The 51,211-nt window shown below is 66.0% G+C and carries 72 protein-coding genes and 2 pseudogenes; 54 read left to right on the top strand and 20 right to left on the bottom strand.

Annotated features, from left to right (window positions below; all coding sequences use genetic code 11):
* Positions 1–377: 377 nt before the first annotated feature.
* From FZN60_RS26420 to FZN60_RS26405, 4 genes are all read right to left on the bottom strand, one after another.
* On the bottom strand, positions 378–731 hold the full coding sequence (locus FZN60_RS26420) for a hypothetical protein (protein WP_158876998.1): 354 nt from the start codon (positions 729–731) through the stop codon (positions 378–380).
* Positions 718–1,035, bottom strand: a complete 318-nt coding sequence (locus tag FZN60_RS26415; protein ID WP_158876996.1) for a hypothetical protein — start codon at positions 1,033–1,035, stop codon at positions 718–720. Before FZN60_RS26415 ends, FZN60_RS26420 begins: the two co-directional genes overlap by 14 nt.
* 94 nt (positions 1,036–1,129) lie before the next feature.
* Positions 1,130–1,546 carry a hypothetical protein gene (locus FZN60_RS26410; RefSeq protein WP_158876994.1) on the bottom strand — a complete coding sequence of 139 codons (417 nt, stop codon included), beginning with the start codon at positions 1,544–1,546 and terminating at the stop codon, positions 1,130–1,132.
* An 11-nt stretch (positions 1,547–1,557) separates the two neighbouring features.
* Complete coding sequence (locus FZN60_RS26405; RefSeq protein ID WP_158876992.1) at positions 1,558–2,187, bottom strand: XRE family transcriptional regulator; 630 nt, start codon at positions 2,185–2,187, stop codon at positions 1,558–1,560.
* A 50-nt stretch (positions 2,188–2,237) separates the two neighbouring features.
* Here FZN60_RS26405 and FZN60_RS26400 point away from each other — a divergent pair, with 50 nt between their 5' ends.
* From FZN60_RS26400 to FZN60_RS26200, 40 genes and pseudogenes are all read left to right on the top strand, one after another.
* Positions 2,238–2,441: a helix-turn-helix domain-containing protein gene (locus FZN60_RS26400; protein WP_158876990.1), complete on the top strand. Its 204-nt coding sequence runs from the start codon at positions 2,238–2,240 to the stop codon at positions 2,439–2,441.
* 286 nt (positions 2,442–2,727) lie between these two features.
* On the top strand, positions 2,728–2,913 hold the full coding sequence (locus tag FZN60_RS26395; RefSeq protein ID WP_158876988.1) for a hypothetical protein: 186 nt from the start codon (positions 2,728–2,730) through the stop codon (positions 2,911–2,913).
* Positions 2,914–3,115: 202 nt separating this feature from the next.
* The gene (locus FZN60_RS26390; protein WP_158876986.1) at positions 3,116–3,634 is read left to right on the top strand and encodes a phage regulatory CII family protein; all 519 of its coding nucleotides are present in this window, start codon (positions 3,116–3,118) and stop codon (positions 3,632–3,634) included.
* A 101-nt stretch (positions 3,635–3,735) separates the two neighbouring features.
* Positions 3,736–3,879 (top strand): annotated as a pseudogene (locus tag FZN60_RS29070) (ClpX C4-type zinc finger protein); the annotation flags it as partial.
* Positions 3,880–3,887: 8 nt separating this feature from the next.
* Complete coding sequence (locus tag FZN60_RS26380) at positions 3,888–4,100, top strand: hypothetical protein (RefSeq protein ID WP_158876984.1); 213 nt, start codon at positions 3,888–3,890, stop codon at positions 4,098–4,100.
* Between the two features lie 47 nt (positions 4,101–4,147).
* Complete coding sequence (locus tag FZN60_RS26375) at positions 4,148–4,555, top strand: winged helix-turn-helix domain-containing protein (protein ID WP_158876982.1); 408 nt, start codon at positions 4,148–4,150, stop codon at positions 4,553–4,555.
* The gene (locus FZN60_RS26370) at positions 4,552–4,971 is read left to right on the top strand and encodes a hypothetical protein (RefSeq protein WP_158876980.1); all 420 of its coding nucleotides are present in this window, start codon (positions 4,552–4,554) and stop codon (positions 4,969–4,971) included. The genes FZN60_RS26375 and FZN60_RS26370 overlap by 4 nt, the downstream gene beginning before the upstream one ends.
* Positions 4,971–6,212: a DNA-methyltransferase gene (locus FZN60_RS26365; protein ID WP_199266659.1), complete on the top strand. Its 1,242-nt coding sequence runs from the start codon at positions 4,971–4,973 to the stop codon at positions 6,210–6,212. The genes FZN60_RS26370 and FZN60_RS26365 overlap by 1 nt, the downstream gene beginning before the upstream one ends.
* Positions 6,209–6,604, top strand: a complete 396-nt coding sequence (locus tag FZN60_RS26360) for a VRR-NUC domain-containing protein (protein WP_158876978.1) — start codon at positions 6,209–6,211, stop codon at positions 6,602–6,604. The genes FZN60_RS26365 and FZN60_RS26360 overlap by 4 nt, the downstream gene beginning before the upstream one ends.
* The gene (locus tag FZN60_RS28715; protein WP_199266658.1) at positions 6,535–7,617 is read left to right on the top strand and encodes a ParB/RepB/Spo0J family partition protein; all 1,083 of its coding nucleotides are present in this window, start codon (positions 6,535–6,537) and stop codon (positions 7,615–7,617) included. Before FZN60_RS26360 ends, FZN60_RS28715 begins: the two co-directional genes overlap by 70 nt.
* A complete protein-coding gene (locus FZN60_RS26350; protein ID WP_158876976.1) occupies positions 7,617–7,970 on the top strand; it encodes a hypothetical protein in 354 nt (117 codons plus the stop codon). The genes FZN60_RS28715 and FZN60_RS26350 overlap by 1 nt, the downstream gene beginning before the upstream one ends.
* Complete coding sequence (locus FZN60_RS26345; RefSeq protein WP_158876974.1) at positions 7,967–9,565, top strand: DEAD/DEAH box helicase; 1,599 nt, start codon at positions 7,967–7,969, stop codon at positions 9,563–9,565. The genes FZN60_RS26350 and FZN60_RS26345 overlap by 4 nt, the downstream gene beginning before the upstream one ends.
* Positions 9,562–9,759, top strand: a complete 198-nt coding sequence (locus FZN60_RS26340; protein WP_158876972.1) for a hypothetical protein — start codon at positions 9,562–9,564, stop codon at positions 9,757–9,759. The genes FZN60_RS26345 and FZN60_RS26340 overlap by 4 nt, the downstream gene beginning before the upstream one ends.
* Positions 9,756–10,412 (top strand): HNH endonuclease, encoded by a 657-nt coding sequence (locus FZN60_RS26335; protein ID WP_158876970.1) that lies wholly within the window; start codon positions 9,756–9,758, stop codon positions 10,410–10,412. The genes FZN60_RS26340 and FZN60_RS26335 overlap by 4 nt, the downstream gene beginning before the upstream one ends.
* Positions 10,412–11,338 (top strand): primase/helicase family protein, encoded by a 927-nt coding sequence (locus FZN60_RS26330; protein ID WP_158876968.1) that lies wholly within the window; start codon positions 10,412–10,414, stop codon positions 11,336–11,338. Before FZN60_RS26335 ends, FZN60_RS26330 begins: the two co-directional genes overlap by 1 nt.
* Positions 11,339–11,994: 656 nt before the next feature.
* Positions 11,995–12,237, top strand: coding sequence for a DUF7241 domain-containing protein (locus FZN60_RS26320; protein WP_158876964.1), 243 nt, complete (start codon positions 11,995–11,997; stop codon positions 12,235–12,237).
* Complete coding sequence (locus FZN60_RS26315) at positions 12,209–12,817, top strand: transcription termination/antitermination NusG family protein (protein WP_246727224.1); 609 nt, start codon at positions 12,209–12,211, stop codon at positions 12,815–12,817. The genes FZN60_RS26320 and FZN60_RS26315 overlap by 29 nt, the downstream gene beginning before the upstream one ends.
* A gap of 276 nt (positions 12,818–13,093) precedes the next feature.
* A complete protein-coding gene (locus FZN60_RS26310; protein WP_158876959.1) occupies positions 13,094–13,303 on the top strand; it encodes a hypothetical protein in 210 nt (69 codons plus the stop codon).
* Between the two features lie 259 nt (positions 13,304–13,562).
* Positions 13,563–13,808: a hypothetical protein gene (locus FZN60_RS26305; RefSeq protein ID WP_158876957.1), complete on the top strand. Its 246-nt coding sequence runs from the start codon at positions 13,563–13,565 to the stop codon at positions 13,806–13,808.
* Positions 13,805–14,167 carry a hypothetical protein gene (locus tag FZN60_RS26300; protein ID WP_158876955.1) on the top strand — a complete coding sequence of 121 codons (363 nt, stop codon included), beginning with the start codon at positions 13,805–13,807 and terminating at the stop codon, positions 14,165–14,167. The genes FZN60_RS26305 and FZN60_RS26300 overlap by 4 nt, the downstream gene beginning before the upstream one ends.
* Complete coding sequence (locus FZN60_RS26295) at positions 14,167–14,487, top strand: HNH endonuclease (RefSeq protein ID WP_158876953.1); 321 nt, start codon at positions 14,167–14,169, stop codon at positions 14,485–14,487. The genes FZN60_RS26300 and FZN60_RS26295 overlap by 1 nt, the downstream gene beginning before the upstream one ends.
* A 118-nt stretch (positions 14,488–14,605) precedes the next feature.
* Positions 14,606–15,181 carry a hypothetical protein gene (locus FZN60_RS28710; protein ID WP_199266657.1) on the top strand — a complete coding sequence of 192 codons (576 nt, stop codon included), beginning with the start codon at positions 14,606–14,608 and terminating at the stop codon, positions 15,179–15,181.
* Between the two features lie 3 nt (positions 15,182–15,184).
* Complete coding sequence (locus FZN60_RS26285; protein ID WP_158876951.1) at positions 15,185–16,876, top strand: terminase large subunit; 1,692 nt, start codon at positions 15,185–15,187, stop codon at positions 16,874–16,876.
* An 81-nt stretch (positions 16,877–16,957) separates the two neighbouring features.
* Entirely contained in the window at positions 16,958–18,166 is a 1,209-nt protein-coding gene (locus FZN60_RS26280) for a phage portal protein (RefSeq protein ID WP_158876949.1), read from the top strand.
* 4 nt (positions 18,167–18,170) lie between these two features.
* A complete protein-coding gene (locus tag FZN60_RS26275; RefSeq protein WP_158876947.1) occupies positions 18,171–19,052 on the top strand; it encodes a head maturation protease, ClpP-related in 882 nt (293 codons plus the stop codon).
* Between the two features lie 9 nt (positions 19,053–19,061).
* Positions 19,062–20,327, top strand: a complete 1,266-nt coding sequence (locus FZN60_RS26270; RefSeq protein WP_158876945.1) for a phage major capsid protein — start codon at positions 19,062–19,064, stop codon at positions 20,325–20,327.
* 77 nt (positions 20,328–20,404) lie between these two features.
* Entirely contained in the window at positions 20,405–20,968 is a 564-nt protein-coding gene (locus FZN60_RS26265) for an HNH endonuclease (RefSeq protein ID WP_199266656.1), read from the top strand.
* Positions 20,969–21,013: 45 nt separating this feature from the next.
* Positions 21,014–21,376 (top strand): hypothetical protein, encoded by a 363-nt coding sequence (locus tag FZN60_RS26260; RefSeq protein ID WP_246727222.1) that lies wholly within the window; start codon positions 21,014–21,016, stop codon positions 21,374–21,376.
* Between the two features lie 56 nt (positions 21,377–21,432).
* Positions 21,433–22,074, top strand: coding sequence for a hypothetical protein (locus FZN60_RS26255; RefSeq protein ID WP_158876943.1), 642 nt, complete (start codon positions 21,433–21,435; stop codon positions 22,072–22,074).
* On the top strand, positions 22,071–22,409 hold the full coding sequence (locus FZN60_RS26250; protein ID WP_158876941.1) for a hypothetical protein: 339 nt from the start codon (positions 22,071–22,073) through the stop codon (positions 22,407–22,409). Before FZN60_RS26255 ends, FZN60_RS26250 begins: the two co-directional genes overlap by 4 nt.
* Positions 22,409–23,074 (top strand): hypothetical protein, encoded by a 666-nt coding sequence (locus tag FZN60_RS26245; protein WP_158876939.1) that lies wholly within the window; start codon positions 22,409–22,411, stop codon positions 23,072–23,074. The genes FZN60_RS26250 and FZN60_RS26245 overlap by 1 nt, the downstream gene beginning before the upstream one ends.
* Positions 23,074–23,469, top strand: coding sequence for a phage tail terminator-like protein (locus tag FZN60_RS26240; protein WP_158876937.1), 396 nt, complete (start codon positions 23,074–23,076; stop codon positions 23,467–23,469). Before FZN60_RS26245 ends, FZN60_RS26240 begins: the two co-directional genes overlap by 1 nt.
* Positions 23,470–23,506: 37 nt before the next feature.
* Complete coding sequence (locus FZN60_RS26235; RefSeq protein WP_158876935.1) at positions 23,507–23,662, top strand: hypothetical protein; 156 nt, start codon at positions 23,507–23,509, stop codon at positions 23,660–23,662.
* A 1-nt stretch (position 23,663) separates the two neighbouring features.
* Entirely contained in the window at positions 23,664–23,912 is a 249-nt protein-coding gene (locus FZN60_RS26230) for a hypothetical protein (protein WP_158876933.1), read from the top strand.
* 2 nt (positions 23,913–23,914) lie between these two features.
* Entirely contained in the window at positions 23,915–24,169 is a 255-nt protein-coding gene (locus FZN60_RS26225; protein WP_158876931.1) for a hypothetical protein, read from the top strand.
* 92 nt (positions 24,170–24,261) lie between these two features.
* On the top strand, positions 24,262–24,723 hold the full coding sequence (locus FZN60_RS26220; RefSeq protein WP_158876929.1) for a hypothetical protein: 462 nt from the start codon (positions 24,262–24,264) through the stop codon (positions 24,721–24,723).
* A 94-nt stretch (positions 24,724–24,817) separates the two neighbouring features.
* Positions 24,818–25,171, top strand: a complete 354-nt coding sequence (locus FZN60_RS26215; RefSeq protein WP_158876927.1) for a hypothetical protein — start codon at positions 24,818–24,820, stop codon at positions 25,169–25,171.
* A 44-nt stretch (positions 25,172–25,215) separates the two neighbouring features.
* Complete coding sequence (locus FZN60_RS26210; RefSeq protein ID WP_158876925.1) at positions 25,216–25,440, top strand: hypothetical protein; 225 nt, start codon at positions 25,216–25,218, stop codon at positions 25,438–25,440.
* A 174-nt stretch (positions 25,441–25,614) separates the two neighbouring features.
* Positions 25,615–26,142, top strand: a complete 528-nt coding sequence (locus FZN60_RS26205; RefSeq protein ID WP_158876923.1) for a hypothetical protein — start codon at positions 25,615–25,617, stop codon at positions 26,140–26,142.
* Positions 26,143–26,152: 10 nt separating this feature from the next.
* Positions 26,153–26,335 carry a hypothetical protein gene (locus FZN60_RS26200; RefSeq protein WP_158876921.1) on the top strand — a complete coding sequence of 61 codons (183 nt, stop codon included), beginning with the start codon at positions 26,153–26,155 and terminating at the stop codon, positions 26,333–26,335.
* 283 nt (positions 26,336–26,618) lie between these two features.
* Here the strand turns inward: FZN60_RS26200 and FZN60_RS26195 are convergent, their stop codons facing one another.
* Entirely contained in the window at positions 26,619–26,885 is a 267-nt protein-coding gene (locus FZN60_RS26195; protein ID WP_158876919.1) for a hypothetical protein, read from the bottom strand.
* A gap of 362 nt (positions 26,886–27,247) precedes the next feature.
* On the opposite strand from FZN60_RS26195, the gene FZN60_RS26190 reads away from it, so the two are divergent.
* Positions 27,248–27,673: a DUF2335 domain-containing protein gene (locus FZN60_RS26190; RefSeq protein WP_158876917.1), complete on the top strand. Its 426-nt coding sequence runs from the start codon at positions 27,248–27,250 to the stop codon at positions 27,671–27,673.
* A gap of 61 nt (positions 27,674–27,734) precedes the next feature.
* On the top strand, positions 27,735–27,947 hold the full coding sequence (locus FZN60_RS26185) for a hypothetical protein (RefSeq protein WP_158876915.1): 213 nt from the start codon (positions 27,735–27,737) through the stop codon (positions 27,945–27,947).
* Here FZN60_RS26185 and FZN60_RS26180 read toward each other — a convergent pair.
* Positions 27,928–28,476 (bottom strand): hypothetical protein, encoded by a 549-nt coding sequence (locus FZN60_RS26180; protein ID WP_158876913.1) that lies wholly within the window; start codon positions 28,474–28,476, stop codon positions 27,928–27,930. The two genes, FZN60_RS26185 and FZN60_RS26180, sit on opposite strands and share 20 nt — an antisense overlap.
* A 99-nt stretch (positions 28,477–28,575) precedes the next feature.
* Between FZN60_RS26180 and FZN60_RS26175 the strand changes: the two genes are divergently transcribed.
* The 12 genes and pseudogenes from FZN60_RS26175 (at position 28,576) to FZN60_RS26120 (ending at position 45,369) form a co-directional block, all read left to right on the top strand.
* Positions 28,576–34,083, top strand: a complete 5,508-nt coding sequence (locus FZN60_RS26175) for a phage tail length tape measure family protein (protein ID WP_158876911.1) — start codon at positions 28,576–28,578, stop codon at positions 34,081–34,083.
* Positions 34,080–35,663: a hypothetical protein gene (locus FZN60_RS26170; RefSeq protein WP_158876909.1), complete on the top strand. Its 1,584-nt coding sequence runs from the start codon at positions 34,080–34,082 to the stop codon at positions 35,661–35,663. Before FZN60_RS26175 ends, FZN60_RS26170 begins: the two co-directional genes overlap by 4 nt.
* 6 nt (positions 35,664–35,669) lie before the next feature.
* Complete coding sequence (locus tag FZN60_RS26165) at positions 35,670–36,551, top strand: hypothetical protein (RefSeq protein WP_158876907.1); 882 nt, start codon at positions 35,670–35,672, stop codon at positions 36,549–36,551.
* The gene (locus FZN60_RS26160; RefSeq protein WP_158876905.1) at positions 36,551–37,972 is read left to right on the top strand and encodes a hypothetical protein; all 1,422 of its coding nucleotides are present in this window, start codon (positions 36,551–36,553) and stop codon (positions 37,970–37,972) included. Before FZN60_RS26165 ends, FZN60_RS26160 begins: the two co-directional genes overlap by 1 nt.
* Positions 37,972–38,367 (top strand): hypothetical protein, encoded by a 396-nt coding sequence (locus FZN60_RS26155; RefSeq protein WP_158876903.1) that lies wholly within the window; start codon positions 37,972–37,974, stop codon positions 38,365–38,367. Before FZN60_RS26160 ends, FZN60_RS26155 begins: the two co-directional genes overlap by 1 nt.
* A gap of 2 nt (positions 38,368–38,369) precedes the next feature.
* Positions 38,370–38,858, top strand: a complete 489-nt coding sequence (locus tag FZN60_RS26150) for a tail fiber protein (protein WP_158876901.1) — start codon at positions 38,370–38,372, stop codon at positions 38,856–38,858.
* Between the two features lie 362 nt (positions 38,859–39,220).
* Positions 39,221–39,340: pseudogene (locus FZN60_RS29355) on the top strand (hypothetical protein); the annotation flags it as partial.
* A gap of 247 nt (positions 39,341–39,587) precedes the next feature.
* Complete coding sequence (locus tag FZN60_RS26140) at positions 39,588–39,842, top strand: hypothetical protein (RefSeq protein WP_158876897.1); 255 nt, start codon at positions 39,588–39,590, stop codon at positions 39,840–39,842.
* Between the two features lie 91 nt (positions 39,843–39,933).
* Complete coding sequence (locus FZN60_RS26135) at positions 39,934–42,891, top strand: putative Ig domain-containing protein (RefSeq protein ID WP_158876895.1); 2,958 nt, start codon at positions 39,934–39,936, stop codon at positions 42,889–42,891.
* A gap of 174 nt (positions 42,892–43,065) precedes the next feature.
* Positions 43,066–44,451: a peptidoglycan-binding protein gene (locus FZN60_RS26130; protein ID WP_210253433.1), complete on the top strand. Its 1,386-nt coding sequence runs from the start codon at positions 43,066–43,068 to the stop codon at positions 44,449–44,451.
* Entirely contained in the window at positions 44,451–44,945 is a 495-nt protein-coding gene (locus FZN60_RS26125; protein WP_158876891.1) for a hypothetical protein, read from the top strand. Before FZN60_RS26130 ends, FZN60_RS26125 begins: the two co-directional genes overlap by 1 nt.
* Positions 44,923–45,369: a hypothetical protein gene (locus tag FZN60_RS26120; protein ID WP_158876889.1), complete on the top strand. Its 447-nt coding sequence runs from the start codon at positions 44,923–44,925 to the stop codon at positions 45,367–45,369. Before FZN60_RS26125 ends, FZN60_RS26120 begins: the two co-directional genes overlap by 23 nt.
* Before the next feature lie 332 nt (positions 45,370–45,701).
* Here FZN60_RS26120 and FZN60_RS26115 read toward each other — a convergent pair whose 3' ends face one another.
* The 14 genes from FZN60_RS26115 to FZN60_RS26050 form a co-directional block, all read right to left on the bottom strand.
* Entirely contained in the window at positions 45,702–45,965 is a 264-nt protein-coding gene (locus FZN60_RS26115) for a hypothetical protein (RefSeq protein ID WP_158876887.1), read from the bottom strand.
* A complete protein-coding gene (locus FZN60_RS26110; protein ID WP_158876885.1) occupies positions 45,962–46,222 on the bottom strand; it encodes a hypothetical protein in 261 nt (86 codons plus the stop codon). Before FZN60_RS26110 ends, FZN60_RS26115 begins: the two co-directional genes overlap by 4 nt.
* A gap of 95 nt (positions 46,223–46,317) precedes the next feature.
* A complete protein-coding gene (locus FZN60_RS26105) occupies positions 46,318–46,704 on the bottom strand; it encodes a hypothetical protein (RefSeq protein ID WP_158876883.1) in 387 nt (128 codons plus the stop codon).
* Entirely contained in the window at positions 46,697–46,963 is a 267-nt protein-coding gene (locus tag FZN60_RS26100; protein WP_158876881.1) for a hypothetical protein, read from the bottom strand. The genes FZN60_RS26105 and FZN60_RS26100 overlap by 8 nt, the downstream gene beginning before the upstream one ends.
* Complete coding sequence (locus FZN60_RS26095) at positions 46,956–47,399, bottom strand: hypothetical protein (protein ID WP_158876879.1); 444 nt, start codon at positions 47,397–47,399, stop codon at positions 46,956–46,958. Before FZN60_RS26095 ends, FZN60_RS26100 begins: the two co-directional genes overlap by 8 nt.
* Positions 47,386–47,739 carry a hypothetical protein gene (locus FZN60_RS26090; RefSeq protein ID WP_210253432.1) on the bottom strand — a complete coding sequence of 118 codons (354 nt, stop codon included), beginning with the start codon at positions 47,737–47,739 and terminating at the stop codon, positions 47,386–47,388. The genes FZN60_RS26095 and FZN60_RS26090 overlap by 14 nt, the downstream gene beginning before the upstream one ends.
* 5 nt (positions 47,740–47,744) lie before the next feature.
* Positions 47,745–47,972 (bottom strand): hypothetical protein, encoded by a 228-nt coding sequence (locus FZN60_RS26085; RefSeq protein WP_158876875.1) that lies wholly within the window; start codon positions 47,970–47,972, stop codon positions 47,745–47,747.
* The gene (locus tag FZN60_RS26080) at positions 47,969–48,328 is read right to left on the bottom strand and encodes a hypothetical protein (RefSeq protein WP_158876873.1); all 360 of its coding nucleotides are present in this window, start codon (positions 48,326–48,328) and stop codon (positions 47,969–47,971) included. The genes FZN60_RS26085 and FZN60_RS26080 overlap by 4 nt, the downstream gene beginning before the upstream one ends.
* A complete protein-coding gene (locus FZN60_RS26075) occupies positions 48,321–48,491 on the bottom strand; it encodes a hypothetical protein (protein ID WP_158876871.1) in 171 nt (56 codons plus the stop codon). The genes FZN60_RS26080 and FZN60_RS26075 overlap by 8 nt, the downstream gene beginning before the upstream one ends.
* A 78-nt stretch (positions 48,492–48,569) precedes the next feature.
* Positions 48,570–49,337, bottom strand: coding sequence for a hypothetical protein (locus tag FZN60_RS26070; protein WP_158876869.1), 768 nt, complete (start codon positions 49,335–49,337; stop codon positions 48,570–48,572).
* Positions 49,334–49,540: a hypothetical protein gene (locus tag FZN60_RS26065; RefSeq protein ID WP_158876867.1), complete on the bottom strand. Its 207-nt coding sequence runs from the start codon at positions 49,538–49,540 to the stop codon at positions 49,334–49,336. Before FZN60_RS26065 ends, FZN60_RS26070 begins: the two co-directional genes overlap by 4 nt.
* Positions 49,533–50,345 (bottom strand): hypothetical protein, encoded by an 813-nt coding sequence (locus FZN60_RS26060; protein ID WP_158876865.1) that lies wholly within the window; start codon positions 50,343–50,345, stop codon positions 49,533–49,535. Before FZN60_RS26060 ends, FZN60_RS26065 begins: the two co-directional genes overlap by 8 nt.
* On the bottom strand, positions 50,338–50,748 hold the full coding sequence (locus FZN60_RS26055) for an XkdD/Y8K6 family phage-associated protein (protein WP_158876863.1): 411 nt from the start codon (positions 50,746–50,748) through the stop codon (positions 50,338–50,340). The genes FZN60_RS26060 and FZN60_RS26055 overlap by 8 nt, the downstream gene beginning before the upstream one ends.
* Positions 50,741–50,998 (bottom strand): hypothetical protein, encoded by a 258-nt coding sequence (locus tag FZN60_RS26050; RefSeq protein WP_158876861.1) that lies wholly within the window; start codon positions 50,996–50,998, stop codon positions 50,741–50,743. The genes FZN60_RS26055 and FZN60_RS26050 overlap by 8 nt, the downstream gene beginning before the upstream one ends.
* Positions 50,999–51,211: the final 213 nt, after the last annotated feature.

The following is a 51,211-nucleotide window of genomic DNA, read 5'->3' as shown; positions in this document are numbered from 1 at the left end:
CGGGCAGGGAACGCGGCGCCATATGCCGTGCCGGGGATGCGTGGAAACCTCAAGGCTCGTCCGAGCTGAAGGAAGCGCAGTACCCTGGCGGCCGGCAGATGCCCGGTCAGCCCAGGGATTTCTGCATCGTTTCCTAAGGTCTGAACCGCCTGAAGGAGGGCTTCTCTCCACCCTTCCGGACTTTCGTTCTACGTGTCAGGTAGAGGCGGTGAGGGGTGGCGGGCTGCGGACGGAATCGCGGCCTCAAAGCCCTACACGATATGGCCTTAAGGGTGGCCGGCTGCCGTGTGGAATCGGCGCCTCTCTGACGCTGCGCCCGCACGAAAACGGCCGAGCATGTGCCCGATCGCGATCATGCAGGATGATGCAGGCTCCTGCTAAGGCAGGAAGATGCGCGTGACGCCGGCCGCGATGAAGATCGCTACCACGAACCCGAGAAGCTGTAGGGTCGTCGGCATAGCCTTCAGCATGCCCTTGATCTCACCGACATCGGCGCGAATCGCTGATAGGTCATCCTTCGTCGCCATCTTGGCGTCGATGCTCGCGAGGCGCAGCTTCACATCCTGCGCGTCCTTCTCAAGCTGGGTGATCCGGGCTTCCATACGGTCATATGTGCCCCCGCCACCCCCGCCTGTCGAGAGGGTAGGATCTGCGTCGGGTTGCTGCTCTCCCATCCGACGCTGCCGCTCCTCGAGCAGCGAGACGAGGCTGTCGCTGTCACTCCTCGCCATCAAGCGACTCCACTAGCTTGCGAAGGATGCCGTCGGTCGCCCGTTCGAAGTCGAAGCGTGCGCGGCTGATGTGCATGGCGGACATGCCGACGCGGCTCCTTGATCCAAGCTCCCGCCGCAGCACGTCACTCAGCTCTTCGACGGCTTCGAAGAACTCCGACTGTGAGCGGATTAGCAGCGCCAAATCGCCCTTGGATATCTCGAAATTGACGATCTGATCCGCCGGGATCGCATCCACGCGCTCAAAGAGCTGGCGTCGTTCTTCGATGCGTCTTCGCGTCTCTTCGAACGTCTCCGCAGGCATTACGCCGCTCCCTCGTCCCGCACCTGCCGCCCCAGTAGCGTCAGCCGATACCAAGCCGTCGGCTCATCGTTGGCTGGCGGATCCTCGGCGATCTTCATGGCACCGCGCCGATGTGCCGGCAGAGCGTGTAGATTGCCACGGCGTCGTTCGGCGTCACGGCGATCGCCGATGGGGCGAACACCGTCCTCTGTTGGTTGAAGACGCCAACGAAGATTTTGTCGCCGGTGTAGCCGCCGAAGCTGTTGCGACCGTTCACCAAGCCGCATGCGCTCGCCGAGTCGCGATCGTTGATGGCGCCGCGAATGCCATCGAACATTGCGCTCATCGGGTCCTTCATCGAGCGCCGAACGCCTTCCTCGACGACCTGGATCTCGGCAGATGAGAGGGTGAGGGATATCCCAGCCAAGTCGGGATCAATCGGAGGCGTCGGTGGAGGCAAGCCCGTCGACGGCGCAACGCAGCCGGCGAGCGACAGGATCGACGCGCATGCGGTAAGACGGGGCATGCGCATGCTGGCCATCCTCAGAGATCAGTTATGACGCGACGCACGCGGCCGATTACGCGCAAGCCATTTCGCGGGTAGATTGTCTCGTGGTCAGGATTGGTCGAGAACGGCTGCAAGCGAGGAGGGTTGCCGCTTCTGAATCGCTTGAAGGTCGTGCCGCCGCCGTCATCGTCATAACCGAACACGTAGAAGCGCTCATCGCGGGGGCGGATGTCCTTGCGGTCGATGACAATGATCGATCCCGGAGGGGCGATCCGGTCCATCGAGTCGCCCTGGACCTCCAGCCCCATCCAGTCGCCCGGCGGCAAATCGCTGATCTGCACCTTGCGCTGAACATCGACGTTCCGAATGGGGTCCTGAGAGTGCATGAGGCCTGCACTGACCCATGACACGATCGGAACCTCGATTGGCGTCGGCTCGCCGATCAGCGCTCCAACCTTCGTGTGCAGCCTGTCCGCTATTCGCTGGAGTTCCACTAACCGAGCCTCCCTCTTGCCAGTCTCGATACGCGAGAGCTGGGACACCGAAATCTCGATGTCTCCAGCCAAGTCCTCCAATGTGAGGCCTGCCTGCTCCCGGAAGTCGCGCACCATCAAAATCGCCATGTGGCAATGATCGACGGCGAGCGTGGTTATCTCCATAGCCATTTGGCAAATCGCCCTTGACTTAACTTGCCATATGGCAAATAACTGAGGGCATGAAGCTCTCCACTTACCTCGCGCAGCACGAACTATCGCCAGCGGCGTTCGCTGTGCGGGTAGGCGTGCCTGCCTCGACGATCAGTCGCATTCTCAATGGCCAGCGCACTCCTCGCCTCGAGACGATCGCGAAGATCGCAGCGGTGACTGACGGTGCAGTTTCCGTGTCCGATTTTGTCGAGACGGCGGGGGTAGCGGCATGAGTGCGCGCCTCTTGTCCCAGGCGATCGATTGCCCACGCTGCGGCGGTCGACCGATGTTTGTCCGGCAGGCGGGAAGCAAGTGGCTTCAATGCACAACCTGCTTGCATCATGAATTATCTACTGCGTCGAGCATGGCGTCGGTCGCAGTAGATCATTGGAATGCTCTGCCAGAATACAGTCGCAGTGATCTTAAGTCTTTCATCCGACATCAGATTGGCTGCTTGGCCGACAGCAACAGGCTCGTTTGCGAGCTTCTCGATAAGCTTAGTAGCGGGGATAGAGCCGCATGATCCGCCTCGACCCGTCTATCCCGCTCGATGACACCTGCCTGATGGTGGCGCCTGTGACGGTCGGCCGGCAGAAGCTCGTCCGCCTGCGCCTCGGCGACATCACGGTCGACCTCAATCCGTTTCAAGCCGAGGGCCTCGGCAAGACCCTCGCGACCATGGCCTCGCTCGCCTGGAAGCAATGACCATTCGCGTCGCGTGTCCTCCCACGCGGCGCGGACCCTGCGCTCGTCCGACCCTTGTGGCGAGTGCAAGCGGGCAGGGCGCTTCCGCCCATCGTCGTCCTGCCCGCACCTGATCCTGCCGCCTGATCCATGCGCCGAAGATGGCGCGCGATCACGGCCTTGTCACTGAAATCGTCCCCCTCTCGTCTTGCACAGGCTTCCGATGAGCGACCTCCGCAAAAGCACCGGCGACGACAGGTTGGCCCTGAAGGCTTCCGTTCGCCGCTCCATCACGTTGGCCGGTGGCGGCGATAGCGTGCAGCACGCCACACGCGTCGATGCCACTTCTCTGTCTCGCTACGGCTCGGCGAACATTGAGCAGCAGAAGACGCATTGTCCGATCGACGTGGCGCTTGATCTCGACCTGGAGGCAGGCGCGCCGGTCATCACCACCGCCATGGCGAGGGCGCAGAACTACGAGCTCGTGCCGATGCTCTCGGCCGATGTCTCCTCGGTTCCTTGGGAAACGAAGCTCTGCCGGCTCGGGCAGGTTCGCGGCGAGCTCTACGGCGTGATGGGCGAGGCGCTCTCCGACGGCCGCTTTGATGCGGAGGAGGCGAGCCGGGCCAACGCGAAAATCGAAGAGGAAATCGCGCAGCTTCGGAGGATCCAGGCGCGCATCAACGCCGAAGGTGGGGCCAGCGGTCAGATCGTCCGCATGACCGGGGGCGAGCGCCAGTGAGCTACCCCGCCCACATCCCTCCCATGGTGTCGATCGCCACTTCGGCTGATCCCAAGGCCGAGCTGCAAGGCATCTTCTCCCGGCTGGAGAAGATCGAGCGCGTGCTCTGGGGCAAGCCAGCCGTCGAGACGCTCTACTGCAGCTTCTGCGGCAAAAGCCAGCATGAGGTTCCTCATCTGATCGCAGGCCCAAAGGCCTTCATCTGCAACGAGTGCGTCGACCTCTGCGTCGATGTCATCGCGGAGAGGCGGTCGTGAAGCGCTTCCCCGACAACGACACCGGCCTGCATCCGATCGGCATGGCCTGCCCGAAGCTCGTTGAAGAGCTGATAGACCGCCGCGCGCGCCGCGCCGTCGAGGGCAAGCAGGCCCGCACCTCATCCCCCAGACCTACGCGTGAAGCGTCCGAAGCCGGCGCAGTCCACGGCTTCAACTCCCCCAATCGCTATCGTGGAGGCAAGGCATGACGGCCTGCTGCCCGACCTGTGGCCATCGCGTTTCGGCCAGCAAGGTCATGATCGATGAAGCCGGGCGCACCCTGTCGCGCGGCGAGAAGCGGATCGGCATCCGACCGCAGGAGGCCCGCGTCCTCCGAGCCTTGCTGGATGCGCGTCCTAACCGCGTGCTGCGCGCCGACCTCATCGCTGCCATGTCCCGCGAGGCCGGCCCCAACGAGACGGCGGTCTACGCCCACGAGCGGGACTATTCTCAGCTCAGCGTCGTCATGCACCGGCTGCGCAATCGGATCGCCGACTTCGGCCTCGTCATCGACACGGAATACGGCGTCGGCCACGCCGTGATCGACGTCGGATCCGCCGCGGCCGCGCTGGCCTACTACGCGCAGGCTCCACAAGCTGGTCCGCGCCCGTCGATCTCTGCCGTGGCTCGTCGCCTTGCTCATCAGGCGGAGGCGGCCGCGTGATCGAGTTCCTCATCCATCGCCTCGTCAACTGCGCGGCCGGCCCGAACCTCGGCCTCGACACGCTGATCCTCGAGTGGCTCGCCGGGCAGCCCGGCTTTGCCGACCACGATCCCGATCCGGATCTGCCGCTGCACCTGCACATCGTCGCCGAGGAAGAGGCTGAGCGCTGGCGCCAGCATGCCTACGGGCTGGTTGGCCACCCGGCCGCCGCGGCGCAGTTGCGCGAGCACCTCTGCCCCGGCGCCGACCGTTGGGTGCGCCGAGAGGGCAATCGCTTCGCTGCGGCCGTTCGGGGCCGGCATCGATGGTACGACGCCACAGGCCACGATGAGGCGGCCGCGATCCTGGCGGCGACCCTGCGCGCCTATCGCTCGCACATCGAAGAGGCGCCGCGCGTCCTGGCGGTGGCGGCGTGATGTCGGAGAGCCTTCTCGGCGGGCGCGTAATGCTCCACGTCGGCGACTGCCTCGACGTGCTCCGCTCGCTGCCCGAGAACACCATCGACGCCGTCGTCACCGATCCGCCCTACCACCTTCACTCCATCACCAAGCGTTTCGCAAAGACGGGGCGGACGGAATCCACCGCGTCAAAGAGCGGCCCGCACAATCGCACTGCCCGCGGCTTCATGGGGAAGGTCTGGGATGGCGGCGACATCGCCTTCCGCCCGGAGACCTGGGCCGAGGTCCTGCGCGTCCTCAAGCCAGGCGGTTACATTCTCGCATTCGCCTCCACACGTGGCTTCGGCCGCATGTCGGTGGCGATCGAGGATGCCGGCTTCATCACGCATCCGCTTATCGCCTGGGTGTTCGGTTCAGGATTTCCGAAGGCGACGCGCATCCAGGCCGAGGGTTACGAAGGGCAGCGCTACGGCGGCCAGGCGCTTAAGCCAGCGGTCGAGCCCATCTACATGGGGCAGAAGCCGTTCAGCGAGCCGACCGGCACGGCCAACATCCTGCGGTGGGGCACCGGTGCAGTAGAGATCGATGGATGCCGCGTCACCACTGACGACGATTTGCGCGCAGGCGCTTCGAAACTCTGGTCGCACTATCGCGAGGGCGAAGCGAGCGCCGATCGTCGGTACCAAGACGAGGGCGGCACCAACTTCGCGATGAAGCCCGGCGTGCGTGGTGGTGATCCGGCCGGCCGCTGGCCCGCGAACCTCATCCACGACGGCAGCGACGAGGTGCTCGCGGCCTTCCCGGAGGCACCGGGGCAGCAGCGTGAGGTGAACGACAGCTTCGACCCCAAGGTCGGAACTGCCGTCTATGGCGACTACGGCCCGCGGCCCACCGTGTTGCCACGCGACTCCGGCGGATCGGCCGCACGGTTCTTCTACACGGCCAAGGCCGACGCCGACGACCGGATCGGCTCCAAGCACCCGACCGTAAAGCCGGTTGATCTCATGCAGTATCTCGTTCGCCTCGTGACGCCGAAGGGCGGGCTGGTGCTCGACCCATTCGGCGGCACCGGCACTACGGGCGAGGCTGCCTGGCGCGAGGGCCGCCGCGCCCTCCTGATCGAGCGCGAGGAGGAATACGCCGCCGACATCCGCCGCCGGATGGAACTGGCAATGGCCGGACCGGATGAGCGCCGTCGTCGCCGCGCTGCGATGAAACCGCAGGAGGAAGCGTTCGGGCTGTTCGGGGGCGCCGCATGACCGCAGCCGGCAAGCGCCTCATCCAGGCCGCTCGCGAGGCCCGCGAGATCGTCTCCCATCTGGCGATCTACGACTTTCTCGTCCTTGTCCTGCCGTCCTCCTATCGCGTCCACCACAGTCCCAATGGCGGCAAGCGCTCGGAGAAGGAGGGCGCCAAGCTCAAGCGTCAGGGCACGCAGCCTGGCTGGCCGGACATCGAGATCGTCGGACCGACCGGGCGGCTCTTCTTCATTGAGGTCAAGCGCCTCGTCGGCGGCGCCCTGTCGCCGGAGCAGATCGATCTTCGCGACTGGTGTGACGCCAATGGCGTCCCCTGGGCCCTTTGCCGAACGATCGACGACGTGATGGCCGCACTCGCGGCCTGGCAGATCCCCACGAGGCAGGCAGCATGACGACCGTCGCTCTCTCCGACATCAGCATCGACGGCGGCACGCAGTCCCGCGTCGGCCTCGATGAGCAGGTGGTCGCCGAATATGCGGCTGCGATCCGCGACGGCGCCGACTTCCCGCCTGTGGTCCTGTTCTTCGACGGCACGGTCTACCGGCTCGCCGACGGCTTCCACCGCTTCCACGCCTATCGCCATGCCGGTGCGGTCGAAATCGAGGCCGACGTCCGGCAGGGTACGACCCGCGACGCCATCCTGTTCAGTGTCGGCGCTAACGCGTCACATGGCCTGCGCCGGACGAACGACGACAAGCGCAAGGCAGTCCTGATCCTGCTGAAGGATCCGGAGTGGTCGGCGTGGTCTGACCGCGAGATCGCGCGCCGTGCCGGCGTGGGCCACAACCTTGTCAGCTCGCTTCGCCCATCTGTCATCGGAGGACAGATAGACGCCAAGCGCACCGTCACACGCGGCGGCACGACCTACCAGCAGGACACAGCCAAGATCGGCGTGCCGGCCGAAGACAAGGCGGCCAAGCGCGAGGCGCGCGCCGCGCAGCAGGCCGAGCACGATCGCGAGCGCGACGAGGTAGCCGCCAAGCTGCCGGCGTCGATCCAGGAAGCCGAGTCTTACCGGAAGGCCGCGATTGAGGGGCGCAAGCCTGCCCCTGCCGTCGCACCGGCGCCGGAGGATCGCATCGCCGAGCTTGAAGCCGAGGTGGCCGAACTGCGCGAGGCGGCGGCCGCCTTCGAGGCCGATGTCGCCGAGCGGGACGCCAGACTTGCGCGCCTTGAACCCATGCGCGTCCAGTTCGAGCAGGGCGGCGTCGACAAGGTGATCGAGGGTAAGGACGAGCAGATCCGCGTCCTGCGCATCCAGGTCGAGAAGGAGAGCGCCGACAAGGTCAGCTACAAGCGCAGCCTCGATTGGGCCATGGGCGAGCTGCGCAAGCGCGGCTGGACCGGCGGCGACGTCGTGATCGACGCCAAGACTGGCTCCATCATCAACGGGGCGGCTGCCTGATGGCCTCGGTCGCCGATCTCGTCGCCCGCGTGCGAGAGCGCGGCGCCAACGTCGTTCTGGAGAACGGCAACCTGCGCATCGTCAACAGCCGGAAGCTCCCGGCGGGGGGCGCCGACTTCATCGCCAAGCACCACGAGGCGATCGTTCGCTTCCTGGAGGACGAGAACGCCGAGTTCGACGAGCGCGCCGGCATCATCCAGTTCGACGGCAAGGCGCCAAGGGAGTGGGCGGAGCAATTCGCCGACATCCTGATTCGCCACCGCCTGCGCGGCGTGTCTGATCTGGACTGGTCCTGGTTCATCACCCGGTGCGGCCAGATCATCGACGAAGCGCCGCAGGCGGGGGCCGCATGAGCGACGCGGCGCCCGCTTCCATCTTCGACATCCTGCGCCCCTACCAGAAGGAGGCCATCGGCAGCCTGCGAGAAGGCGCTTCGAAGAGACTCCGACGCCAGCTTCTGGCCTCCCCGACGGGCAGCGGCAAGACAGAAATGGCGATGGTCCTGGTGCAGGAGTGTCTGCGCAAGGGCAAGCGCGTCTGGTTCATCGTCGATCGGGTGACGCTCGTTGATCAGACCAGCCGGCGCTTCGACAGCCACGGCATCGAGCACGGCGTCATTCAAGCCAACCACCCGCTCACCGATCCAAAGAAGCTCGTCCAAATCGTCAGCGTGCAGACGCTCGGCAACCGGCTGAAGGGCATCGGCGCGCACCTCTTGCCGGACCTGATCGTCTGGGACGAGTGCCACGCTGTCTACAAGGGCGCGCTCGACCTGATCGCGAAAGCCGCCGGCGCCCGGGTGATCGGCTTGTCCGCGACGCCTTTCACCGCCGGCATGGATTCGCAGTGGGATGGCCTGGTCAACTCGACCACCGTCAACAAGCTCTTGGCCGAAGGCTTCCTCGCGCCGCTCCGCATCAAGGCGTGCGTCACGCCCGACATGAAGGACGCTCGGATCCGAAAGGGCGAGTATGCCGAGGAGGACGCCGGCGCCCGCGGCATCACCATCATCGGCAACGTCGTCGAGACGTGGATCGAGCAGACGCGCATCGCTTTCGGCGGCCCGGTGAAGACGATCGTGTTTTCGCCATCGGTGAAGCACGGCGACGAGCTCCGCCGCCAGTTCGCCGCCGCCGGCTTCAACTTCCAGCAGATCAGCTACCTCGACGGCGACGACGAGGACCGAAACCGGAAGATCGCCGAGTTCCGGAAGGCCGACAGCGCGATCCACGGGCTGATTAGCTGCGCCGTCCTGACGAAGGGGTTCGACGTCCCCGACATCCTCTGCGGGATCTCCTGCCGGCCCTACCGCAAGTCCTTCTCCTCGCACATCCAGGAGATGGGCCGCGCGATGCGCACCTCGAAGGAGACGGGCAAGGAGTTCGCGCTGTGGCTCGACCACTCCGGCAACTGCCTGACCTTCGAAGAGGACACCGCCTGGCTGTTTGAGTACGGCGTCGACAGCCTGTCCAAGGCCTCCAAGCAGGACAGCGTGGTTCGCGAGCCGAAGGAGCGGCCGAAGACGACACTCTTCTGCCGCGAGTGCGGCATGCAGATGGAGGCGAAGGCCGAGGCCTGCCCGGCCTGCGGTTGGGAGAAGCCCCGCCGCGGCGAGATCCAGATCGTCCAGGGCGAGCTGATCGACCTCGACGTCACCACCCGGCATGGATTCGCGCCGCGCGCCGGCCTGCGCGCCGACTGCCTCGCCGATCCGCAGCGCATGTGGACTGCGGCCCTGGCCTTCACCTCGACCAAGACCCGCCGCGGCGCCGAGCACGCGCGCAAATGGGCGATGGGCATCTGGTCGGACATCTACCCGAACAACAAGCTTCCTCGCGGCCTCTACGAGGCGCCCTGCGATCCGTCGGGCGTGCGCGCCGACGAGTGGGCCCTGATCGACCGCGAGGTCAAACGCTTCCGCAAACATGGATCCAGGAGGGCCGCATGAGCGCCGCGCCGAACAGTCCCGACGTGCCCCGCAGCATCCGCCGATCGTCCGACTTCGACACGGCGCACCGCCGCCTGGAGATGCTGCGCGACAGCTTCGTCGACGGCGAGCCGAGCAACCCCGGCGTCGCTGCCTTCCTCACCGGCGCCTTGCAGGACATGGAGAAGCGCTTCGCTGCGGAGGCCGGCCGATGACCCCGCACGATGCGATCGACAGGGCCTGCGCCGAGGTCGGCATCGTGCCGCCGCCCAGCTACCAGGAAGGCGGCAGCCAAGGCTGTTCGGTTTCGGGCTGCAGTCGAAAGGTCAAGGCACGTCAGCTATGCGACGCGCACTATAAGCGCATGAAGCGCCATGGTGACGCGCTTGCTGGTCACGCTTCACCGGGCGTGCCGTTGCGCTGGCTGATTGAGACTGCCCTGACTTGCAAGCATGAGGCCTGCCTGAGCTGGCCTTTCGCCGATGCTGGAAACGGCTATGGGCGCGTCTTCATCGACGGTAAATCCAAGTACGCTCACCGCGTCGTTTGCGAGATGGCGCATGGATCGGCTCCGAGCGACGGGATGGACGCGGCTCATTCCTGCGGCAAAGGGCACCTCGGCTGCGTCAATCCCGGCCATCTTTCATGGAAGACGAGGGCCGGCAACTTTGCCGATAAGCTGATTCACGGCACCGATAATCGAGGAGAGCGACACCTCCAGGCCAAGCTGACTGAAGCCGACGTTCTTGAGATCCGAAAGGCTGCCGCATCGGGCGGCCAGTCTCAGCGAGAAATCAGCGAACGCTATGGTGTCAGCCAAGCAGCGGTCAGTGACATCATCCGCAACCGCAGCTGGGGGTGGCTGTGATGGACATCCAGGAAGCCGTCTCCGAAGCCTGCGCTGTCGTAGGGATCACTGTCCCTCGAGACAATCGGGAAGGTCGGTGGCTTTATGCCGATACTCTCACTGGCCGCAACGGCAAGAACGATGGCCGTGTGATGATCGACGGCGATCGGGTTACGGCGAGAAACATGCAGACCGGGGAGAACGCGACCGTTCGCCTGGGTGCGCTAGACCCGGAGGTGAAGCGCCGCTTTGTCGAGCGGAGAGTTCGGGATGCCCGTGATCGGCAGCGGCGGACCGCCGAGGCCGCCGGTATCGCGCAGGAGCTCGTGCGCCGCGCCCGACTCGCCCCGCACGGCTACCTCGCCGCCAAGGGGTTCGCGAGCGAGCGCGGGTTCGTCATCGCCGCCGACGCGGTGCGCGAAATCGCCGGCCGCTACATCGTGCCCGATGGTGCGCGATCGGCCCTGGTCGTGCCAGCGCGCATCGGCGAGCGCATCACCAGCGCGCAGCTCATCTGGGAAGGCGGGGAGAAGCGCTTCCTTGCCGGCGGGGAAATGGGCGGCGCCTGCCATCGCCTGTCCAAGGGCACGGACACCTGGCTCTGCGAGGGGCTGGCGACGGGCATGTCCCTGCGCGCGGCTCTCCGCGGGCTCGGCCGCAGCGACACCGTCATCATTGGCTTCTCGGCCTACAATCTGCCGGTCCTCGCGCGCACCATCCGCGGCCGCTGCTTCATCGCCGCCGACCACGACAAGCCGATGGAGCAGTTCGACGGCCTCGGCACCGGCGAGCACTGCGCGCGCCAGGCGGGCCAGCCCTACGTCATGCCCGAGAGGCTCGGCGACGACTTCAACGACGTATTGCTCGATCAGGGCATCTTTGCCGTCCAGCGCTCCCTAACGGCGCTCATCAGATCGGCACCGGTGGGGGAGAGCCATGCTGCGTAGTTGCTGCTCTGTCGAAGGATGCGAGCGTTCGGTGATCGCTCATGGCGTCTGCCGAAACCACTACTACCGCCTCATGAAGCACGGAAGCGCGACTGCCGGTCGGTCATCGCCCGGCTCTGCGATGGCGTGGGTCGAAGGAACGGCTCTCAAGTGCCAAAGCGACGAATGCCTCGCATGGCCATTCTCCAAGGCGTCGCGTGGCTACGGGAACATGCATGTCGATGGGCGTCAGATAAAGGCCCACCGCTTTATCTGCGAACTCGCGCACGGGCCGGCCCCGAATGCCGACAGCGTGGCGGCGCACTCGTGCGGCAAAGGACACCTCGGCTGCGTCAATCCTCGACACCTTCGATGGGCCACCCCGAGCGAGAATCAGATGGACCGTGTGGCTCACGGCACCTCGGCGAGAGGGTCCAAATGCGTTGCCGCCAAGCTGACCGAGGCCGACGTTCTCGCCATTCGCAAGAACGAAGAGCGGCTCTCCCAGAAGGAGCTCTCTGCCCGTTACGGGGTGGCAGTCGGCACCATCGGGGGAATAGCGCAGGGGCGCGCATGGACGTGGCTCTGATGATTTGCGCGGATGGGATCTTTGCGGTGCAGCGGCATCTCGCGGACCTGATCCGGCGTGGGACGATGCAGACGAGCGGGGTGGCGGCATGAGCAAGGTATCCACCGGAGAGACGCAGATTCTCAGCGACGCGGAAGTCTGTCGCATCAATGGTTGGCAGCCGGGCACTCGCCTCGTCGGCGACGAGGGCTTTGGACCAACGATCATCGAGATCACCGCTGTCGGCCGCGACAAGATCCTTGGCGTGATGGTCGCTCACAAGGGGAGGCCCTACGAGCACGACAGCGAGGCGATGTGGACGCTTGCCTGTCGGGACTGGCGGCGGGTGTGAGCGTGAACGAGTTGCAGACGAGTGGAGTAGCAGCATGACCTGGATCGCCATCCGCACCGCGCCCGGCGCTCAGATGCCGCGGCGCCAATACGTTACCGAGCGCACGCGCAGTCGGAAGGGCTACCGCATCGTGCCGAGCCTGGATCAGAACCGCTCGGCGGTGGAGCGCGCCTTGGACGATGCCGGCTTCGCCTTCTACATGCCGGCCGAGAAGCGCCTGATCCGTGATCGGCTTCGTCCGTACCTTTGGAAGCATCGCCGCTTCGCGCTCATGGTCGGCTATGTCTTCGTCCACGCGCCGGACGGGTTGGAGGGCATCGAAGAGCAGCTTCGCCAAGTGCCGGGTGTAGCCGGCATCGTCAGCGATGCTGGACGTCGACCGCTGCCGATCCCGTTGGCCGACATCATGATGGTGCGCGCCGCGGAGGCGAAGGCCGAGGCCGAGTTCGATAAGCAGTCGCGCGAAGCTCGTCAGCAGCTCCGCAAGGCGGCGAAGGAAGATCCTAGCTTGCGCAAGATTGTGGATAAGCTCGACATCGCCGGCACCATCACCGTCGCGGATGTCGCGCTGGCAGCCTAGACGTTTGACGCACCTGCGGTATTTTGCTACCGCAAGTGCTCTAGGCGAATGCGAGGCGACAGGGGAAACCCCGGCTTCACGCGGAGGTCTCGCCACTCCGCAGGGGATGAAGGTTTATGGGCTCGCGCAGGCGGGCCCTTTCTGCATCTGGGGCACAGAGATGATGCGACGGCTGCTGTGTTGGCTCGGTCTTCATCGATGGCGACCGGCTTCATCGTTCTCGCTCGACCTGCGCGATCCTGGTAGCATCTGCCGAGATTGCTACGCGGAGCGAGGATGGTAGCCGAGCAAGCCCCACAGACGCTCTACGTCGTGGTTGTGAACATGGAAGGCTGGGGCTACACGAAGCCCTTCGCCGTCTGCTCCGGCATGGATCGGGCTCTGGAGATCGCTGCACGACACAGCGGACCCGGCTCGGTCGAGATCCTTCAGATGACGATGGACGAGATTGAGGAGTGGGGCACCGCTCCGGACGACGCCAGCTAGCGCCGGGGATCTTCGAGTGATCCGGAGAACGCTGGACTGAGAGGCGGCGGCCCGGACAGACGGGCACAGCCAGGTCTCGGAACGATCCCGCATCCGCAAGGCTTCGCGGGCAACGTGCAGATGCCGAGAGCGAGAGTGATCTCGCCCGCCTCAACCATCCACATCGGTGTAGCTCAGCTGGCAGAGCGGCGGTCTCCAAAGCCGCAGGTCCCGGGTTCGAACCCGGGCGCCGGGGCCATCCTGTAGAAAGGCGCAAGCCATGATCGAACAGACCGTCGTTCTTGGCCTTCCGGCCAACGGCGCCTCTGGGCAGTTCGTCGGCTTCGACGCCGATGGGAACGCCTACATCGTCCAGTGGAGCGACGTCTTCGAGTGCTTCAGCGCAATCGGCTTCGATCCGAAGGATAAGCGGCTCGGCTTCGTCATCAACCTGCGGGAGGAGGACGCCGGCTTTATCGCCAGCCATGCCCTGCCGCCGAACGTCCTGACGTCCGAGGACGCGTGACAGGGATCCTTCGCCTCGCCGGCTCCGAGATCGAGATCGCCCGCTGGGGTGTGACGACGCTCTTCGCTGACGGCCTGTCGGTCCCGGCCGCTCCGAACGACGACGCCACCTACCGTGCCCGCGCCGAGGCTCTCGGCTACGGCACTGACACCCTGCGCATGTGCGTCGAGCATGAGGTCGGGCACGCGGTACTCGCTCACGTCCTCGGCCTCCGCCACAGCCCGACGCTGCGCGGTGTCGCCGAGGGAGCCTACTGGCCGCACTGGCAAGCAGAAGAGGCGGCTGTCCTCGGGCTGCAGCGGTACGCCCGGTTGGCAGGCGTCGATCTGGTGAAGGTGGCGCAGAGGCTGGCGGGCTGATGGCGAAGCTCGCAACGCTCCGCCCATCCATCCCGATGCTCGACACCCGCATCGCCAGAGTGCCGCCCAAGGAAACGGATCTCGACCGCGGCCCCGAGCACAAGGCCTGGCGCCTAGCCGTCCTGAACAAGGCCGGATGGAAGTGTGAGGACTGCGGGAAGCAGGGCGGTCGAGGCGGTGTGAAGCTCTACGCCGACCACATCGTCGAGCGGAAGGATGGTGGCGCGCTCTACGACCCACGCAACGGGCGGTGTCGCTGCGCTTCCTGCCACACGAAGAAGACCGTGAGGGAGCGGGCCAGACGGCTCGGCCTCGCCTGAAGGGGTGGGGGTATCGGAAGTTGGGGAGGGCTGGGGGTGGCGACCCGCAGGGGCCTCATCCGGAGAATAAATCCCAGGCTGGATGATTGCAGGGTGCGCACTGGTGCGCATGAAGGACATGCGCACTTCGAAGAAGTTGGACATCGACTGGGCGGCTATCGAGACGGATTTCCGCGACGGCGACATGTCGATCCGCGATCTGGCGCGCTGGCACCGAGTTTCCGAGGCCGCTGTTCGCAAACGGGCTAAGGCCGGCGGGTGGACACGCCTTGCCGAGGCCCCGAAAGCGCCCGTGAAGAAGCGGGAGATCAGCGTCACCTACTCGGTGCCCATGACGCCGGTGACGGTCGAGACGACCGATCCGGAGGCGATCATCGGCCGAGGCCAGAATCTCGTCCTGCGCATGCTGGACGAGCTCGACGCGACGACATCGCGCGTCGGGGAGCTTGGCATGCTGATCGACGAGGCCACCGATGCCGACGAGAGCCCGCGCCGCAACGAGGCGATGATGAAAGCGGTCTCGCTGCCCTCGCGTGCCGCCACGCTGAAGGCTCTCGCCACGGCCGTGAAGACGCTTGCGGAGACGGCGACCGCCGCGCCGAAAGGCAAGAAGGCGCTTCGCCAGGAGACGGCCGAAAAGTCCTCGAGCGCCGGGCGCTTCGCGGTGCCTCAGGTGCCGCGGGCGCTGCAGTAAGCGATGGAGTGGACGACAGCCTGTCCGGATTGGCAGGAGCGGATCCTCGGGCGCCGCTCCCTGATCGTGTCGCCGCCGATCTTCGCCGACGAGGCCGCGGCCGCGCTGGATGCCTTCAAGGCGTTGCGCGTCGTGGACGTCGCAGGCAGTCCGACGTTCGGGGATGTCGGTGAACAGTGGATCTTCGACTTCGTCGCGGCGATCTTCGGCGCCGGCGGGCCCGACGGCCGGCGGCTGATCCGCGAGTTCTTCCTGTGCATCTCGAAGAAGAACGGGAAGTCGACGCTCGCGGCCGGCATCATGCTGACGGCGCTGATCCGCAACTGGCGGATGTCGAACGAGCTGCTGATCCTCGCCCCGACGATCGAGGCGGCGCAGAACAGCTTCAAGCCGGCGGCGGACATGATCCGCGCCGATCCCGAGCTGAATGCGGCCGAGGGCGGGTTCCTGCACATCCAGGACCACATCCGCACCATCACGCACCTCGCGACCAAGGCAACCCTCAAGGTCGTCGCGGCCGACAGCGCAACGGTGGTCGGTAAGAAGGCCGCCTTCGTCCTGATCGACGAGCTCTGGGAGTTCGGCAAGAAGCCGAACGCCGACGCGATGCTGCGCGAGGCGACCGGTGGCTTGGTGTCGAGGCCCGAGGGCTTCGTGATCTCCATCACGACGCAGGCGGATGCACCGCCGGCAGGCGTGTTCAAGGATAAGCTCGACTACGCGCGCGACGTTCGCGACGGGAAGGTGGCGGACCGGAAGTTCCTCCCGGTCATCTACGAGTTCCCGCCGAAGATGGTCGCCAGCCAGGCCTATCTCGAACCGGCCAACTTCTACGTGACCAACCCGAACATCGGGCGTTCGGTCAGCGCGGAGTGGCTAGAGGACGAACTTCGCCGGGAGCTACAGAAGGGCCCGGAAACCCGCAATACCTTCCTCGCCAAGCACCTCAACGTCGAGATCGGCATGGGCATGCGGTCGAATCGCTGGCCCGGCGCCGACTACTGGCAGCGCCAGATCGATGCGACGATCACCTTCGAGACGCTCCTCGACCGCTGCGAAGCGGTGGTGATCGGGATCGATGGCGGCGGACTGGACGACCTCTTCGGCTTCTCGGTCATCGGGCGGGAGAAGGTCAGCCGTCGTTGGCTCTCTTGGAGCCACGCTTGGGCGCACGAGAGCGTCCTGGAGCGGCGAAAGGCTATCGCCTCGACGCTTCGCGGCTTTGAGGCGGACGGCGAGCTGACGATCGTCGACGACGCGCTGGAGGACCTGTCCGAGATCGTCGCGCGGGTCGAGGCGGTCCAGGATGCGGGGCTGCTCGCCGCGGTGGCGGTCGATCCGGCCGGCCTCGGCGCCTTGGCCGACGCGCTCGCCGAGATCGGCGTCACGGCAGACAGCGGCATCCTCGTCGGCGCCCCGCAGGGCTACGGCCTGATGAACGCGATCAAGACGACGGAGCGCAAGCTCGCCGACGGCACCTTCCGGCATGCCCCGAGCACCTTGATGGACTGGTGCGTCGGCAATCTGAAGATCGAGCCGACCGCGACGGCCATCCGGGCGACTAAGCAGTCGGCTGGCGATGCCAAGATCGACCCTGTCATGGCGCTCTTCGACGCGGTTGTCGTGATGAGCAAGAACCCGGAGCCCGCCTCCACCAAGTCTGTATACGAGGACCGCGGCCTCGTTTTGCTGTGAGGTCGAATGGGCATCCTGAGCATATTCCGCGGCCGGCCCGACGCCCCGCCCGCGCCGGAAGCTGAGTCGCGTGGAGTCGTTATGGCCGATGCCGGCGGGGCGGCCTTCTACGGCCTCGATGACCCGGCGCTGATCGACTACCTGCGCGGCGGACATCCCTCGGCGTCGGGCGTCGAGGTCAGCGTCGACCGCGCGATGCGCAACCCGGCGGTCTTCCGATCGGTGAGCCTCATCTCGCAGTCGATCGGCATGTTGCCGCTGCATCTGGTGAACCGCCAGACCAAGGAGAAGGACCGCTCGAACCCGCTGTTCAAGGTGCTGCACCGGCGCCCTAACGAGTGGCAGACGGCCTACGACTTTCGGACGCTCATGCAGATGCGGGCGCTGGTTGACGGCGACGGGTACGCACGGATCATCCGGTCGCGCGACTTTCGGGCGCAGCGCGACGTCATTGTCGGCCTCGTGCCGCTCGATCCGGCACGCACGACGCCCATCCAGAACGCCGATTGGAGCCTGTCCTACCGCTACGAGCCCACGAAGGGCTCCAGGGTAATCTTCCCACAGCGCGACATCCTGCATCTGCGCAGCATGTCGCGTGACGGCATTCGCGGCATGTCGCTTGTTCGCCAGGCGGCCGACGCGATCGGGCTGGCCATTGCAGCCGACGTCGCGCTTGGCCGGCTCTACCGGCAGGGCAGCTTCATCAACGGCTACCTGACCCATCCCAAAAGCCTGAGCGAGTCCGCGATCGAGCGGCTGCGCGCCTACTTCTCCGGCTGGTTTTCCGGTGCCGACAACGCCGGGCGCACTCCAATCTTCGAAGAGGGCCTCGAATACAAGGCTCTTGGCCCGACCGCGAAGGACGCGCAGAGCCACGAGACTCGCGGCCGGCAGCTCGAGGAGATCGCGCGCATCTTCGGCGTGCCGAGGCCGCTCCTCATGATCGACGAGACGAGCTGGGGCTCGGGCATCGATGCGCTCGGCCAGTTCTTCGTCCGCTACGGCCTGAACCCTTGGTTCGAGGCGTGGCAGCAGGCGGCCGAGCGCTCGCTCCTCACCGACGAGGAGGCGGAAACGCTCGAGGTGAAGTTCAACGCGGGCGCGCTTCTGCGCGGCTCGATGAAAGATCAGGCCGACTTCTTCGCCAAGGCGCTCGGCGCCGGCGGCACCCAGGCCTGGATGACGCCGAACGAGGTCCGCGAGACGCTCGACATGCCTTCGGATCCCGACGGCGATCAACTCGGCAACCCCATGCTGGGCGGCGGAAGCGCGCCAGCAGATGAGGAGTGACCCCATGCGACGCACCATGCCGCGCGTGATGGCGATGGCGCGCCCTGGCGCGATGCCGCTGCCGGTGCGCCAGGACGTCCACGCCCTGACGCCCCCGGGCGTCTTCGACCGCTGGGGGCAAGACGCCGCCGGCGTGCGTGCTCTTGAGCGAGGCGACGCCGTCATCACAATGTTCGACGTCATTGGCGAGGACTTTTGGACCGGCGGCGGCGTCACGGCGAAGAAGGTGGCCTCGCAGCTGCGCGCGATCGGCGATCGACCCGTCGAGGTCCAGATCAACTCGCCCGGCGGCGACATGTTCGAGGGGATCGCGGTCTACAACGTTCTGCGCGAGCACCCGCAGGAGATCACGGTCAAGGTCATGGGGATGGCGGCTTCCGCCGCCTCGATCATCGCCATGGCCGGCGATCGCGTCGAGATCGGCGCGGCCTCCTTCCTGATGATTCACAACTGCTGGGTCGTCGCCGTCGGCAACCGCCACGCCATGGCCGAGACGGCGGACTGGCTCGCCCCCTTCGACCAGGCGATGGTCGACCTCTATGCTGCGCGCACCGGGCAGAAGCCGGAGGACGTCGCCAAGTGGCTCGACGCCGAGACGTTCATGTCCGGCAGCCAGGCGATCGAGCGCGGCTTCGCCGATGCTCTTCTCGCCGCCGACAAGCTCGTCGTGGATGAAGGCACCGCGGCCAAGGACAAGAGCGTCAACGACCTACGCGCGATGGAACGGCAGCTCATTAGCGCCGGCCTGACGCGCGTCGACGCGCGCGAGCGCATCAACAAGATCCGAGGCATGAGCGACTCTGCCTCTGAAGTCGGCATGAGCGACTCTGCTGACGACGCATGGTCGGGGCTCCCGGCCGCCCACATCGCTTTCCGTTTTAAGTAGGAGCTTCAGATGAAGCACATTGCACCGGGCGCCTTTGCGCTCGCGACCCCGCTCGCCGCCGCTCGGCCGCGGGCCATCAGCGCCCTCGGCGTCCGCGCCGACGCGTCCGACCCGAAGAAGATGCTAGCCGAGCTCGTGAAGAGCTTCGAAGACTTCAAGGTTTCGAACGACGAGCGCCTGAAGGGCAAGGCCGACGTCGTCACCGACGAAAAGGTCGAGCGTATCAGCGCGGCCGTCGGCGACATCCAGACCGCCTTCGACGACATGCAGAAGAAGCTCGCCGCCGCGCTCGTTCGCCCGGGCGAGCAGGTCGGCGACATGCCCCCGACCGATCCCGAGTACGTGGCGGCCTTCAAGGCTCACATGCGCAAGGGCTCGGTTTCGGCGGCGATGGACAAGGGCTCCGACGCGAACGGCGGCTATCTCGCCCCGGTGGAGTGGGACCGCACCATCACCTCGAAACTCAAGCGCATCTCGCCGATCCGCGCCAACGCGCGGGTGCAGTCCATCTCCGTGGCCGGCTTCAAGAAGCTGTTCTCCGACCGCAACGTCGGCTCGGGCTGGGTCGGTGAAACGGCCTCCCGTCCGGGCACCACCACGCCGGCGATCGGCTCGCTCGACTTCACGCCGGGCGAGCTCTACGCCAACCCCGCCATCTCTCAGCAGCTCCTCGACGACGCGGCGCTGAACCTCGAGGAATGGCTGGCCGCCGAGGTCGACACCGAGTTCTCCCGCCAGGAGGGTATCGCCTTTCTGTCGGGCAACGGAACCAACAAGCCGTACGGCATCCTGACCTACGTGACCGGCGCGGCAAACGCTGCCCGGCACCCGTGGGGCGCGATCGCCGTCAAGAACTCGGGCAACGCTTCGGCGATGACCTCCGACGGCTTCATCGACATGATGTACGACCTGCCGTCCGAGTTCGCGCAGAACGCCAAGCTGTTCATGAACCGGCTGTCGGTCGGCCAGGCCCGCAAGTTCAAGGACGCCGGCGGCAACTACATCTGGCAGCCGTCCTACCAGGCCGGCGAGCCGCAGACGCTGAACGGCGCGCCGATCGTCGAGGTGCCGGACATGCCGGTGGTGGCGGCCGGGAACATCGCGGCGCTCTACGGCGACATGGAGGCCACCTACCTCGTGGTCGACCGCGTCGGCGTCACGGTCCTCCGCGACCCGTTTACGAACAAGCCTTATGTCCACTTCTATACAGTAAAACGTGTGGGTGGAGGGGTTTACAACCCTGAACCGATGCGCGCTTTGCAGGTCGCGGCTTAAGCGCTATAATAAACGAAGAGGCGGGGTGCTGGTAACACCGCCGCCTCTTCTGACCAACCGCTGATGGAGCAGCGCAAATGGCTGCGCACAAGATGTGCGATATCGTTGGCTGTGACAAGCACGTTCGGGCGAAGCGCCTGTGTGCCATGCACTATCAACGACAATACAAATGGGGTGACCCAAACGGCGGCCGAACCGGTAAGCCGTTCGCCGGCAAGGTGCGGTCTGTGACTTGCACAGTGCCTGGCTGCGACAAGCCGCATGCTGCTAAGGGTTTCTGCTCGACGCACTACGAGCGCCATCGTCAGGGCCAAGACCTACGTATCGCCATCAAGCCGCGGAGGCATGGCGAGAAGTTCATCGACAAGTACGGCTATGTTCGTTTCACCGAGCGCGGCCACCCGCAGGCCAACTCGCAGGGAAGTGTTCTAGAGCACCGCGCCGTCATGGCAGCGAAACTCGGTCGCGATCTTCTGCCGGGCGAGAATGTCCACCACATCAACGGTGATCGGGCGGACAACCGCCCTGAGAATTTAGAGCTTTGGGTCACGTCGCAGCCATCGGGGCAGCGTCCGGAAGACCTTGTGCAATGGGCCAGAGAGATACTGGCTCGATACGGGCCGGCAACGGCACTTCCCTGAACCCAACGGGCTCGCTTCGGCGGGCCTTTTTCATAGGAGGCCGCCATGGCCGAGAAGAAGCAGAGCGGAGCCGTTCCGACCGAAGGCGAGACCGTCGTGAAGGAGTCCGGCGGCGCTGACACCGCGCCCGCCACCCAGACGTCCTCGGAAGCGGCTGAGAACGAGGGTGACAAGCCCGCGGACATTCCTGCCGCCACCGAGTTCGAAGCGTCCGGCGCGCCGCACCAGATCGTGCCCGACGTCGACCCCTCGCACCCGGCGGTCGACGACAACCCGCGGGCACACACGACGGTCGACCAGAACCGGATCGACTTCAACGACCCGACCATCTCGGGCGCCGAAGCGGTGGCGAAGGCGCTCAACGAGCAGGGCGTCCAGACGAAGACGCCCGGCGAGGCCGAAGGCTGATCTGAGGCACTGCGCGGCGGGCTTCGTGCCCGCCCGCTTCCATTCCGAGGGCAGCCGTGAGCGTCATCGTCATCACATCCGCTGAGGCCAAGCGCCTGACGACGGTCGAGAACGTGCGCAGCGACCTCGGGCTCAAGAGCGATGATCCGCCTTCCGCCGTGATCGAGCGCTTCATTGACCAGGCCTCGGCGCGTGCCGCCTCGTTCTGTAGGCGCCGGTTCGGACGCGAGACGGTGCGCGAGCGCATCGGGCTTCATGGTGCGGCGACATCCCCGGACGGAGGGTTGCTGCTCTCCTGCGAGCCTGTGGGCGCAATCGCGACCCTGTCCCTGGACGGCGTCGCCCTGCTGCCCGGCTCCTATGAGGCGGACGAGCGCTTCGTCCATTTCCTATCCGACGGCGAGCGCCGCTGCTGGCGCGGCCGATCGGTGCTGATCGAATATGAGGCGGGCTGGCTGTTGCCCGACGAAGACCGCGGCGCCTCGACGGCGCCCGATCTGCCGGCGGACATCGAGCACGCCGTGATCCAGCTCGTGGGCGCCTCCCTGTCCGCGGTCGGGCGCGACATGATGCTGAAGAGCGAGAACGTCGACGGCGTGCTCTCGCAGTCGTGGTACGTGCAGGGCGCTGCGGCGGCCCTGCCTCACCCCGAGGCCGAGGCGATCCTCAGCCAGTACCGGCGTCCGGTGTTCGTATGAGCTACGCGGCAAGCTATCGGCGCGCCTTCACGCTGAAGGGCCGACGGGTGACGATCGAGCGTCCGGTGCCGAATGCCGCGCCGATCACGGCGGCGTACGTCAGAGCGCGCATCCATGATTTTGCCGAGGACGAGGTCGCGGGCGGCGTCAACGCTGGCCAGCGTCGCGTGCTCGTCCTGGCCGAAGACGTGCCGCCAGCTCTTCGCCCGCTCAAACAAGGCGACAAGATCATCGTCGACGGTCTGACGTGGCGCTTCACCAGCCGCCCCGACGACCAGACCCGGCGGGATGGGGACGTGCTCCTCGCCTACGAAGGCATCGCGGCGGGCGCCTGATGAAGATTGAGAACTTTTCCCGCCAGGTGCAGGTGTTCCTGGCCGACCTCAAGTCGCCCGAGGCGCGCTCGGCGCGGCTCGCGCAGGTCGCGCGTGACGGCATCGCAGACATCCGCGCCACCAACAAGGCAGTCACCGGTTCTGACACGCCGCCGCGCGTCGCGGTCGACGGTCGGGTTGGCGCTCCGCTAGCTAGCGTCAGACCGGACGGCGTCATCGTCGCCGAGTTCAGCCTTATGCGCGAAGTGCTGGAGTGGATCGGCGAGGAGCTTGTGAAGGCCTCGCCGGTGCTGAGCGGTAAGTATGCCCGCAGCCACGTCATGATCGCCGACAACGTCGAGTACGAGGATCCGCTGGAGGCGCCGCTCACGGCCAGCAAGTTCCTGTTCGTGAACCGGCAGGCATACTCCATGAAGATCGAGCCACGCAGCTACACCGTCAGCCGCCGTGACCGTTCAGGGCCGATCGGCACTCGGCGGCGTTGGACCAAGACGACGCGCACCGGCGATGGGCAATCGCCTCAGGCGCCCGATGGCGTCTATTCGGCCGTGTCGGCCGTCGCTGCCACTCGGTTCGGGAACATCGCCAAGGTCGAGTTCCTGCGGACCTACTACGACGACGACACCGGCTACTCGCATCCTGCGATCCGCGTGAGGCCCTTCTGATGGCTCATCCCGATGTCGTCCGAGCCGTCGAAGCCAGGATCCAGGCGAACTTCACCCGCTGCACGGTCCTGGTCGAGAACGCCAACACCTCCACGCCAGACGGCGGCGGACCCTGGATCCTAGTCGACTTTCCGTGGTGTCGGTCCGAGTGGATCACGGCCAACGAGTTCCTTGAGGAGGGCGGCTTTCGCGTTCGCCTTCACGTCGAGCCGGGCGTAGGCGCACACCAGGGCCGCGAGTGGCTCGAAGAGATCGCGGCGCTGTTCCGAGGGCAAGCCTTCGACCGGGTGCAGTGCTACGCCCCGCAGTCGCCCGTTACCGACGATCGTAGCGACGAGGCCAATTACTTCCGCCTCGAGCTGACGGTCCCCTACCAGTTCATCGTTGAGGGCTGAGATGAGCCAGGATTGTCGCCCAAGCTTGTCCGAGCTGATGGCTGAACACATCCCGTTCCCCGAGGGGTTCAAGCTCTCCGTGACCCTACGCAGCTACGCCCGGACGGCTGAAGCCGAGGGCTACTCCTTCGTGGCCGCCAACTTCCTCCGTGCGGCGGCAATCGTCGAGAAGTCGGAGCAACAGGAGCACTGACATGCAGATCGCCAATCTCTCCACCCGCGCGCTCATCTTCCGCGACAAGGCCGGTGAGGTCGTCGAAATCGCGCCGGGCGACGCTCAGAACGTCGATGTCGCCCGCGACCACCCGGTCGTCGTCGCCCGCGAGAACGCCCGCCTGATCCGCGTCGGCGGTTCTGAGGCGCAGGCCAAGAAGCTTGCCCGCGCCAGTTCGCCCGAAGCCGCTCCTGTCGCTGCAGCCAAGGTCGGAAACGGCGAGGGCTGACTATGCGAGTGTCGGCCAAGAAAGGCGATCCAGGCTTCGCGGCTTGGGAGGCTGACCGGGAGCGCTGGCGACACGCGAAGATCTTCCTGGACGGTGCCGCCATCGATCACGTCGTCACGGTCGACACGGACGCAGGCTACGTCCTGCGGAACAAGACCAACGAGGACGGTCAGATCTATTGCATTCCGGGCATGGATGAGATCGCCGAGGAAGACCTCTTCGGCACCGTGACCATTCAAGAGCCCTCCACCGAATAGCGCCACGCGCGCGCTCGTCTCTCGCAATCCCGCGAGACCCATGGCCCGCTTCTTGCGGGCTTTTTCACGCCTAGCCTCAAGGAGTTTCGGCCATGGCAAACACCCCCTTGCCGGTCGCCCGCACCAAGATCTCGATCGGCGGCGCTACCGGCACCTACACGCAGACGGCGCTTGCCGCTGACACCTACGTCCTGATCGGTCGCGTGCGCTCGGTGCCTGGCTTCGGTGACACCTTCCAGGACATCACTGTCGAGGAAGTTGCTGACGGTCGCACCCGGCACGGCAAGGGCACGGCGAACGCGACGTCGATGGACATCGTCTGCTCGCGCCAGGACACCGACCCCGGCCAGATCGCCATGAACGCGGCGGCTGCTTCTTACCTCTCGTTCAATCTCAAGATGGAGATCCCGAACGAGGATGGCACCTTCGACGTCGTCTACTTCTCGGTGCTGGTGAACTCGGCGAACGTCGGCCTCGGCGGCCCGAACGACACGCAGACCCGGACTTATTCCTGCCAGCCGCAGGAAGCGCCGATCGAAGTCCCGGCAGCCTGATCCCCGAAACTCTCGGCCGAGAGGGGCGGCGGCGCTGTTCGGGTGCGCCGTCGCCCGCCCTTATCACCCGAAAACCCGACCTGAGGACAACCCGATGACCCTTTCCAATCCCGTCACGATCAAGCTGGGCGGCGACGAGTACGACCTGAAGCCGAGCCTGAAGGCTGCGCAGAACGTCTCGAACCGCTTCAACGGCTTCCAGAACGCCATCGCCGCAGTTGCCGGCAACGACCTCTCCGCGGTCACCTACATCGTGCGTCAGGGCGTTCCTCTGAAGCAGATCTCGACGGACGACCTGAACGAGGCCGTTTACGAGGCCGGAACGCGCAATATCATCGGCGACGTCATGAAGTACGTCGTGCGCCTCTCCAATGGCGGGCGCGACCCCGATCTCGAAGATGGAGACGGCGCCGAGGAGCGCGACGAGGGAAACGGCGTCGAGCTCTGACGCCGGAAGAGGCGCTCGTCGATGTCTACCGGGCAGCGGTTCACATGCTGCCCGGTTGGTCGGACGGCGACATCATGGGGTGTGATCTCGTCCGCCTGCATGTCGCGCTCGACACCGCGCGCAAGCGGATCGAGGCCGAGAGCCGGGAGCGATACCGCCTCGCCGGCTACAAGGTGCCCGAGCCGATCGACACGGAAGAGCTCGACGACGACGCCTTCAACGCGCAGATCCGCGGAACGGTGGCGCTGATGCGGGCGAGGGCAGCCTAGCGCTACTTCTTCCCGTCCCCTTTCGGGGGTTTCGGAGGAGGGGGAGGCGGCCGACGATCATCCCTATTGATGAAAGCCCCGCCCCTGTCATTGTTCGTCACGCCCGAGCGACCTCCATCCCCCTTCGTTCCGGTCGGCCGCTTGTCCGGCTGCATCTCGAAACTGGAAGAGTCCATGAGCGAGTTGCCCCTATCGAAGCGCTTGGCCGCAGCCGATGAACCGACCCTGCGGGAGATGCTGAGAGAAGCCGAGGTGCATCTGGCGAGTCAACAGACAGTCGCGCTCGCGGCTGATCAGCGAGCCATGACGATCACGGGTTTTTTCGCCGCGGCCGCGGTCGTTCTGATCGGCGGCGCCTCAGGCTACGCGATCGGGGACAAGCCCAATGTCGCCCTGTCGGTCATCTGCATCCTGGTCGCTGCCGCATTGCTGGGCGCCATATGGTTCGCCGTGCGTGCCGCAGCTCCAGCGGGGTTTGATTTCGCTGGCAGTTCGCCTGCTGATTGGGTGAGGGACATCGAAGCCCGTAAGCCGCTCAACGAGTCCCTGGCCGAGATGTGCGCGCACTTTGCGGACTCAATCGACGCGAATCACAAGCGGATGGAGGCCAACGCAAAGCGGCTGTGGACTGCTATCTGGATCGCCTTCGGCGCGCTCGGTGTTGGGGGCGCGGCATTCATCCTGACGCTCGCGCTCAGCTAGGTTCCAAGCCATGAAGATCGTCCGCATCGCCTTCACCGAAGATCTCCGCCCCGATGCCGATCCATCCCTCGCCGAGGCGCTGAAGGAGGTGGCCTCCTTCGACGGCATCCTGCCGGACGACTGGACGGACGATGAGGAAGAGGAGCGTCGCGAGCTCGTGGCCGCGGCGGTCAAGCCGAGGCGGCTGCAGTAGGGGCTATCTGTTCACGGTGAACAGATGAGGGGCTCAGTCGCCACCGCCTCCGCCGTCGCCTCCGCCATCGGACCCGCTGTCGCAGTGGTGGGAGAAGCCGCCCGCAGATCCGTCGTCACCGGATCCACCGGAGTCGCTGCCGCGCCTGCGCCTCTTCGATCGGGGCTGCGACAGCATCCAGAACGCCGACACAGGCACGGCGATGAGGAGGGCCCAGCCAAGAAGGGGAACGGAGTTCATGGGTTGCCTTGTCTGCGGCTCGGTTTGGAGGCAACTGCCGGCCCTAGTTTGCCTCTACGAAGGCGCGGTCTTCCGCTGTGGGTTCGTAGCCGCAGATCTCAGCGAGGTTCAGCGCAACATTGGGTGCGCGACTACCTGCCTCGGCGCGACCGCCTCGGATCTCGCGCCACTCAGCTAGGCGCTCTTGGCAGTACGCGTCGTTCTTTGCCGCTTCCGCTTCGACCCTCGCTACCTGTCGATCCCAAAGGTAGGCGCCCACGCCCGCGATGATCGCGCCCGCGGCGATGGCGACCAGAACTCGAAGAATCATAGGCGCCTCCCACTCGGATGGCGCGCAACATGCCACAGGCGAGCTGCACGCTGAAATCGGGGGAGTTGACGAAAACACCAGAATGGAGCGGAATGTCCGTGAACGTCCGGGAATGTTCGCGAACGTTCGACATTAGGATGCAGCCCGCCTATATGGGCGAGCCTAAAGCCAACTGGAACCGAAAGCACCGAACCGAACGATGAACAGGATGATGTCCAGCTTCGTCGCCAGCCTCGGAACTCTCGCGTCGATCTGGCCAGCGACGGCTCCTCACAGGTACCCGCATTCCTCCGAGATGGAGGCCCTTCGCACCGACGTTGTGAAGGTGGGCGACGACATGCGCCGCGTGATAGAACGCGAGCATGCGAGACTCGAAGCGCAATCGGAATCAGCCTAGTCGCACGACGCCGGCTCCAGCGGCGCCGCCGTCGGGGATCGTCCTCACGAAAACAGAGGAACTCTGGCATGGGCCGCTTCCCCATCCGGAGACACTCGAGCAATTCAGAGCCGTCGTTCCTGACGCCCCTGAGCGCATCATCGCGCAGTGGGAAGAGGAATCTCGGCATCGGCGCGAATATGAGATGGTGGCGCTGAAGGGCGCCCTCAGACGCGACAGCCGCGGCCAGACCTTCGCCATCGCGTTCGCACTCGGAGCGCTGGCTTTGGCCGGGCTCGCAGTCTTCTACAATCAGCCATGGGTGGCTGCCGTCGTAGGCACCGGAACGATAGGCTCGGTGGTCGGCGCCTTCCTCTATCAACGGCAGGCGCAGAAGCCGAAATCGAAGTGAAGACAATTTCACGGAACAGGGAAGGCGCTCCTCTCGGAGCGCCTTTTTTCATGGAGGCAGCATGACGCAGGAAGCTAAGACACCGCGGCGCCTGATCGACGCCGAGGTCAAAGACGCCCGGCAGATCGTCTACTACCTGGACGACCACGATGTCGTAGCCGTTCTGGATCGTGACATCGTGTTGGAGGCGTCCGGCTACGAGATCGACCGGGAAGCAGGCACGATCCGCGTGCTCCGCCGCCCGGCCGGCCAAGTCAGGCTTCTGGTGTCGTAGGCAGCGGCCCAACGTAGCTGTGGTGCAGTGCCCGTGCGATGGCGAGGCGGATGGGCGGGCTTTGATGCCCCTCGTCCTTCAGCCCACCGAGCATCGTTACGACCTCGGCGATTGCACGTACGCTGCCCTCACTAGCTCCATAGTATGAGCGGGCAAGCTTCGCGGCGTGCAAGGCCGCGATGCAGCAGTCTAGATCCTCGTCCTCTTTAGTCAGTCCCATGCTGTGTCCTCCGGTTGCGAGGGCACGCTCCCAATTCCTGCTGGCGCCAAGCTGGAGCTGGCCCGCTTTTTGCGTGGATGAGCCATGTCCGGCCAGACCGTCGTCACAACTGCGAAGTTCGTCGCTGAAGCCTACGGCGTTGAGCAGACCACGGCTCAGCTCAACGGCTTGAAGGGTGCGGTTGGCGAAGCTTCGAAGGCCACTGACGCGTTCGCTCGCGACCAGCAGCGTACGGCCGCAGCGGTGGCCGCAGCCCAGAAAGCGATGACGCCGTCGGGCGACGTCGCGCGCGAGATCGCCCGCCAGCATGACCAGACCGCGAAGGGCATGGCGAACGCTCAGCGCCTCGCGGAGTCCCTGCAAAGGTCTCTCGACCCAGCTTATCGCTCTATGGCGAAGCTGGCGGAGGTGCAAGTCCAGCTGAACCGGGCGGTGGAAGGTGGAGCGATCACCTGGGATCGTCACGCCCAGCTGCTCGCGCTCGCGAGCGATCGCTACGACGACACCTCGAAGTCGATGAAGGCGGCCAATCAGAACATCAAATTGACGGCCGACCAGATGCTCAACCTCGGCCGGCAAGCTGGTGATGCGGCGACGATGTTCGCCATGGGTGCGAGCCCGCTGCAAATCTTTAGCTCGCAAGCGGCGCAGGTCGTCGACGCTCTTGCCTCTGGCCCCGAAGGCCTGACCGGCTCCCTCCGAGCGGCTAAGGACGGCGTGGCTGGGTTTCTTGCGAGCCTTGGCCGCACCAACCTCATCGCGGCTGGCGTCACCACCGGGCTGCTCGCCGTGGGCGGCGCTGCGGCGTACTTCATGAATCGTGGGGTGGATGCTGCCAAGAAGGCTGAGGCTGCACAGCAGGCGTTCAACCGCGCTCTACGCGATACGAAGTCTGCCTACGGCGATCTCGCCGGCGCGGCGGAGCGGGTGATGGAGCGGGAATCGTTCGTCAGCCCCATCGTTGCGCAGCAGCGCCTTGCGGGCGCTGTGAAGGCTCAGAAAGATGCCCGTGAGGCCGCGATCAAGGCGTTGCGAGACGTGCCTGGTGCTGCGCCCGATGATTACGCCCAGAACCTCGCGTCCGAGCTCGGCGGCATTCTGAGCGGCAACGAGTTCGATCCGATCCGCAAGGAGATTGAGGCCGCTGTCGATGCCGTGATCTCCGCCGGCCTGCCGCTGGCCGAGTTCGAACAGCGCCTCTCTGCGCTTCAGATTGATCCGAAGCTTGAGGAGGAGACCTACAACTGGCGATCGGCTCTGCTGGCGGCTGTGGATGCGGCGGTGAAGGCGGAGAACGCCATCGAAGGACTCCAGCAGGCCGTCGTTGAGGCTAACTTCGCCACATGGACAAAGGCGCTGGCCGACGTCCGCGGCGAGATGGCCGGCTTCCTGCCCGAGGCTACGACGACGGCCGAGAAGATCGAGCGCCTCTACCAGCGCGAGCTCGCAGCCATCCGGAACCTCGGCGGCGACGATCGCGACGTCCAATCCCGCATGCGCGCCGCCGGGGAGAACCGGAACAAGGCGCTCGCCGAATTGTCGCGTGAGGCGATCGATCAGGCGAGGGAGGCGCAGGATCGTCTCAACAACCTGTCGCTTTCCCCCGACCAGCGCTCGCTGGCCGAGCTTCGCCAGGGCTACGATGCCCAGATCGCCGAGCTACAGCGCGTCAACGGAGCCAAGGAAGCGATCGACGCCAAGCAGCGCGAGCGCGATGCCGCCGTCGCGGCGGCGACGCAGGAGATCACTCGCGCGGAAGAAGCGCGTCGGGCTGGCTACGACCTCGACCTGCGTGCCGTTGAGGCCCGCACCGCCGCCGAGCAGGCCGCCATTGAAGCCGAACGTGTTCGCATCGGCCTTATCGCCGACGGATATTCCGCCAACGAGGCTGCGGCGCGGGCTGAAGAGGCGCGCACTCTCTCGCTTGCGCAGGCGCGTCAGCAGCTGACCGAAAGCGCTCGCCAGCAGGCCGAGTCCTCCGCTCGCCAGATCGAGCAGGCGCAACTCGAGCTTGACCTCGTCGGCAAGTCTGCCGGCGAGACCGCGCGTCTCCGCGCCGAGTTCGAGATGCTCACGGCCGCGCGCCAAGCCGCAACAGCCGCCGGGTTCGACGCGTCCGAGGTGGCGCTCACCGACGCCATGCGCACGCAGGCTGCCGAGATCGGCCGCCTGACGCAGGCGACGCAGCGCCTGAACTTCGAGCGCGACATCCTCTTCGAGCGCCAGCAGGCGACGCGCTCGCCAGAAGAGCAGGATATCGCCGACCAGCTGCGCTCGATGGGCGTCGAGTACGAGTCGGCGCAGGGCCGTGCCGACGCCGCGCAGATCCGGCTGAACAATCGCCTGCACGAGTCGAACGATCTCCTCTGGGAGATGCGCGACGCCGGCAAGGAAGCCTTCGGCGACATGATCGAGGCGATCGCGTCCGGCGAGAGCGCCATGGACGCGCTCATGGGCACGTTCGCCCGCTTCGGCTCGCAACTTGCGTCGGCCGGCCTGAAGCGGTTGACAGATGGTCTGTTCGGATCCTCGTCCGGCGCTGCCATCAGCGCGGGCGGCATCGGTGGCGCGATTGGTACAATCGGCCAGGCCGCGGGCGCTGCCGCTGGCCGCACGAGCTCGTTTTCCGGTGGCGGCACCTTCGGCTTCTCCATGCCGTCAACGCCGCTCCAGGCGAAGATATCGGCCAGCGATTTCGCGTCGGCCTCCGGCCAGGTCATGGAATATGCCGGGCGGTTCAACTCGAACGTCGATGGCCGGCTGCTCCGCATCCTGAACGAGGCATCCTCGCGCTTCGACATGCGCGTCGAGGCGATTTCGGGCCTGCGCCCGGGCGACAAGCGCTTCCACGGCCGCGGCCTCGCCACCGACGTCCAGATCTACGACAACAGCGGCCGCGCGCTCGACAACTACCAGAACGCCCGCGACTTCCGCGCCTACGAGCGCTTCGCCCAGGTCGCCAAGCAGGTGCAGACCGAACTCTATCCGGAGCTGGAGAAGCTGTTCCGCTGGGGCGGCTACTTCTCGGGCCCGAAGGGCAAGTACGGCGCGCTCGACTCCATGCACTTCGACCTCGGCGGCGCTGGGATGGGCGGCGGGTCGTGGGCTGGCGGCCTGACGGCCGGGCAGCGCTCGCTCTACCCGGGCATCCAGTCGGTCGGCATGGGCGCTGGCGGCGAGCCGCTCGCGCTCGCCCGCGCCGTCGAGATCGGCTCCATCAACGCGACCCGCAAGGTTGCCTCGGGCGGTGTCGCCGGCGTCGATCCTTGGGCGGGAATGCGGGCTTCGGCTGTTCCGTCGATCGCAGGTGGTTCGGCTTCCGCGGGGGGCGCGGGTGGCGGCACGAACCTTCTCGGCGGCGCCATGGGGGCTATCGGCATCGGAGCCCAGGCCTTCCAGTCGGGCGACCCGCTCGGCGGCGCGCTCTCCGGCGGCCTCGGCGGCATGGAGCTCGGCTCTCTGCTCGGCATCGGTGGCCCGGCCGGCATGCTGCTCGGCGCCGGCATCGGCCTCCTCGGCGGCCTGTTCGGCTCGCGCTCGAAGAAGAAGGAGGAAGCCCGCCAGCGCAAGATGGCCGCTGATCAGGCCTGGAGCGACAACTACAACTCCCTCCTGGAGTACAAGGACGTCGTCTATCGGACCCCGAAGGGCGCCCTGTCTGGCCAGCTGACGGAGCTCGAGCGCACCCTCGACCAGTTCGCCAAGCTCGCCGACGCCACGAAGGACGGCGGCAACAAGCGCCACATCGAGGACATCCGCGACCAGCTGGGCCGCTATTCCGAGCTGCTGAAGTCGATGTTCCGCGACACCCTGCCGACGGTCCTGGAAGACCTCTCGGCCGGACGCGGGCTCGACACCGCCTTCACCAAGGCGCGCGACAGCGTCCAGGCCGAGGCGGAAGCCTATCGCGGGCTGATCGAGGACGTGAAGCTCTCGTTCCAGCCGGATTTCTCGGGCCGCGACGCGATCATCGGCGACTACAAGGACCAAGTCGCCTCGATCGAGAAGCAGCGCCGCCTTGCCCAAAACATGGCGCGGGTGGGCGACCTCACGGTCAACGGCGACGGCGGGATCAACGACCCGGCGTCAAGCCTGCCCGCCAAGATGAAGGCCTTCGGCGAGAACCTCGTCGCGGCCGAGATCGAGCGCGACAAGGCTGTGGCGGCTTGGGAAGCGGCGAACGCCGACGTCCAGGCGCGCTACGACGAGGCGGTGGGCAAGGCCGTCACGGCGGCGCGCGAAGGCCTGCTGCGCATCGTCTCCGGCGACGTCGTGGAGCAGTCCGACATCGAGGCGGCGCTTGCCGAGGCGCGCGGCGCCGCGGCCGGCCTGGACGTCGCGCTGAAGGATCTCGGCATGAGCGCCGAGGAAGCGGCGACGGCGATCCAGGGCGCGCTCGACAAGCGCATCGCGCTCCTCGCCGAGACCTTCACACGCGGGCTGCAGGATCAGATCGACGAGCTGGACGGCAAGGGCTACCTCGCCGGCTTCCGCGACCTGATCGAGCAGCGCGACACGCTCCTGAAGGACGCCTCGCTGATCAACGTCGACACGTCGCTGGTATCGACGTTCTTCCAGAAGCAGGCGCAGGCGCTCGTGGACGGAGCCGACCTGTCGGCCACAGCCTTCGACGAGCTGATCAAGCTGTTCCCCGAGCTGTCGGGTGTGGTTCGCCGCGTCAGCGTCGACCTGGAGGCGCTGAAGGACCGCCTTGAGGGCTACGACGAGCGGCGCTTCTCGGCGACGGAGGACACCTCGACGCTCTCGGGCGCGATGTCCGCCTTCAACCGCCGGGCCGCGCGCGAGCGCTATGCGGAAGGCCTTGCCGGCGGGGAGGGCATGCTCGCCCTCGACGCCGCTCTCGCTGCCGAGAAGGTCGCGACCATCCAGGGGCTGCTCATCCAGGCCCGCCAGGACGAGGTCAGCGAGATCGAGGACACGATCAACCGGCTGGAGGGCCTGCGCGACGAGTGGAAGGATCTGCGCGACAGCCTGAAGCTCGACGACACCTTGTCGCCGCTCTCGCAGCAGGATCAGTTCCTCGAGGCCCAGAAGCAGTTCCGTGACATCTCCGCCAAGGCGGCCGCGGGCGACGAGGATGCGCAGGCAAAGCTCGCCGGCATCAGCCAGTCCTATTTGGAGGAGGCCAAGGCCTACTACGCCTCGTCGGAGGACTACTACGCCGCGTTCCGGGAGGTGCAGGGCGTTCTGGAGACGGCCGAGACGCTCGCGAGCCAGGAGCTTGCCATCGCACAGAGCCAGCTGGACGTCGCCAAAGCGCAGCTCGACGCGATGACCGGCGTGAAGGACAGCGTCGCCACGCTGGCCGCAGCGCTCGCCACCGCGCTCGCCGCCTCCGCCGCCGCGACCAACGCGGCCACGGGCGGCGGCACGGCGGGCGGCGGGAACGGCTCCTCGTTCACCCCGACGAACGACCTGGAGCACTTCCTCGGTGTTCAGTACGGCGCGATCCTCGGGCGTGCGCCGGACGCCGCGGGCGTGGCCTACTATCAGGCCCTGCGCGACCAGGGTGCCACGGCCGATCAGCTGATCGCCTACATCAAGAACAGCCCCGAGGCGAAGGCACGCGGCTATGCCTTCGGCGGGCTCGTGTCGGGGCCGGGCACCGGCACCTCCGACAGCATCATGGCGCGCCTGTCCGCGGGCGAGTTCGTCATGCCGGCGCGCGCGGTGACGCCGCAGACCCTGCCGATGCTGGAGGGGATGCGCTCGGGCCGGATGGCCGGCAACGACAATGCCGAGATGCTCGCGGAGCTGCGCGGCCTGCGGGCCGAGGTGCGCTCGCTGCGGGCGACCGTGGCCGAGGGCGAACTCGCCAACGTCGCGGCGACGCGGGCGGGCGTGGCGGCTCAACAGGCCGCGGCCGTCGAGCAGAAGAAGGCGGCGTCGCGGTGATCTACCTCGTCGAGTTCCAGGCGCACGACGGCACCTCGGTCGTGACGGAGCGCTTCGCCACGGACGGCTACAACACCCGCCCGAGCGACACGCCCGCCAACACGCATTGGGAGGCCCGGGTGATCAATCCGGGCGCCTACAAGCAGAGCGTTTTCGACGACGGCACGACGTCGGGCGAGGCGCGCGCCGGCTACGGCTTCGTCGAGATCGCGATCGGCGACGACGGCGTAGGCAACACGGCTGATCGGCTGGCGAGCCACGCGGTGGATGGTCGGGTCATCACGATCTATGCCCTCGACAGCGTGTCATCGCCCTGGTCGAGCCGGACGGTGGTCTTCCGCGGCACGATGGAGCAGATCGAGGTCGACTGGACCAAGGCGACGATCCGCATCCGGGACCGGCTGGAAGACCTCGCCAAGCCGATCCAGCCGACGCTCTACGCGGGCACAACGACCGACGGCACGAAGATCGAGGCCGAGGGGCAGAAGGACGACCTCAAGGGCAAGCCGAAGCCGGTCGCGTGGGGCGTGAACCGGAACGTGCCGGGCGTGCTCTCCAATCGCTACCGGAACGTCCTCGACTTCGCGGCGAACGGCGTCTTCGCCTTCAATGCGGTGCGCGACCGTGGCGTGCTCCTCACCGCCGGAACAGATTACGCGACCACGGCGGCGCTTGTCGGCGCCACCGTGACGGCCGGCCAGTATGCCACCTGCAGAGCGACGGGGCAGATCAAGCTCGGCTCGCCGCCAGCGGGCGAGATCACGGCAGATATCGTCGAGGGCGCAGCCGGTCAGAGATCAGCGCCACGCGTCGCCAGGCGCATCCTGGAAAGCGCGGGCTTCGTCGCCGGCACCGACTTCGCCGCGGCAGACCTCGACGCGCTGCACGGTCTCCAGGCGGCCGAGGTGGGCATCTGGATCGGCGCCGAACAGCGCGACGTGCTGCCGGCGGTGACGCTGATCCTCGACAGCATCGGGGCCTACATGGCGCCCGATCCGCTGGGGATGCTCCGCTTCGGGCGCATCGACCTGTCAGGAACACCCTCGGGCATCGTGCTCGACGAGACGGTGATCCTGACGGGCTCGCAGAAGCTGCAGCGCCTCGCCACCGGCGACGATCGCAACGGCGTCCCGGCCTGGCAGGTGACGATCCAGTACGCGCCGGCATGGCTCGTCCAGGATGCCGACGCGCTCGCCCAGGCGAACACCACGCCCGAGCTGCGCGCCTTCGCGTCGGAGGAATACCGGAGCGCCGTCGCGAAGAACGAGGCGCTGAAGACCGTCCACCTGCGCGCGGCGGAGCTGACCTTCGGCTCGCTGATGGCCACGGAAGCCGACGCCTTGGCCGAGGCGAGCCGCCGGCTCGGCATCTACGGCGTGCGGCGCGAGCGCTATCAGGTGCCGCTCCACGCCTCTCAGGCGCAGGGCATCCGGCTCGGCCAGATCGTCACGTTGAAGCTGCCGCGCTTCGGGCTCGACGCCGGCAAGCCGATGTTGGTGATCGGCCTCGACGTCACGCTGCCGCACCGCTCGGGCGACGGCACGGAAGCCGGCACCGTCATCCTCGACCTCTTCGGATAGCTCCTGATGGATCACCGCATTCTCATCGGCGCACCCAACCGGTTGGATGGGGCGGCGCTTTCTGGCGGATCGTGGGCGGCGGGCATGCCGCTCTCGAACCTGAAGACGCGCGAGTTCTCGCGCCGCGCGCGCTCGACCGACACGACACCGGCAGCTGCCACCTTCACGCTGGACTTCGGTAAGCCGCGCGAACTGCGCATCCTGGCGCTGATCGCTCACAACTGCAGCCTGACGGCCAAGGTCCGCTACGAAGTCTCCGAGGCGTCGAACTTCTCGACCCGCCTCTATGACGTCACCGTGGACGTCTGGGGCGGTTTCCCGACCGCGCCTTGGGACATCAACGCGCTGGAGTGGGAGAACGATAACTTCTGGCTCGGCACCTACGACCAGGAAGACCTGGAGGGCTTTACGCCTACCTCGTCGCACATCATGCCCGCCGAGATAACCGGTCGCTACCTGCGCGTCACGATCCTGGATGAGCTGAACGACGACGACTTTGTCGAGGTCGGCCGCGTGTTCGCCGGTCCGGCCGTCAGCCCTACGATCAACTACGCCTGGGGCGGAACGCTCGGCTACGAGATCGCGACCGCTGTCGAGCAGTCCCTCGGGGGCAACGAGTTCTTCGACGTGCGCGAGCCCGTGCGGATCTTCCGCTTTGCCCTGCAGCACCTGACGGACGACGAGGGCTTCGGCATCTTCCTGGAGCTTGTGCGGCGCTACGGCGTCCACGGCGAGGTCTTCATCGTCCCCGAACCGCTCGACGCCTTCAACGGCATCCGCCGCAACTTCCTCGGCCGCATGCGCCAGCCCGGCGCTCTTGAGCAGGTCGGCTGGATGAACGGCGGCTCGGCTCATTCCATCGCATTCGAGATCAAGGAACTCCGCTGATGGCGACGAAGCCTCAAGCGTCGGTCGACCGCGTCCGTGCGTCGAACGGCAACGCCTACAACGCCACCACCAACCCCGGCGGCCTTGCACAGGGCGGGCATCGCCCGAACTTCGTGCCGGACCTCAACGCTGTCGCCGACATCGGCGAGTGGACGGCGGATCTGGCGGAAGAGGCCGCTGGCAGCGCAGGCGCGGCGGCGGGCAGCGCCACGGCTGCGGCGGGGAGCGCGGGGGCAGCGAGCACGAGCGCTGGCGCAGCTGCAGGAAGCGTTCAAGCCGCTGCCGATCAGGTCGCCCTTGCCGCCGCCCAAGCCCAGCGCCTCGCCGGCACCTCCACCACGTCGAACACCTCGACCGTCGCCAGCAAGACCTTCACGACGCAGGCGGACAAGGCCTTCGAGGTCGGCTCGTTTGTCATGATCCAGTCGCGGGGCACGCTGAACCGCTGGATGTTCGGCCGCGTCACCGCCTATTCCGGCACGAGCCTGACGGTCGCCGTCGAGGCGATCGGCACCACCACGTCGGCCGGGACGGACTGGGACATCCGCGTTGCGGGCGCACGTGGCGCACAGGGTGATCAGGGGCCGCAGGGCACGAACCGCATCATCCCCGAGGCTCGCACGTCGAACACGGCCCTGACGGTTGTCGACAATGCCAAATTTCTCGACTGCACCGGCACCTTCACGCAGACCTTCGTTGCCGCTGCGACGCTGGGCGCCGGCTGGCAGGCGACGATCCATAGCAATACCGGCACCATCACGCTCGACCCGAATGGGTCGGAGCAGATCGACGGCGCAACGACGTTGGCGGTCGGCCCTGGCGAAACGCGTCAGGTCATCTGTACGGGGACGGCGTTCATCACGGTCCTGGTGGACGCGCCGGTGCCTGCCGCCGGCCTCGTCTTCATCTCGCAGCAGACGGTTTCGTCGGCTGTGGCGAGCGTTTCTTTCGTTGGCATAACCAACGCCTATGATGAGTATTTGATCGAATTTCAGAATGTCGTTCCGACAACCGACGTTACCTTCTTTAGAGCGCAAACATCGTCCAACGGGGGGGCGGGCTACGATCAAGCGGCTGGCGACTACTTCAACCAGCAAACGAACCTAGAAGGTAGTGTTTCCGCCAACCGCTTTGTAGCGGAGGCGTTTTACATAGCAACCGGCATTGGATTGAGTAACGTCGCTTTGTATGGCGGAGTTTCGGGGCGTCTGAGGTTGATCCGTCCATCGTCAACATCCGAGTATACTCACATGAATGCGGAGCTACAGCACGTGCCGCAAAACAATCTCGGCGCCGTCAGTGGAGCCATTTTAAAGAGCGTCAGATGCGTCGCGGCCAAGGTCGATGCAATCCGCTTCTTCATGTCGTCCGGAACTATCGCCTCCGGCACCTTCAAGCTCTACGGTCTGAGGAAGTCGTGATGGCCCGCCCGAACAATCTGGTTGATGGCGCGGTTGTCCCTCTGACCGATGCCGAATGGGCGGAGTACCAGGAGCGGCAGAATGCGCCGCCCGCGCCCACCGCGCCTCTCGGCCCGATCTCCGACCGCCAGTTCTTCCAGGCGCTCGCGCTCGCTCCCTACAGCATCATCACCCCGCAGGAAGCCCTCGACGCCGTGAAGACGGGCGAGATCCCGCAGGTGATGCAGGCGGTGATCGACCAGCTTCCGGCTGATCGCCAGTTCGCCGCCACCATGCTCATCGCGGGCGGTACTGAGTTCGTCCGCGACAACGATCTCGTGTCGGTCTTCGGCGCCAGCCAGGGCATGAACGCCGCGCAGATCGACGACTTCTGGCGCTTCGCACAGGGGCTCTGACGATGCACAATCCCGCCGGCTACTCGTCGCTGCGCAGGATCGGCGACTTCAAGCATTCCGCCCGCGCGTCCGATCACGACGGCTGGATCCTCTGCGACGGCCGCACGATCAAGAAGACGGCCTATCCCCGCATCTTCCAGGCGCTCGGCATCGCGGACGCCAGCCTGACGCTGCCCGACGCCAAGGACTGCCTCATGCTCGGCGCCGGTGGTCGGCTGAAGGTGCTGGAGCGGGGCGGGGCGAACACGATCACTCTGACGGTCGACAACCTGCCGGAGCACGATCACGGCTACACGGACTCGACGGCTTCGGCGACGGCGGGGAAGGCGTCGGTGCTCACGAGCCTCCTGGCGGTCCTGTCCGGCCTCACTACATCGGATGTGGCCAAGCGCACCGGCAAAGCCGGCAAAGCGAGCCCCGCTCCGGTGAAGGTCGAGCCGCTCGCGATCGGCGCCAACGTGTTCATCTACGTCGGCGAGCCGGTGGCGTGAACCCCATCGATCACTGCACCGGCTGGTGGGAGGGCACCTGGTCGAACTGCTGACGCAGCGGCTGTTCTATCTATGTTCGCGACATGCTAGAAAAGGCGAGGCCGAGCAGGTGCTTGCAACACCGCCCGGCCTCTAACCAAGCCCGAACGTAGGAGGTTCGAGTGGCTAGCATACGCATATGCAGCGTCGAAGGGTGCTGCAACCCGGTCATCGGCCGAGGCTATTGCGAACGGCATTACAGGCGCTTCCGCCGGCATGGGCACCCTGAAGGCGGAGGGACAGCTCGTGGAGAGCCCCGCCGATGGATCGAAGCGAACGTCCAGCACGATGGCGACGAATGCCTGCTTTGGCCCTTCGCCCGCATGGGCGGGGGTTATGGGCACCTAGTGCATGAGGGTAGGTTCATCCCCGCTCACCGCCTCATGTGCAGTTCGGCCCATGGCCAGCCCGCAGATGAGACTTACGAAGCCGCTCATTCGTGTGGCAACGCGGCTTGCGTCAACCCTCGCCATCTCCGATGGGCAACGCCGCTAGAGAACAATGCCGACAAAGTTGAGCACGGCACGCAGCTGCATGGTGAGGCCATCCACAACACCTTCCTCACCGTTCGCGAGGTTGAGGCGATCAGGCATCTTGCGGCATCCGGGGTGGTGCAACGGCGAATAGCAGAAGCCTTCAACATTACCCCGCAACGCGTGAACGAGATCGTCAAGGGGAAGACCTGGAAACATGCCCCTGGACCCGTTGGCTGATCACTGCACGCTTTGGCCCGATGTAATCGGAAGCGCAGACCTTCGGGCCTGCTGCTTCCTCCACGACAGCATGTATGCCGACCAGTTCGTCTCCAAGCTCGAAGCCGACGTCGACCTCGTGCGCTGCGTCGCCGAGGCCGCCGGCTGGCCGATGGCGCTCCTGATGGGCGCCGGCGTGATCCTCTTCGGCCTGCCCTTCTGGATCAGGGCGCAGATGAAGCGGAAGCGCTGATCCACAAGCCTTCCACTGCTCACACACAGCCTTTCCACCGCCCGGCCATCACGCCGGGCTTTTTCATGTCCGCCACCAGGAGAGCCCCACGATGGCCTTGTCGCCCGCCCGTCTTCTCGCCAACCGACGCAGCCTCGCCGCGGCGATCGGCGCCGGCATCATCTCGCCCGGCGCCTTGTCGATCTCCGGTTCACCGTCGGCGGCCGTCCTTGGCTCGGCCTACTCCTTCGTGCCGACGATCCGAGGCGGGACCGCGCCCTACAGCGTGGCGGTGACGGGCCTGGCGCAGGGCCTCTCGGCGAACTCAGCCACCGGCGCCATCACGGGCACGCCGACCGGCAGTCCATCGACCCTCTCGCTGACGTTCACCGTCACGGACGCCAAGGGCGCGACGGCAACCATGACCCGCTCCCTGGTGATCGCCGCCGCCGTCGCCCCGCTGGCGATCTCCGGCGCGCCTGCGAGCGCGACCGTCGGCGGGGCTTACTCGTTCACCCCTTCCGTGACCGGCGGGCAGGGTGCGCGATCCTTCAGCCTGTCCGGCTCGCTGCCGGCTGGCCTGTCCTTCTCGTCCTCGACCGGCGCGATCACCGGCACGCCGACCACGGCGGGCACGACGAGCGGCCTCGCCATCACCGTCACGGATGACAGCGGATCGGCGACGCTCCCGGGCCTCGCGATCACTGTGGCGGCTGCGGCTCAGACCCTCCAGGCCCTGACGCTCTCCGTCACCTCCGCCACGGTCGGCTCGCCCTTCACGGCCGAGATCATCGGAAAGACGGCGGGTTCGACGGTTGACCTCACCGGCCCCGGCGCCGCGGGCCTGTCGCGCTCCGGCACGACCGTCTCCGGCACGCCCACGACGGCAGGCGCGGTCAACCTCGTGGAGACGCTGGCCGGCGCGACAAACAGCCCGCGCACGTCGAGCGGGGTGCTGACGGTGGCGGCTGCGGTCAACGATCTCTTGGCTCCCCTTGCCGTCCATATCGACGCCGACATCGACACCATTGGCGAGCGCGACGACATCTCCGCGCAGGCTCTTTGGATGGCCACGCAGGAGCACTTCAACATCGTTGGCCTCACGGCTTCCGCGCCAGACAGCACGACAGCCGAATACCTGAACTGCATCACGGCCTATGAGAAGGACTATCCCTCCCTTATCGCCGCGACACCCTATCCAGACCGCTTCAAGACGCCTGCGCAGTTCCGCGCCATGGTCGTCCAGGGCTCAAAGGTCGATGCTCCCGCCGCCGGTTATTGGACATCGGGTAATAGCGGCTATGCGGCTGCTCACGCTGCGGCGCAGTTGCTCATCGCCAACGCGCAGACATACGGCGATCCGAACAGCACCAACCCGCGTAAGAAGCTTTGGGTCGCGATCCAGGGTGGGTACACGACGCTCGCGCAAGCGGCCTACGAAGCTGTCGAACTCGGCGCTCTGCCTGACTTCTTCAAGCGCATCCGCATCATTGGGCAGCCGAACTACAACAGCTTCTACACGAAGAACGCCTACAACTACCTGATGGCCCGCATCTGGCCTGCGGCTGGAACCCCCGGCATCTTCGGCGATGCGTGGCATATCGGCGGCTATTTCCAGTGGCACGCGTTCAACCGCGATAATGGCGGCTCTGACACCGTGGCATGGAACGACATGACCACTCGCGGCGCGATGGGGCAGCACCTCGCAGATACATTGACCCGGCCAATGGGTGGTTTCTCAACGCCGCACTTTCGCGCTGGCGATGGCGGCGCGTGGCTCTGGCTTCTGTCTGCCAAGGTCTCGGACAACTTCGATCCGACCAACGCTCAGAACTGGTGCGGTCGCTACTACACCTATGTCGGCGTCGACCCGTTCCCGTCACAGACATTCGGTTATGGCAACACGGTTCAGACTGAGGTTCAAAACCCCGAACAACCTACGTGGTCACCGACATGGTGGGGGCCGTCTACGGCTATCGACACGCAGGAGAAGGGCGAGCAATACGTCAATCTTGCGAAGTGGTATGAACTGGTTGTGCCGGTTATCGCTCGCTACAACGAGCCGACCGCCTCCATTCCAGACATCGACTTGGCGGGCACCCGCCCGACCGTCTTCGCCTTGGAAGCCCCGGCAAGCGCCACGGTTGGCTCGCCGGCAAACTTCCCGCTGACGGTCTTCGGCCCGGCTCCGTCTGTTAATGTGACCGTGACGTTTAGTGACGGCGGGACGACTGTTGTGCCGGCTGGAACCACGGGCACGATCAACGTGCCTCGCACGCCTACCAGCACCGCTGTTCTATCCCTCGCGATCACTGCGGTTTCAGCGGGTCGTTTCGTGGCTGGCGAAGTCAAGTCGATCAACCCGGCTCCTCCGGCTAACGCGGCATATTCGGACTACCTCGTTGCTGATTGGCGGATGGTCGGCAGTGGCGCAGATCAGACCGTTATCGACAGCTCAACGCACGGCATTAATGGCTATCTCGGGACGACGACCGGGGCCGAAACCGCTGATGCGCTCTGGACATCGACAGGTCTTCAGATCGCCGGTGGTGACCGAGTGACGATCCCTTACAATCCGCTGATGGAGACAGGCTCCGAGATCTTTTTCATCGGCGCCTTCATGGTGACATCTGGCAATACGGCCATCCGAACGATTGCCTCCCGTGATCAAGGCGTGACGGGCAAGCGCTCATGGATATTCCGCAAGGCGACGAGTGGGCGTCTGGACCTCTCTCTAATCGGGGGAGGTACGGTTTCAATGGATGCAGGCTCCGAACTTGATCTGGCGACTTGGTACATCGCCGGCTTCATGGTGAAGAACGGGACGGCAACGCTCATCATGGATGGCAAGTCTGATAAGACCCTGACCATCACGGGCGGCGTCATTCCGGCTTCAACCGCTGATCTTCTATTCGGGCTGCGCCTCAATTCTTCCAGCGCCGCAGCGGATCCGACCAACGAGGAGCTTGGCGTCTTCCGCATGTATTCCAAGGCGCCGAGCACCGAGGAACGGGCGGCTGTTATCTCCGAAATCAAGACCATCATGGCGGGGCGTGGGGTAACGATCTAATGCCACTTAACGAACTCGCCCCGCCGACCCTCGCACACCGGATCGAGTTCCGCGTCTGCTGGTCGGTCGGCTCCGCCTTCGACATCGCGGCGGGATGGCTTCTGCGACGATGCTTCCCCGCCTTCTGCTTCCCTGAGCCCGGCCGCCGCGCCGGGCTTTTTCATGGGCACCGCCATGACGATCCCGCCCATGCCGACCCTCTGGCCGCAGTCGAGCGGCCTCCTCTTCATCGGACCACAGGAGCCGACCATGGAACTCAGCAGCAAGGGCGCGGCCTTCATCCGCGTGCATGAAGGTTTCGTCCCGCGCTGGTATCGCGACCCGATCGGCGTGCCCACCATTGGCATCGGCTTCACCTGGGCGAGCGGCGCCTTCAAAGAATGGTGGGAGGCGAACCGCCCCGGCCAGCCCTTCGCCGCCGGTGCCACGATGACGCGCGACGAGGCGGAGAATGCCCTGCGCTTCGTGATCAACAAGGAGTACGGCGCGGCGGTCAACCGGTTCCTCGGCCGCGCGGTGCCGCAGCACGTCTTTGACGCCGCCGTCTCGGCCGTCTTCAACCTCGGCCCTGGCGCCCTGGAGTGGCGCTGGGCGCAGGCCATGAAGCGCGCCGACTACGAGGAGGCCGCCGACCTTCTCCGCACCACCGGCACCACGGCTCGGGGCAAGACGCTGCCTGGGCTCGTGCGGCGTCGGAAGGAGGAAGCCGCCCTCATGGCCCGCGGCGACTACGGGGAAGCCGAGGACGCTGCCGCTCCGGTCGTGGACGACGGCGTGCTGATGCGCGGCGAGCGCGGCGAGGAGGTGAAGGCGCTCCAGCGCGACCTTGCTGCGCTCGGGCACTACGCTGGCGCCGCGGACGGCATCTTCGGCCCCGGCACCGAGGCGGCGGTGATGGCCTTCCAGCGCGGCGCCAAGCTGTCGGACGACGGCCTGGCCGGGCCGAAGACGCAGGCGGCGATCCGCGAGGCCCGCGCTGACAAGCCCGCGAGCCCGGTTTCGGTCGGCGCAGCGGTCAAAGCCGATCTCGAGATCACGAACCCCGCGCACATCCGCCGGATCCAGACCATGCTCTACGACAAGGGCTACGTCATGGTCGGTCGCGCGGACGGGGACATCGGCCCGGCCACCCGAGACGCCATCACCGTCTTCCAGCGCCAGAACGGCTTGCCGATCAACGGGCGGATGACGGCCGCGCTGGAGGGACAGATCAAGGCCGCTCCTCAGCGCGAGGTGGCGCCGGCCCGCGCCAATGCGACGAAGGCCGACATCGCCGACGCGCCGACCGTCAAGCGCTCCGGCACGATCGAGAAGCTGGGCGGCGGAGCGATCCTGGCCGGCGGCAGCATGCTCGTCGAGCGGCTGACCAACGGCGAGCTCGGCGCCGACGACATCGACCGCGCTGTCAGTACGGTTGCCGCCGGGCGCCGGCTGATGGACGCGGTGTTCTCTTTCGGCCTGCCGGCGCTCGTCGTCGTGGGAGGCGGTCTGCTGATCTACTTCGGCCGCAGGATCATCGCCGAACAGCTCGCAAAGTTTCGAGCGGGCAACCACGTCTGATGATGGCCGTCCTCATCGTCGAGCCGATCCGGCACATCGCCCACAGCCTCAACATCAAGGCGCTGGAGTGGGTGATGAGCCTGGGCGCGGCGCTCTTCGGCTACGCCTTGCTTCAGCCGGGCAGCACGTTCGGGCTCTCGCCATCCTACGACGTCATCGCCGCGAGCCTGGCCTACATCCACGGCACCGAAGAGACGATGGGATGGAGCATCGTCATCCTCGCGATCATCCGCTTCGTCATCCTCGGCATCAACGGGCTTTGGAAGGCGTCGCCGTCCGCTCGATGCGGCATGTCGGCAGCCTATGCGCTGCTCTGGTTTTTCGTCTTCTTCGGCATGTGGAATGCGGTCGGCTTCGCGTCGACCGGGACAGGCATCTACCTCGCGCTGATGGTCGGAGAACTCATCAACATGGCCCGCACCGCCTACGAGTGGGGCCTTCTCCGAAAGACCGCAGCCGAGGACACAAGGCATGAACCCCATACCGGGCACTGAAGGGCATCCGCCGTGGATGCAACTCGTCGGCGCCCTGGCCTTCGTCGTCACCATGGGCATCCTTGCAGGGTGGTCGGCTTGGAAGGGACAGCAGAAGGGCAAGCAGACCGCGTCCGACGCTCAAAGCTCTGCCGAGACGCTGGCCCAGCGCGCGACCGCCGTCGTGGCGATGTCGCCGACTTCCGACAGGCTGACGCAGGATGCCTTGGTTCAGACGTTGAGCGCGATCCGAGAAACCCTGGTCCACAACAACGCTATGCTCGAGCGCATCGGCGACCTGTTGGAAGAGGATGTCCAGCGCGAGAAGGCGGAGGCGCAGAAGGAGGAGTTCATGCGCATCGTCCGCGACGAGCTCAGGCGCAACGCCGAAGCGCAAGGCGTGACCTTGGTCAGAGGCGGGGAGGGCGGGCCGCGCGATCGCTGATCGTGCTACACCCGCCCCGTCTCACAGCGATCTTCGTCCGACGCCGAGATAGAGGCCCCGTCGCATCATCCCCGATGCGGCGGGGCTTTTCGTCGTTCAGGTCCAGGCAAGTACGCCACGGCAGTCTATCGCTGCGGGTGCCCTTGAGGGAATTCGCCGCCCGCAAACACGCCCGCTCCTTTCGCACGAGGAGCGGGCTTTTTCGTTCGTGACACGCCCTGCCGCTGCTCTTAAGCTGTCGATGTGGGACGGGTTGGCTCCGATCTTCGCGTCCCACCCGAAGCCCGCCCTATCGTTCCCCGATTGGCGGGCTTCGTCGTTTCAGGCGCCCCTCACTGCCGCTTGAACTGCAAGCGCCTCTGCCCGCGCACCTCCGGGGCTTCCGGCCTGGGCTTCTCGCCCATCAGCCACGCATCGACCATAAGCTCGATCGCCCTCGGTACCCGCCTGTTGCCGTAGATGATGCGCTCGATGAAGGCGGGCTCAACGTCGAAGAGGGCGGCGAGCTGTCGGTCGGTGAGCCAGAGCGTCTTGAGGAAGCGCTGGAGATCGCGTCCGATCATCGGGCCGCTGATCGGGATGTCCTCGACCTTCATCGAAACATCCAGGGCAGGTTGGCGCGACACCACGCGAGATCGGCCCGCTCGCCCTCCTGGTCGCTGCGCTGGACGACATGCGCCCCAGTCCGAAGCTCGAACACGCCTTCGGGCCAGCGGGCCTTTGCAGCCTCGTAGGCCTCGCGCGCTTCGACCAGACGCTCGTGCTCGCTCACCATCTCATCGCGCGATCCGACCCAGATGCGCCAGACCCGGCAGCCCTTCTTGTCCTGCCGGTTGATGTCTCGAAGTCCCATCGCCTGCCTCCGCTGCCGTGAACGAAGGTAGAACAGATGGCATGAGTCGGGCTGGAGAGGCTAGCCTTTCCAGCTATGAGCAGAGGCGGGGAGGGTCAGGCTGCCGCGATGCCCTTGGTCTCGGGCAGAGGGTCTTCGGCGAGGGCGGCGTCGATCATTGTCGTGAAGCTGCTCGTTGCGGTTGCCTGATCCGCTAGATAGGCAGCACGTTTCGCAGAGCCTGCGGTCTCGATCTGTCCCCAACAATGCCCAGGCCACGGCTTGACTGCCTCGACAATTGCCGGCGTTGGATCGCGCATGGCAGCGATGGCAGCGCGAGCGTCGGACAGATAGGGTTTGCGGTGGGCGCCGTCTCGACGCGCCCACGGGATGCACCCGGCGCCGTTACGGCCCTCATAGATCGCCCGCGCCACCCGCTCCACCATTGTCGTCTTGGCGATGGTCGGCATCGCGGCAGCCTTCTCCTTCTGTGTCTCAGACATGAGCAGGACCCCGCTCGATCGCATAGCGGCCTTTGTTCGTGATGACGTAGACGGCGGGCTTCTCCGCATCGATCTTCTCGATGAAGCCGGTCTCGTAAAGCCCCTTGATCGTCCAGGTGCGGAAGAGAGCCATCTGGCTCCGGGAACTACCCCAGCCGCATTCCCGGGCGATGGTGCCGGCTGTGAAGCCTCCGCCCTGAGCCGCCAGAAAGCGAAGGGTGGCGACCTCGAACCTGTCGAGGGCTCGTGTCTCAGACATGATCGGTCTCCGATGAAGAATGGGCTGCCGCAACGCTGTCACAGCCTTCTGCGGGGAGGGTGGAGCGCTGCGCCTCATAGAGCGCAAGAAGCCGAGGACGGTCATTCACCCGAGCCAGATAGGTTTCGCGGGACATGTAGAACCGCCTTTCGTCGCCCTCTTCGCCGAGGTGGTAGCCATGGCTCAGCCCTGCCAGGAAACCCTTGTCGAAGTCAGGGTGAATGATCGGGCTCCATGAGACGTGTCCAGCCACCCGCTCCTGCGCCTCCTCCGCCACCCACTCAACGATGTGCCGGAGCGTCTTGGCGATGGCGTCGTGGAGCTTCAGCGTCTCTTCGTGGCTCTGCCTGTCGTCGCGCAAGGCTTCGCAAGCGATGAGGTCGCCGATGATCTCCTGCGACCAATCGGCGATCTGGTCCTCGTCAACCGCGCTCATCGCTCATCTCCTCCGCCGGATCGGCCAGCATCTCCTTCATGATCTCCTCGAAACGGTCGAGCATCCGAATTGCCTGGACCCGCGCCTCGGCCTTCGCGAACGCACGCTTGTACATGTCACCGGGGGCGGGCGGCCCTTGCTTCATCTGCTCCGCGAAGGCGTCGTAGAAGTCGACGCCCATGCGGATCGAGACGATGGGCTCTTCGCTCATGTGCCGAGGTTCATGGCCGGCGATAGCGTAGACAACCATGCGCCCAGCTACGTCGTATCCCACCCATGCTCGGCGCAGCATGGCTTCGTCACGGATGATCGGCAGGTCTGCGAAGCCGGCGAGATCCACGCCATTCATTCCTCGTACTCCTGCCATTCCGAGCGGACAGGCTGGACGACGAGGGCGCTGCGGTCGTCCTGATTTGACACTCCGCCCCAGAACGCATCACCGCCCTCCAAGAAGGCGTCGTCGCCGTAATCCGTCTTGATGCAGACCGTCTCGCCCTCGAAGACGAAGAGGCCCGGTCGGCACTCGCCGAGTAGGCAAGGCCAGCCATCGGGCACTAGAACCAACCGCTTCATGCTGCTTCTCCCGGCTCGTAGCCGCGTCCGTAGCGCGTCAGGAACATGTTTGGCTGCTGCATGGCCCGGCACCAGCAGCGCCAGAGGTAGCCGCCGGCATCCTCATCGGCTTGGCCGAAGCGGACCTCTTCGTAGAAGCGGCGCCGGAAGCCATCATCGATCGGCGGCAGAAGAACGACCGCGAGCGCCGCGTTGATGCGGGCCTCGTCGCGGCGCGCCTTCCGATCCAAGAGGCCCGGCTTCCATCGAGCCGGCCACGGCCAGTCGTAGACCAGCCCACCGAATGCAGCCTCCAGGACGGCGAGGAGGTCTTCGCTGTTGTCGGGCTCACGCATCGCGGCAGCCTTCTTATCCATGGGTGGTCTCCATCGCGTCCAAGACGCCTTCGGCAAGGCGCAGCCACTTCTTCTTCGCCGCCTTCGGTGTCTCCGCCCACGGCGTCAGGTTCTTGCCGGCCTGGGTGGTCTCGCGCAGGAAGCGGGCGCCAGCGTCGATCTTCTCGTCTCGCGTCTTATCCATGGGTGGTCTCCGATGAAGAATGGGCTGCCGCGACGCTATCACCGCCTTCTGCGGGGAGGGTGGGGATCATGCTAGCCCTCAATCGCAGCTGTTGGAGCGATGGCCGCGAGCGATCCACCGGCCATCACCAAGATCGGTCGGCGCCAGATACGGATGCGGCCTGCCCTGTGGCGTCAGCTTCCCCGGCGGCCAATTGAACCAAGTGCCGTAACCAGGCGTCGGGAACTGTCCGTGGATGCGGGCTATGGCCTGCGTGACGGCTTCCAGATCGCCTTCGACCTCGTAGTTGGTTCCGCCATAGCCGCCGGGCTCGCAGGTTTCTCGAACGACCGCTTCACGCTCGCTCTCGACCTCAAGCCGTTCAAGCGCTTGATCGCAGGCGGCATAAGCGCCGCACATGCACACAACGATGCCCCGAAGGCGATCAGACGGGCCAAGAGAAGCCACAGGACAGCCGACCTCATGGTCTGCCTTCAGGTAAAGCTCTCGCCTGACACGATCCCGCTCGCTCTCGGCCTGCGTGCCCCCGAAGTCCTCGCTAGGGCAGGCTGCCGCCGCGCGCTTCGAAGCAAGCCGAGCCTCGCACCGCCTGCATCGATCGCAGATGAAGAGATCGACCCCCCAGCCGTAGGTGGGAAGCGTCCCGCAGAGAGACCGCTTGCCGCGCACCGGGGCGCTATCGGAGTGCGCCACTCCTTCCACGAAGTGCAGCTTCCAGCTGCTTCGCCCACCATGGAAACCGGCGGAGCGGGCGCGCGGGTTCACCTCTGTCGTCATCCAGGCGCCAGTCTCTTCTCCCCGCTGGGGAAGCGGCTCGCGAGACCCGACGATGCGGAGGGCAGTCATGCTGCACCTCCGTTATCTCGCACATAGCCCATCCGGCCCATGTGCTGGCCGCAAGCGGCGCAGCGCATCAAAGGGAACCCGCCGGGCTGATCCTCCGTCAGCGTGAACGTCTTGTTCCGGCAGTGACCGCAAGCGATCAGGGCCATCATGTCGTCGGCCATGTGCGGGCTGCGGAACTTGAGGTGGACGAGGTTGTCACCCATGTCCGACCTCCCTCTGCCCGATCCCGAGGTCTTCGCGGCAGCCTCCTTCATCCCTCTGCCCGATCCCGAGAGGACGGGCTGCCGCAATCCCATCAGAGGCTTCTGCGGGGAGGGTATCAATGTTCGCCTTCACCGCATCGAAGGTGACGGCGACGACCCACGGGTTCGCGTCCCAGCCGAAGCCGCGCTTCGCGTTCAGCCCCTCCCACAGTTCGGAGAAGCCCTCGCGGTAGTGCCCATTCAGCGACGGGTCGTAGGGACGGTCACGGTGCAGCTTGGTCGTGCTCGAATACTGGCCGGCGCCCTCGGCGATCGCGTCGGCTTCACCGATGTCCTGCAGGCGCTCGACGCGCACGTCGGTGACGATCAGCGTGAGGCGGGAGCACCGCCGGGGCATGTGGATGCTCGGCTTCCAGGCCCCGTCGCACTCGCCATCATCAGAGGCTCGATACCAGACCTCGCCACCATCATCCCGAGCGTCGTAGCCGCCGAGCGCTGCCCAGCACCACGTCTCACGGACCCAAAGTCGGTCTCCTTTCGCGAAGGCCGGCTTGATCGCGTACCGCTGGCCGTATTCGTCGACAGGCCAGCGGCGCAACGCGAGTTGACCGCTCGCGTCGGTTTCGGTCCACCACCAGAGGCCGGCCGGCACCCATTCCTGACGCATGTTGAACCGCTGCACCTCTTCGCAGTGGTTCACCCAATCGGGCGGCGCCGGCTTGAACAGTCGCCGCGTCTGGGTCTTTCGGCCACCGAGGATGGCCCGCACCATGGGACCGCTGAAGAGGATCGGACGATCAGCCATGATCCATCTCCCTCTGCCCGATCCCGAGAGGACGGGCTGCCGCAATCCCATCAGAGGCTTCTGCGGGGAGGGGCCTGCCTTCCGCCTTCCTGATGGCGGCCACAGCCTTGTCCATCTGCTTCGACATGGCGCGCCGCAGTTCCAACGGCTCGGCGTTGTTCATGCCGAACACGTAGACGACGCTCAGGAGGGCATCGAGGAGATCGGGCGCGGCGGCGATGAGAAGGGCGTTAGCGTTTGGAGACCCTGCTGAGCGGCCATCCTCCCAGCCAGCCTGCCGATGGTCTTTCCACTTCTCGCCTTGACCTTCATGCAAGACGCAGATCGTGTTCCAGCTATCGCCGGTCAGCACCTGCAAGCCGAACGAGGAGGCTAGCCACGGGCCAGGCGTGTGCTCAGCCATGTCCAACCTCTCTCTGCATCGCCTCTTCAGCCTCAATGCCGTAGGTGACGAAATCGCGGGCAGCATCTGTTGGCTTATAGGCGTCACCGAATGCGTCGGGGCTCGCGGCCGCATAACCACGACGCACGAGAGACGCCATGCAGTGTCGGGCGGACGCAAACGACGGGAAGAAGCTGTCGCCGCAGAACGTGAAACCGCCCTGCACCATCTTGGCAATGGCTTGGCGCTCCAAGCAAGAGAGCTTAGCCACGGATCGCCCTCCCCAGCCCTGAACGAGCCGGGAGCGCCAGCAGCCAGCGAACGCCTGCGGAACGGCTGACAGTTTCCTGACAGATACGTCGGAACAGATCGTGATGTTTCGGTCTTGTTCTGGTGGCGAAACCCTTGTGTTGCAGGGCTTTCGCGTTCAGGCACTCCCTTGGTAAGGGAGAGGTCGAGAGTTCAATCCTCTCTCGCAGCACCA

It is taken from the genome of Antarcticirhabdus aurantiaca (genome assembly GCF_009765365.1).
Classification (GTDB): domain Bacteria; phylum Pseudomonadota; class Alphaproteobacteria; order Rhizobiales; family Rhizobiaceae; genus Antarcticirhabdus; species Antarcticirhabdus aurantiaca.
Note: the sequence above shows the minus strand (reverse complement) of the source record. Positions and strands in the feature narration are given on the sequence as shown.

Bases quoted from the DNA above. Each gene is read 5' to 3' on its own strand.
- FZN60_RS26420 (WP_158876998.1), bottom strand. From the start codon at position 731: ATGGCGAGGAGTGACAGCGACAGCCTCGTCTCGCTGCTCGAGGAGCGG.
- FZN60_RS26415 (WP_158876996.1), bottom strand. From the start codon at position 1,035: ATGCCTGCGGAGACGTTCGAAGAGACGCGAAGACGCATCGAAGAACGA.
- FZN60_RS26410 (WP_158876994.1), bottom strand. From the start codon at position 1,546: ATGCGCATGCCCCGTCTTACCGCATGCGCGTCGATCCTGTCGCTCGCC.
- FZN60_RS26405 (WP_158876992.1), bottom strand. From the start codon at position 2,187: ATGGCTATGGAGATAACCACGCTCGCCGTCGATCATTGCCACATGGCG.
- FZN60_RS26400 (WP_158876990.1), top strand. From the start codon at position 2,238: ATGAAGCTCTCCACTTACCTCGCGCAGCACGAACTATCGCCAGCGGCG.
- FZN60_RS26395 (WP_158876988.1), top strand. From the start codon at position 2,728: ATGATCCGCCTCGACCCGTCTATCCCGCTCGATGACACCTGCCTGATG.
- FZN60_RS26390 (WP_158876986.1), top strand. From the start codon at position 3,116: ATGAGCGACCTCCGCAAAAGCACCGGCGACGACAGGTTGGCCCTGAAG.
- FZN60_RS26375 (WP_158876982.1), top strand. From the start codon at position 4,148: ATGATCGATGAAGCCGGGCGCACCCTGTCGCGCGGCGAGAAGCGGATC.
- FZN60_RS26365 (WP_199266659.1), top strand. From the start codon at position 4,971: ATGTCGGAGAGCCTTCTCGGCGGGCGCGTAATGCTCCACGTCGGCGAC.
- FZN60_RS26360 (WP_158876978.1), top strand. From the start codon at position 6,209: ATGACCGCAGCCGGCAAGCGCCTCATCCAGGCCGCTCGCGAGGCCCGC.
- FZN60_RS26350 (WP_158876976.1), top strand. From the start codon at position 7,617: ATGGCCTCGGTCGCCGATCTCGTCGCCCGCGTGCGAGAGCGCGGCGCC.
- FZN60_RS26345 (WP_158876974.1), top strand. From the start codon at position 7,967: ATGAGCGACGCGGCGCCCGCTTCCATCTTCGACATCCTGCGCCCCTAC.
- FZN60_RS26340 (WP_158876972.1), top strand. From the start codon at position 9,562: ATGAGCGCCGCGCCGAACAGTCCCGACGTGCCCCGCAGCATCCGCCGA.
- FZN60_RS26335 (WP_158876970.1), top strand. From the start codon at position 9,756: ATGACCCCGCACGATGCGATCGACAGGGCCTGCGCCGAGGTCGGCATC.
- FZN60_RS26330 (WP_158876968.1), top strand. From the start codon at position 10,412: ATGGACATCCAGGAAGCCGTCTCCGAAGCCTGCGCTGTCGTAGGGATC.
- FZN60_RS26320 (WP_158876964.1), top strand. From the start codon at position 11,995: ATGAGCAAGGTATCCACCGGAGAGACGCAGATTCTCAGCGACGCGGAA.
- FZN60_RS26310 (WP_158876959.1), top strand. From the start codon at position 13,094: ATGGTAGCCGAGCAAGCCCCACAGACGCTCTACGTCGTGGTTGTGAAC.
- FZN60_RS26305 (WP_158876957.1), top strand. From the start codon at position 13,563: ATGATCGAACAGACCGTCGTTCTTGGCCTTCCGGCCAACGGCGCCTCT.
- FZN60_RS26295 (WP_158876953.1), top strand. From the start codon at position 14,167: ATGGCGAAGCTCGCAACGCTCCGCCCATCCATCCCGATGCTCGACACC.
- FZN60_RS28710 (WP_199266657.1), top strand. From the start codon at position 14,606: ATGCGCACTTCGAAGAAGTTGGACATCGACTGGGCGGCTATCGAGACG.
- FZN60_RS26285 (WP_158876951.1), top strand. From the start codon at position 15,185: ATGGAGTGGACGACAGCCTGTCCGGATTGGCAGGAGCGGATCCTCGGG.
- FZN60_RS26280 (WP_158876949.1), top strand. From the start codon at position 16,958: ATGGCCGATGCCGGCGGGGCGGCCTTCTACGGCCTCGATGACCCGGCG.
- FZN60_RS26275 (WP_158876947.1), top strand. From the start codon at position 18,171: ATGCGACGCACCATGCCGCGCGTGATGGCGATGGCGCGCCCTGGCGCG.
- FZN60_RS26270 (WP_158876945.1), top strand. From the start codon at position 19,062: ATGAAGCACATTGCACCGGGCGCCTTTGCGCTCGCGACCCCGCTCGCC.
- FZN60_RS26265 (WP_199266656.1), top strand. From the start codon at position 20,405: ATGGCTGCGCACAAGATGTGCGATATCGTTGGCTGTGACAAGCACGTT.
- FZN60_RS26260 (WP_246727222.1), top strand. From the start codon at position 21,014: ATGGCCGAGAAGAAGCAGAGCGGAGCCGTTCCGACCGAAGGCGAGACC.
- FZN60_RS26250 (WP_158876941.1), top strand. From the start codon at position 22,071: ATGAGCTACGCGGCAAGCTATCGGCGCGCCTTCACGCTGAAGGGCCGA.
- FZN60_RS26245 (WP_158876939.1), top strand. From the start codon at position 22,409: ATGAAGATTGAGAACTTTTCCCGCCAGGTGCAGGTGTTCCTGGCCGAC.
- FZN60_RS26240 (WP_158876937.1), top strand. From the start codon at position 23,074: ATGGCTCATCCCGATGTCGTCCGAGCCGTCGAAGCCAGGATCCAGGCG.
- FZN60_RS26235 (WP_158876935.1), top strand. From the start codon at position 23,507: ATGGCTGAACACATCCCGTTCCCCGAGGGGTTCAAGCTCTCCGTGACC.
- FZN60_RS26230 (WP_158876933.1), top strand. From the start codon at position 23,664: ATGCAGATCGCCAATCTCTCCACCCGCGCGCTCATCTTCCGCGACAAG.
- FZN60_RS26225 (WP_158876931.1), top strand. From the start codon at position 23,915: ATGCGAGTGTCGGCCAAGAAAGGCGATCCAGGCTTCGCGGCTTGGGAG.
- FZN60_RS26220 (WP_158876929.1), top strand. From the start codon at position 24,262: ATGGCAAACACCCCCTTGCCGGTCGCCCGCACCAAGATCTCGATCGGC.
- FZN60_RS26215 (WP_158876927.1), top strand. From the start codon at position 24,818: ATGACCCTTTCCAATCCCGTCACGATCAAGCTGGGCGGCGACGAGTAC.
- FZN60_RS26210 (WP_158876925.1), top strand. From the start codon at position 25,216: ATGCTGCCCGGTTGGTCGGACGGCGACATCATGGGGTGTGATCTCGTC.
- FZN60_RS26205 (WP_158876923.1), top strand. From the start codon at position 25,615: ATGAGCGAGTTGCCCCTATCGAAGCGCTTGGCCGCAGCCGATGAACCG.
- FZN60_RS26200 (WP_158876921.1), top strand. From the start codon at position 26,153: ATGAAGATCGTCCGCATCGCCTTCACCGAAGATCTCCGCCCCGATGCC.
- FZN60_RS26195 (WP_158876919.1), bottom strand. From the start codon at position 26,885: ATGATTCTTCGAGTTCTGGTCGCCATCGCCGCGGGCGCGATCATCGCG.
- FZN60_RS26190 (WP_158876917.1), top strand. From the start codon at position 27,248: ATGCGAGACTCGAAGCGCAATCGGAATCAGCCTAGTCGCACGACGCCG.
- FZN60_RS26185 (WP_158876915.1), top strand. From the start codon at position 27,735: ATGACGCAGGAAGCTAAGACACCGCGGCGCCTGATCGACGCCGAGGTC.
- FZN60_RS26180 (WP_158876913.1), bottom strand. From the start codon at position 28,476: ATGCTGGCGGGCGATCTCGCGCGCGACGTCGCCCGACGGCGTCATCGC.
- FZN60_RS26165 (WP_158876907.1), top strand. From the start codon at position 35,670: ATGGATCACCGCATTCTCATCGGCGCACCCAACCGGTTGGATGGGGCG.
- FZN60_RS26160 (WP_158876905.1), top strand. From the start codon at position 36,551: ATGGCGACGAAGCCTCAAGCGTCGGTCGACCGCGTCCGTGCGTCGAAC.
- FZN60_RS26155 (WP_158876903.1), top strand. From the start codon at position 37,972: ATGGCCCGCCCGAACAATCTGGTTGATGGCGCGGTTGTCCCTCTGACC.
- FZN60_RS26150 (WP_158876901.1), top strand. From the start codon at position 38,370: ATGCACAATCCCGCCGGCTACTCGTCGCTGCGCAGGATCGGCGACTTC.
- FZN60_RS26140 (WP_158876897.1), top strand. From the start codon at position 39,588: ATGCCCCTGGACCCGTTGGCTGATCACTGCACGCTTTGGCCCGATGTA.
- FZN60_RS26135 (WP_158876895.1), top strand. From the start codon at position 39,934: ATGGCCTTGTCGCCCGCCCGTCTTCTCGCCAACCGACGCAGCCTCGCC.
- FZN60_RS26130 (WP_210253433.1), top strand. From the start codon at position 43,066: ATGACGATCCCGCCCATGCCGACCCTCTGGCCGCAGTCGAGCGGCCTC.
- FZN60_RS26125 (WP_158876891.1), top strand. From the start codon at position 44,451: ATGATGGCCGTCCTCATCGTCGAGCCGATCCGGCACATCGCCCACAGC.
- FZN60_RS26120 (WP_158876889.1), top strand. From the start codon at position 44,923: ATGAACCCCATACCGGGCACTGAAGGGCATCCGCCGTGGATGCAACTC.
- FZN60_RS26115 (WP_158876887.1), bottom strand. From the start codon at position 45,965: ATGAAGGTCGAGGACATCCCGATCAGCGGCCCGATGATCGGACGCGAT.
- FZN60_RS26110 (WP_158876885.1), bottom strand. From the start codon at position 46,222: ATGGGACTTCGAGACATCAACCGGCAGGACAAGAAGGGCTGCCGGGTC.
- FZN60_RS26105 (WP_158876883.1), bottom strand. From the start codon at position 46,704: ATGTCTGAGACACAGAAGGAGAAGGCTGCCGCGATGCCGACCATCGCC.
- FZN60_RS26100 (WP_158876881.1), bottom strand. From the start codon at position 46,963: ATGTCTGAGACACGAGCCCTCGACAGGTTCGAGGTCGCCACCCTTCGC.
- FZN60_RS26095 (WP_158876879.1), bottom strand. From the start codon at position 47,399: ATGAGCGCGGTTGACGAGGACCAGATCGCCGATTGGTCGCAGGAGATC.
- FZN60_RS26085 (WP_158876875.1), bottom strand. From the start codon at position 47,972: ATGAAGCGGTTGGTTCTAGTGCCCGATGGCTGGCCTTGCCTACTCGGC.
- FZN60_RS26080 (WP_158876873.1), bottom strand. From the start codon at position 48,328: ATGGATAAGAAGGCTGCCGCGATGCGTGAGCCCGACAACAGCGAAGAC.
- FZN60_RS26075 (WP_158876871.1), bottom strand. From the start codon at position 48,491: ATGGATAAGACGCGAGACGAGAAGATCGACGCTGGCGCCCGCTTCCTG.
- FZN60_RS26070 (WP_158876869.1), bottom strand. From the start codon at position 49,337: ATGACTGCCCTCCGCATCGTCGGGTCTCGCGAGCCGCTTCCCCAGCGG.
- FZN60_RS26065 (WP_158876867.1), bottom strand. From the start codon at position 49,540: ATGGGTGACAACCTCGTCCACCTCAAGTTCCGCAGCCCGCACATGGCC.
- FZN60_RS26060 (WP_158876865.1), bottom strand. From the start codon at position 50,345: ATGGCTGATCGTCCGATCCTCTTCAGCGGTCCCATGGTGCGGGCCATC.
- FZN60_RS26055 (WP_158876863.1), bottom strand. From the start codon at position 50,748: ATGGCTGAGCACACGCCTGGCCCGTGGCTAGCCTCCTCGTTCGGCTTG.